Source organism: Telluribacter roseus (assembly GCF_017355915.2).
GTDB lineage: Bacteria > Bacteroidota > Bacteroidia > Cytophagales > Spirosomataceae > Telluribacter.
This window is the reverse complement of sequence record NZ_JAFEUV020000004.1, coordinates 1-57671: the sequence shown is the minus strand read 5'-3', so window position 1 is coordinate 57671 and position 57671 is coordinate 1. Positions and strand designations below refer to the sequence as shown.

Annotated in this window: 52 protein-coding genes (1 of these 52 running past the window's edge); 36 read left to right on the top strand and 16 right to left on the bottom strand. The window is 51.0% G+C overall.

The window, feature by feature from the left end; translation table 11 throughout:
• Both JTN23_RS09365 and xth read right to left on the bottom strand, forming a co-directional pair.
• Positions 1-1923, bottom strand: partial view of a cation-translocating P-type ATPase gene (locus JTN23_RS09365; RefSeq protein ID WP_247234222.1) — the 5' portion only. Its footprint begins 822 nt before the window's first position; the window shows 1923 of its 2745 coding nt (coding positions 1-1923); its start codon is at positions 1921-1923; its stop codon lies beyond the left edge, outside the window.
• A gap of 302 nt (positions 1924-2225) precedes the next feature.
• Positions 2226-3005 (bottom strand): exodeoxyribonuclease III, encoded by a 780-nt coding sequence (xth, locus tag JTN23_RS09360; protein ID WP_247234220.1) that lies wholly within the window; start codon positions 3003-3005, stop codon positions 2226-2228.
• A gap of 192 nt (positions 3006-3197) precedes the next feature.
• On the opposite strand from xth, the gene JTN23_RS09355 reads away from it, so the two are divergent.
• The 5 genes from JTN23_RS09355 to JTN23_RS09335 all read left to right on the top strand — a co-directional run bounded on the left by JTN23_RS09355 (position 3198) and on the right by JTN23_RS09335 (position 8345).
• Positions 3198-5357, top strand: a complete 2160-nt coding sequence (locus JTN23_RS09355; RefSeq protein WP_247234218.1) for a S46 family peptidase — start codon at positions 3198-3200, stop codon at positions 5355-5357.
• An 88-nt stretch (positions 5358-5445) separates the two neighbouring features.
• The gene (locus JTN23_RS09350; RefSeq protein ID WP_247234216.1) at positions 5446-5889 is read left to right on the top strand and encodes a Gmad2 immunoglobulin-like domain-containing protein; all 444 of its coding nucleotides are present in this window, start codon (positions 5446-5448) and stop codon (positions 5887-5889) included.
• Positions 5890-5933: 44 nt separating this feature from the next.
• Positions 5934-6461 carry a GNAT family N-acetyltransferase gene (locus JTN23_RS09345; protein WP_247234214.1) on the top strand — a complete coding sequence of 176 codons (528 nt, stop codon included), beginning with the start codon at positions 5934-5936 and terminating at the stop codon, positions 6459-6461.
• 149 nt (positions 6462-6610) lie between these two features.
• A complete protein-coding gene (locus JTN23_RS09340) occupies positions 6611-7345 on the top strand; it encodes an acyl-[acyl-carrier-protein] thioesterase (RefSeq protein ID WP_247234212.1) in 735 nt (244 codons plus the stop codon).
• 79 nt (positions 7346-7424) lie between these two features.
• On the top strand, positions 7425-8345 hold the full coding sequence (locus JTN23_RS09335; protein ID WP_247234210.1) for an aspartate carbamoyltransferase catalytic subunit: 921 nt from the start codon (positions 7425-7427) through the stop codon (positions 8343-8345).
• A gap of 12 nt (positions 8346-8357) precedes the next feature.
• On the opposite strand, the gene JTN23_RS09330 is transcribed toward JTN23_RS09335, so the two are convergent.
• Entirely contained in the window at positions 8358-9062 is a 705-nt protein-coding gene (locus tag JTN23_RS09330) for a DNA alkylation repair protein (RefSeq protein WP_247234208.1), read from the bottom strand.
• Positions 9063-9570: 508 nt separating this feature from the next.
• Complete coding sequence (locus JTN23_RS09325; RefSeq protein ID WP_247234206.1) at positions 9571-10695, bottom strand: trans-sulfuration enzyme family protein; 1125 nt, start codon at positions 10693-10695, stop codon at positions 9571-9573.
• A 407-nt stretch (positions 10696-11102) separates the two neighbouring features.
• On the opposite strand from JTN23_RS09325, the gene JTN23_RS09320 reads away from it, so the two are divergent.
• The 3 genes from JTN23_RS09320 to rlmB all read left to right on the top strand — a co-directional run bounded on the left by JTN23_RS09320 (position 11103) and on the right by rlmB (position 14176).
• Positions 11103-12014 carry an SDR family oxidoreductase gene (locus tag JTN23_RS09320; RefSeq protein ID WP_247234204.1) on the top strand — a complete coding sequence of 304 codons (912 nt, stop codon included), beginning with the start codon at positions 11103-11105 and terminating at the stop codon, positions 12012-12014.
• 135 nt (positions 12015-12149) lie between these two features.
• A complete protein-coding gene (locus tag JTN23_RS09315; protein ID WP_247234202.1) occupies positions 12150-13430 on the top strand; it encodes a GWxTD domain-containing protein in 1281 nt (426 codons plus the stop codon).
• Complete coding sequence (rlmB, locus tag JTN23_RS09310) at positions 13406-14176, top strand: 23S rRNA (guanosine(2251)-2'-O)-methyltransferase RlmB (RefSeq protein WP_247234200.1); 771 nt, start codon at positions 13406-13408, stop codon at positions 14174-14176. Before JTN23_RS09315 ends, rlmB begins: the two co-directional genes overlap by 25 nt.
• 81 nt (positions 14177-14257) lie before the next feature.
• Here the strand turns inward: rlmB and JTN23_RS09305 are convergent, their stop codons facing one another.
• Entirely contained in the window at positions 14258-14722 is a 465-nt protein-coding gene (locus JTN23_RS09305) for a hypothetical protein (RefSeq protein ID WP_247234198.1), read from the bottom strand.
• A gap of 1540 nt (positions 14723-16262) precedes the next feature.
• Here JTN23_RS09305 and JTN23_RS09300 point away from each other — a divergent pair.
• Together JTN23_RS09300 and JTN23_RS09295 are read left to right on the top strand one after the other, a co-directional pair.
• On the top strand, positions 16263-17114 hold the full coding sequence (locus tag JTN23_RS09300) for a sensor histidine kinase (RefSeq protein WP_247234196.1): 852 nt from the start codon (positions 16263-16265) through the stop codon (positions 17112-17114).
• 80 nt (positions 17115-17194) lie between these two features.
• The gene (locus JTN23_RS09295) at positions 17195-17845 is read left to right on the top strand and encodes a response regulator transcription factor (protein WP_247234194.1); all 651 of its coding nucleotides are present in this window, start codon (positions 17195-17197) and stop codon (positions 17843-17845) included.
• On the opposite strand, the gene JTN23_RS09290 is transcribed toward JTN23_RS09295, so the two are convergent.
• The gene (locus tag JTN23_RS09290; RefSeq protein WP_247234192.1) at positions 17842-18237 is read right to left on the bottom strand and encodes a RidA family protein; all 396 of its coding nucleotides are present in this window, start codon (positions 18235-18237) and stop codon (positions 17842-17844) included. The genes JTN23_RS09295 and JTN23_RS09290 overlap by 4 nt on opposite strands.
• Positions 18238-18382: 145 nt before the next feature.
• On the opposite strand from JTN23_RS09290, the gene JTN23_RS09285 reads away from it, so the two are divergent.
• From JTN23_RS09285 to JTN23_RS09275, 3 genes are all read left to right on the top strand, one after another.
• On the top strand, positions 18383-19720 hold the full coding sequence (locus JTN23_RS09285; RefSeq protein ID WP_247234190.1) for an NAD(P)/FAD-dependent oxidoreductase: 1338 nt from the start codon (positions 18383-18385) through the stop codon (positions 19718-19720).
• Positions 19721-19782: 62 nt separating this feature from the next.
• Positions 19783-21357 carry a 4Fe-4S binding protein gene (locus JTN23_RS09280; protein WP_247234188.1) on the top strand — a complete coding sequence of 525 codons (1575 nt, stop codon included), beginning with the start codon at positions 19783-19785 and terminating at the stop codon, positions 21355-21357.
• A gap of 80 nt (positions 21358-21437) precedes the next feature.
• Positions 21438-22118: a type 1 glutamine amidotransferase domain-containing protein gene (locus JTN23_RS09275; RefSeq protein WP_247234186.1), complete on the top strand. Its 681-nt coding sequence runs from the start codon at positions 21438-21440 to the stop codon at positions 22116-22118.
• Positions 22119-22157: 39 nt separating this feature from the next.
• Here the strand turns inward: JTN23_RS09275 and JTN23_RS09270 are convergent, their stop codons facing one another.
• Both JTN23_RS09270 and rfbC read right to left on the bottom strand, forming a co-directional pair.
• On the bottom strand, positions 22158-22922 hold the full coding sequence (locus tag JTN23_RS09270) for a tyrosine-protein phosphatase (RefSeq protein WP_247234184.1): 765 nt from the start codon (positions 22920-22922) through the stop codon (positions 22158-22160).
• A 147-nt stretch (positions 22923-23069) separates the two neighbouring features.
• The gene (rfbC, locus tag JTN23_RS09265) at positions 23070-23603 is read right to left on the bottom strand and encodes a dTDP-4-dehydrorhamnose 3,5-epimerase (RefSeq protein ID WP_247234182.1); all 534 of its coding nucleotides are present in this window, start codon (positions 23601-23603) and stop codon (positions 23070-23072) included.
• Between the two features lie 108 nt (positions 23604-23711).
• On the opposite strand from rfbC, the gene pyrF reads away from it, so the two are divergent.
• The 3 genes from pyrF to JTN23_RS09250 all read left to right on the top strand — a co-directional run bounded on the left by pyrF (position 23712) and on the right by JTN23_RS09250 (position 26615).
• Entirely contained in the window at positions 23712-24539 is an 828-nt protein-coding gene (gene pyrF / locus JTN23_RS09260) for an orotidine-5'-phosphate decarboxylase (protein WP_247234180.1), read from the top strand.
• Positions 24540-24594: 55 nt separating this feature from the next.
• Positions 24595-25824, top strand: coding sequence for a diaminopimelate decarboxylase (gene lysA / locus JTN23_RS09255; RefSeq protein ID WP_247234178.1), 1230 nt, complete (start codon positions 24595-24597; stop codon positions 25822-25824).
• A gap of 74 nt (positions 25825-25898) precedes the next feature.
• The gene (locus JTN23_RS09250; RefSeq protein ID WP_247234176.1) at positions 25899-26615 is read left to right on the top strand and encodes a pseudouridine synthase; all 717 of its coding nucleotides are present in this window, start codon (positions 25899-25901) and stop codon (positions 26613-26615) included.
• Between the two features lie 108 nt (positions 26616-26723).
• Here JTN23_RS09250 and JTN23_RS09245 read toward each other — a convergent pair whose 3' ends face one another.
• On the bottom strand, positions 26724-28154 hold the full coding sequence (locus JTN23_RS09245) for a circularly permuted type 2 ATP-grasp protein (RefSeq protein ID WP_247234174.1): 1431 nt from the start codon (positions 28152-28154) through the stop codon (positions 26724-26726).
• Between the two features lie 400 nt (positions 28155-28554).
• Between JTN23_RS09245 and JTN23_RS09240 the strand changes: the two genes are divergently transcribed.
• The 4 genes from JTN23_RS09240 (at position 28555) to JTN23_RS09225 (ending at position 34786) form a co-directional block, all read left to right on the top strand.
• Positions 28555-30054, top strand: coding sequence for a DUF5723 family protein (locus JTN23_RS09240; protein ID WP_247234172.1), 1500 nt, complete (start codon positions 28555-28557; stop codon positions 30052-30054).
• Positions 30055-30188: 134 nt separating this feature from the next.
• The gene (locus tag JTN23_RS09235) at positions 30189-31505 is read left to right on the top strand and encodes an alkaline phosphatase D family protein (protein WP_310586711.1); all 1317 of its coding nucleotides are present in this window, start codon (positions 30189-30191) and stop codon (positions 31503-31505) included.
• A 137-nt stretch (positions 31506-31642) separates the two neighbouring features.
• On the top strand, positions 31643-32140 hold the full coding sequence (gene msrB / locus JTN23_RS09230; protein WP_247234170.1) for a peptide-methionine (R)-S-oxide reductase MsrB: 498 nt from the start codon (positions 31643-31645) through the stop codon (positions 32138-32140).
• An 81-nt stretch (positions 32141-32221) separates the two neighbouring features.
• Positions 32222-34786 carry a penicillin-binding protein 1A gene (locus JTN23_RS09225; RefSeq protein WP_247234168.1) on the top strand — a complete coding sequence of 855 codons (2565 nt, stop codon included), beginning with the start codon at positions 32222-32224 and terminating at the stop codon, positions 34784-34786.
• A 95-nt stretch (positions 34787-34881) separates the two neighbouring features.
• On the opposite strand, the gene JTN23_RS09220 is transcribed toward JTN23_RS09225, so the two are convergent.
• On the bottom strand, positions 34882-36654 hold the full coding sequence (locus JTN23_RS09220) for an ABC transporter ATP-binding protein (protein WP_247234166.1): 1773 nt from the start codon (positions 36652-36654) through the stop codon (positions 34882-34884).
• A gap of 171 nt (positions 36655-36825) precedes the next feature.
• On the opposite strand from JTN23_RS09220, the gene JTN23_RS09215 reads away from it, so the two are divergent.
• The 11 genes from JTN23_RS09215 to JTN23_RS09165 all read left to right on the top strand — a co-directional run bounded on the left by JTN23_RS09215 (position 36826) and on the right by JTN23_RS09165 (position 46740).
• On the top strand, positions 36826-37395 hold the full coding sequence (locus JTN23_RS09215; protein WP_247234164.1) for a DUF4126 domain-containing protein: 570 nt from the start codon (positions 36826-36828) through the stop codon (positions 37393-37395).
• Between the two features lie 18 nt (positions 37396-37413).
• Positions 37414-38352: a helix-turn-helix domain-containing protein gene (locus tag JTN23_RS09210; protein ID WP_247234162.1), complete on the top strand. Its 939-nt coding sequence runs from the start codon at positions 37414-37416 to the stop codon at positions 38350-38352.
• Between the two features lie 89 nt (positions 38353-38441).
• The gene (locus JTN23_RS09205) at positions 38442-39836 is read left to right on the top strand and encodes a glycosyl hydrolase (RefSeq protein ID WP_247234160.1); all 1395 of its coding nucleotides are present in this window, start codon (positions 38442-38444) and stop codon (positions 39834-39836) included.
• A gap of 109 nt (positions 39837-39945) precedes the next feature.
• Complete coding sequence (locus tag JTN23_RS09200; RefSeq protein ID WP_247234158.1) at positions 39946-40761, top strand: sugar phosphate isomerase/epimerase family protein; 816 nt, start codon at positions 39946-39948, stop codon at positions 40759-40761.
• A 350-nt stretch (positions 40762-41111) separates the two neighbouring features.
• The gene (locus JTN23_RS09195) at positions 41112-42257 is read left to right on the top strand and encodes a Gfo/Idh/MocA family protein (protein ID WP_247234156.1); all 1146 of its coding nucleotides are present in this window, start codon (positions 41112-41114) and stop codon (positions 42255-42257) included.
• Between the two features lie 2 nt (positions 42258-42259).
• Positions 42260-43030 carry a 3-ketoacyl-ACP reductase gene (locus tag JTN23_RS09190; protein WP_247234154.1) on the top strand — a complete coding sequence of 257 codons (771 nt, stop codon included), beginning with the start codon at positions 42260-42262 and terminating at the stop codon, positions 43028-43030.
• Between the two features lie 20 nt (positions 43031-43050).
• Complete coding sequence (locus JTN23_RS09185) at positions 43051-43260, top strand: hypothetical protein (protein ID WP_247234152.1); 210 nt, start codon at positions 43051-43053, stop codon at positions 43258-43260.
• Positions 43257-44657 carry a sodium:solute symporter family protein gene (locus tag JTN23_RS09180; protein WP_247234150.1) on the top strand — a complete coding sequence of 467 codons (1401 nt, stop codon included), beginning with the start codon at positions 43257-43259 and terminating at the stop codon, positions 44655-44657. Before JTN23_RS09185 ends, JTN23_RS09180 begins: the two co-directional genes overlap by 4 nt.
• A gap of 161 nt (positions 44658-44818) precedes the next feature.
• Positions 44819-45343 carry an Ivy family c-type lysozyme inhibitor gene (locus JTN23_RS09175; RefSeq protein ID WP_247234148.1) on the top strand — a complete coding sequence of 175 codons (525 nt, stop codon included), beginning with the start codon at positions 44819-44821 and terminating at the stop codon, positions 45341-45343.
• Positions 45344-45485: 142 nt separating this feature from the next.
• Positions 45486-46052: a DUF2911 domain-containing protein gene (locus tag JTN23_RS09170; protein WP_247234146.1), complete on the top strand. Its 567-nt coding sequence runs from the start codon at positions 45486-45488 to the stop codon at positions 46050-46052.
• Positions 46053-46128: 76 nt separating this feature from the next.
• The gene (locus JTN23_RS09165; RefSeq protein ID WP_247234144.1) at positions 46129-46740 is read left to right on the top strand and encodes a class I SAM-dependent methyltransferase; all 612 of its coding nucleotides are present in this window, start codon (positions 46129-46131) and stop codon (positions 46738-46740) included.
• A 66-nt stretch (positions 46741-46806) separates the two neighbouring features.
• On the opposite strand, the gene JTN23_RS09160 is transcribed toward JTN23_RS09165, so the two are convergent.
• The 5 genes from JTN23_RS09160 to JTN23_RS09140 form a co-directional block, all read right to left on the bottom strand.
• Complete coding sequence (locus JTN23_RS09160; protein WP_247234142.1) at positions 46807-47799, bottom strand: sugar phosphate isomerase/epimerase family protein; 993 nt, start codon at positions 47797-47799, stop codon at positions 46807-46809.
• Between the two features lie 119 nt (positions 47800-47918).
• Complete coding sequence (locus JTN23_RS09155; protein WP_247234140.1) at positions 47919-48308, bottom strand: VOC family protein; 390 nt, start codon at positions 48306-48308, stop codon at positions 47919-47921.
• A gap of 59 nt (positions 48309-48367) precedes the next feature.
• Positions 48368-49234 (bottom strand): ThuA domain-containing protein, encoded by an 867-nt coding sequence (locus tag JTN23_RS09150; RefSeq protein WP_247234138.1) that lies wholly within the window; start codon positions 49232-49234, stop codon positions 48368-48370.
• A 99-nt stretch (positions 49235-49333) separates the two neighbouring features.
• Positions 49334-49765, bottom strand: coding sequence for a VOC family protein (locus JTN23_RS09145; protein WP_247234136.1), 432 nt, complete (start codon positions 49763-49765; stop codon positions 49334-49336).
• Between the two features lie 79 nt (positions 49766-49844).
• Positions 49845-50375 (bottom strand): SRPBCC family protein, encoded by a 531-nt coding sequence (locus tag JTN23_RS09140; protein ID WP_247234133.1) that lies wholly within the window; start codon positions 50373-50375, stop codon positions 49845-49847.
• A gap of 190 nt (positions 50376-50565) precedes the next feature.
• Here JTN23_RS09140 and JTN23_RS09135 point away from each other — a divergent pair, with 190 nt between their 5' ends.
• The 4 genes from JTN23_RS09135 to JTN23_RS09120 all read left to right on the top strand — a co-directional run bounded on the left by JTN23_RS09135 (position 50566) and on the right by JTN23_RS09120 (position 54376).
• Positions 50566-51549: a GlxA family transcriptional regulator gene (locus JTN23_RS09135; protein WP_247234131.1), complete on the top strand. Its 984-nt coding sequence runs from the start codon at positions 50566-50568 to the stop codon at positions 51547-51549.
• A 72-nt stretch (positions 51550-51621) separates the two neighbouring features.
• Positions 51622-53205: a glycoside hydrolase gene (locus JTN23_RS09130; RefSeq protein ID WP_247234129.1), complete on the top strand. Its 1584-nt coding sequence runs from the start codon at positions 51622-51624 to the stop codon at positions 53203-53205.
• Between the two features lie 31 nt (positions 53206-53236).
• A complete protein-coding gene (locus JTN23_RS09125; protein WP_247234127.1) occupies positions 53237-53713 on the top strand; it encodes a hypothetical protein in 477 nt (158 codons plus the stop codon).
• A gap of 69 nt (positions 53714-53782) precedes the next feature.
• Positions 53783-54376: an HD domain-containing protein gene (locus tag JTN23_RS09120; protein ID WP_247234125.1), complete on the top strand. Its 594-nt coding sequence runs from the start codon at positions 53783-53785 to the stop codon at positions 54374-54376.
• Between the two features lie 70 nt (positions 54377-54446).
• Here JTN23_RS09120 and JTN23_RS09115 read toward each other — a convergent pair whose 3' ends face one another.
• Positions 54447-55790, bottom strand: coding sequence for an FAD-binding protein (locus JTN23_RS09115; RefSeq protein WP_247234123.1), 1344 nt, complete (start codon positions 55788-55790; stop codon positions 54447-54449).
• Positions 55791-56222: 432 nt separating this feature from the next.
• Here JTN23_RS09115 and JTN23_RS09110 point away from each other — a divergent pair, with 432 nt between their 5' ends.
• On the top strand, positions 56223-57557 hold the full coding sequence (locus JTN23_RS09110) for a peptidoglycan DD-metalloendopeptidase family protein (protein ID WP_247234121.1): 1335 nt from the start codon (positions 56223-56225) through the stop codon (positions 57555-57557).
• The last annotated feature ends 114 nt before the right edge of the window (positions 57558-57671 follow it).

Here is a 57671-nt window from a genome sequence, read left to right as displayed (position 1 = left end):
GGCCTGCAGGGCTTTTACCAGCCGCAGCTTCTGGTCGGGAGACACCCGGGCAAAGACCGAAATATTCTCGGCCACCTCTTGCAGTTCCCGGTCGTCAATCTGCTGCAGCTCCCTGCCGGTGATAGCTACCAGCTTTCCATTTTCCTGACGTCCATTGAGGCCGATCTGGCTGGCAATGGCAGAGGCCGTAGCGGCGTGGTCGCCCGTGATCATTTTTACGTCTATACCTGCCTGCTGGCACAGGTGCACGGCTTCTACGGCTTCCTTACGCGGAGGGTCAATCATCCCCTGTACGCCCAGGAATACCAGCCCCTTTTCGGTAGTAGAATGATCAATATCCTGAAGGCCGCCCTCCGCTTCTTTATAGGCAAAGGCCAATACCCTGAGGCCGTCATTGGCCATCTGATCTACCTGCTGATTAATACGATCGTGGTCAATGTCGGTGAGGGTACCATCCGCTTGTAATGCTTTGGTACAACGCTCGATCACGGCTTCCAGGGAGCCTTTCAGGAAGATAACCGGCTGGTCTCCTCCGTGTAGCGTAGCCATGTACTGGTACTCCGACTCAAAGGGTATAGTATCCTGCCGTGGCAGCTCCTGATCCAGCTTTTTTCTGTCATAGCCGGCCTTACGGGCCACTACTTCCAGGGCACCTTCGGTGGGGTCACCCTCGACGGTCCAGGCGCCTTCTTTCTGTACTACGGAGCTATCGTTACAGAGTAGCCCCACCTTCAGGCATAGGTCCAGCGCCCTATTGGAGCCTACCTCTACCTTCTTTTTGTCTTCCTGGATCGTGCCCTCGGGCCGGTACCCCAGGCCATCCACCTGATAGTACTTTCCACCGGCCGCTACCTGCTGTACGGTCATCTGGTTTTCGGTGAGGGTACCTGTTTTATCGGAGCAGATCACGTTGGTACTTCCCAGTGTTTCTACCGCTACCAGCTTGCGAATAATGGCCTGGCGGGCTGCCATCTTAGATACGCCCAGCGCCAGCATAATGGTAACCGCCACCGGTAGGCCCTCCGGAATGGCACCAACGGCCAGTGCCACCGCCACCATGAAGTTATCGACGAGCGATTCGCCCCTGGTAAAACCGACCACAAACACCACTGCCGAAAGGCCCAGTATCACCCAGAGCAACAGGTGGCTAAACTCCTTTATCTTTTTGGTGAGGGGTGTTTCCAGGTCCTGAGCGGTGTTGATAGACTTCTGTATCTTACCTACCTCCGTACCGTCACCCGTACTTACTACTACGCCCCGGCCCTGCCCGTAGGTAACTACGGTGGACGAAAAGCCCATATCCAAGCGATCTCCCAGTACATTGTCAGCGGCTACCGGTTCCGTATTTTTCTCCACTGCTACCGACTCCCCCGTCAGGGCCGACTCGTCCACCTTCAGATCGCGCGCCTGGATCAGACGTACGTCCGCCGGAAACTTATCACCAGACTGCACGATTACGATATCACCCGGCACCAGCTCCTGGGCATCAATACTCTGCCGCTTGCCATTTCGGAGTACCTGAGCATGGGCTGACATGCTTTTGGCCAGGGCATCTATGGCCGCCAGCGCCTTCGACTCCTGTACATAACCGATTACGGCGTTGACCAGTACCACCGCGAAGATCACGATAGCATCAATGTACTCTTCCAGAAAGATGGTTACTATCGTAGCAGCCAGAAGAATATAAATCAAAGGCTGGTGAAACTGCAGCAGGAATCTGATGAATGCGCTCTGCTGCTTTTTGGGTGTCATGATGTTGCGGCCAAACTGTTCCTTACGACGGGCTACCTCATCCTCACTCAATCCGCCTGAATCGGATACCTGCATGTACTCAAGTACCTCGTCTGCTGGCAGGCTGTGCCACGGCTGCTGTGCTATGGATTGTGGGGTTAGCTCACTCTTAGTCTCTACTGTCCTGATCATAGTACATTTTATTTTACTTACATCATTTTACGGGACTGCTTAGAAGTAAACAGTCCTTTGTAGCAAAACAAGAAGGCTACAAGAGGTCAGACAGGGCAAAAAAAACATACCCCTTGAAGAAGGGGTATTGTACATTATACATAAAGATTAACAGTAATATAATGCTCTAAAAAGGAAGTCGTAGGCTTATATCGCTGATTTTCTATCAGTTATCCTGCCTCAGTGTCAGCTCCTCCTCCTGTATGGGCATCAAATTTTAATCGAATTCTAATGGTCAGCATCACCACCTCCCCCAGCCAAAACTACACCTCCCCGGACAATTGGACCCATACCGGAGCGTGATCGCTCGTCTTTTCCCACCCCCGCACGTCCCGATCTACCCCGGCGGCCAGGAGGCGGCTCTCGAGCTGCGAGCTGAGCAAAAAGTGGTCAATGCGTAGCCCGGCATTGCGGCTGAAAGAGGTTCGGAAATAGTCCCAGAAGGTATAGATGGTTTCGTCCGGATGGAGCTTCCGGAGGGCGTCAATCCAGCCCTGCCCAAGAAGAGCGTGGAAAGCCGAGCGGGATTCCGGGCGAAAAAGCGCATCATCCAGCCAGCGCTCCGGCCGGTACACATCCCGTTCGGTGGGTATGACGTTGTAATCGCCGGTAAGTAGTACAGGTTTATTGAGGGCAAGCAGACCGGCCGCATAGCTGTTCAGTCGCTCCATCCACCGCAGCTTATAGTCAAACTTCGGACCGGGGGCCGGGTTGCCATTGGGCAGGTACAGACAGCCGATCAGGATACCATTCACCGTGGCCTCGATGTAGCGGCTCTGCTCATCGTCCGGATCGCCCGGCAGCCCCCGCTTCACCTCCTGTATCTCGTGGTGGCGCGTCAGGATGGCTACGCCGTTCCAGCTTTTTTGTCCGTGCCACACGGCCTGGTACCCCACTTCGGTGATGGCTTCTATCGGAAACTTCTCATCCGGCGTTTTCAGCTCCTGCAGACATACTACATCCGGCGTGGTAGTTTGCAACCAGCGCAGCAGCACCGGCAGCCGGGCATTGATTCCGTTGACATTGTAGGTGGCTATTCTCATATAGGAGTGATCTCAATAGCTGCCTGGTGTGACCATCCTCAGCACGAATGACCCGTCTTCGGCAGCGACATACCAATCATTTAGCTAATTTTGTATTATTCTGGTTTAATAAGAATCTCATCGCTTAGAGTACTTTTGCCAGATGTATTTTAATACCGTTTGCCGCGGTATTGTTCACTAAAACTTCAATGTATGAAAAGATTCATTATTACCTGCTTTCTGAGTGTGTCCCTCGTGTTCAGGGCGGCCGCTGACGAAGGTATGTGGCTTCCCCTGCTGCTGGGCCAGCAGGTGTACAACGACATGGTCAAGAAAGGCCTTAAACTTTCTAAAGAACAATTATACAACGTCAACAAAGCTTCCATCAAAGACGCCATTATCATTTTTGGGAATGGCTGTACCGGTGAGATCGTCAGCTCCAAGGGCCTGATCTTTACCAACCACCACTGCGGCTATGGCGCCATTGCCAGCGCCAGCTCGGTGGAGCACAACTACCTACGCGACGGCTTTTACGCCAAAAACAACAGCGAGGAAATCCCTACTAACCTGACGGTGCAGTTTCTGGTCAGGATTGATGACGTCACCAAAGAGGTGAATGACTCGCTGGCAGGGCTGTCCGGTGCGGCCAGGGCCAGCAAGCAGGCCGCGGTGATCAGCCACATCAACAGCCGGATGAGCGATCTGTCCAAAAACCTCGAGACCCGGGTAAGTCCCCTCTTCAAGGGCAACCAGTTTCTGGCGTTTGTGTACCAGCGCTACAACGACGTGCGCCTGGTAGGTACTCCGCCGGAGAGTGTGGGCAAGTTTGGCGGTGACACCGACAACTGGGAGTGGCCCCGCCACACCGGCGATTTTTCGGTGTTTAGAGTATATGCAACTGCGGATGGTAAACCGGCTCCCTACACCACTACCAACGTACCGCTGAAAGCAAAGTACCACCTGCCTATTTCGCTGAAAGGCGTGAAGGAAAATGACTTTGCCATGATCTTTGGCTACCCGGGCAGTACCAACCGCTACGAGTCATCGTACGGCGTGCAGCTGGCTACCGAAGTCAATAACCCTACGCTGGTCAAGCTGCGGGACATGCGCCTCAAGTACATGTTTGAGCAGATGAAAGATGATCCGGCTACCAAGCTTCAGCTGGCCTCTGACTATGCCTCCATTGCCAACTACTGGAAGTTCTTTAAGGGCGAAACCGAGCAGCTCCTGAAGTACGATGTATTGGGGCAGAAGAAGAAGGAAGAAGAAGCCTTCGTGAAGTGGGCTCAGTCCAAACCGGAGTATAAGACTATCTTTACGGATCTGGAACAGACCTACGCCGCCTGGCGCCCCTACGCCCTGCACCGGGTGTACATCACTGAAGGTATCCTGGGCTCTCCCCTGCTGTCTTTTGCGGCCTCTTTACAACAGCTGGAAGCTGCCCTGGCCAAGCCCAATGCTGCCTCTGCTGATATCCAGAAGGCCATTGAGAGCGTGAGTAATGCCCGTCAGAATTTCCAGAAGGCCCACAACCGACCTTCGGATAAGAACATCGTGACTTCGGTACTGCAGATGTACTATAACGAGGTACCGAAGGACCAGCAGCCTACTGCCTTGTATGAAGCCATCCGGAGCGAGTACGGTGCCCTGGACAAAGCCTCTACCTACGAAAGGTACACCGACCAGGTCTTCAGCAACACCATCATCCTGAACGACGCGAAGTGGAATGCCTTTGTCCGTAACCCGGACGTGACTACCCTGCAGCAGGACCTGGCCTATAATCTGGCGAGCGCCTTTATCCGCAACTACCAGAGCAAGTACCTGCCCCAGTACCAGCAGTTTGTTTCCCAGAATAATGAGTGGGGGCGACTGTACCTGAAAGGAGTACGGGAGATGAATCCTGGCAAAGCCCTGTACCCCGATGCGACCTTTACCATGCGGGTTTCGTACGGAAAGGTAGATGATTACCAACCACGCGATGGCGTTACGTACGATTATGTGACTACCATGAAAGGAGTACTCGAGAAGTACAAGCCGGGTGATTACGAGTTTGACCTGCCGGAAGGACTGGTAAGTCTGGCGAAGGAGAAGAACTACGGCCCCTACAAAGACGCTCGTACCGGTGATCTGGTTGTTAACTTTATCACCAGCAATGACATTACCGGCGGTAACTCCGGCTCGCCCGTTATCAACGGCAACGGCGAACTGATTGGTCTGGCCTTTGACGGCAACTACGAGGCGCTCAGCCACAAGATTGCTTTCGACAAGGACCTGAACCGCACCATCAACGTGGACATCCGCTACGTACTGTGGCTCATCGACCGGATGGGCGGCGCCGACCACATTATTAAAGAGCTAACTATTCGCAAGTAGTTTGCACCTGCACTATTAGAAAAGCCCCGCCGGTGCGGGGCTTTTCTATATAAAATGGAGTATCTTAACACCACAAGCTACGCAAAATATGAAACTAGTCTACCTCTTGCTTGCCCTGAGTCTGCTGGCCTGCAATCAGAATAGCGACAATACTACTACTCAAGATGCCCAGACTGACTCTGCAGATGTAGAAACCATCACTGAGCCAGCCGCCCCCTCAGCAGATAGTACCAACTACTCCAACGAGCGATTCAGAGACGTAACGGTCCGGAAGGTGGGGGAGCACACGTACCAGATACAAGGCCAGGCGCAGGTATTCGAAGCGGCATTTAGCTGGGTGGTAGAGGATGGGCACAACGAACTTAAGCAAGGCCACCAGATGACCAGTGCCGGAGCGCCCGCCTGGGCCCCCTTCGATTTTACGGTCGAGGTACAGAAGCAGGAGCCAAACTCCACCCTCATGCTGATCCTCTACGAAGCCAGCGCCAATGACGGAAGCCGGCAGCATCAGTTACCGGTTAAGCTGGAGTAAAGTAGTACCTTTGTGCCCCTTGAATTGATACGCTTTACGTAAGTATGGAGATTATTGATATAAAAAGAGTAACCCTACAGGACATTGACCAATTACAAAAAATTGGCAGACAAACCTTCTCTGAGACATTTGCGGCAGTAAACACAGAGGAGAATATGAATAAGTACCTGGAAGAAGGTTTTTCGACCGAAAGACTGACCGATGAACTTACTAACAGTAGTTCTGAATTTTACTTTGCGGTACTGGATAATCAAGTGATAGGTTATCTGAAGCTCAACTCCGGTGAATCACAAACTGAGCTCAAAGACAGCAAAGCGCTTGAGATCGAACGCATCTATGTGCTAAAAGAATACCATGGTAAAAAGGTAGGACAACTACTCTATGAAAAGGCCATGCAGGTTGCCAGGCAGTCTGATGCCGACTACGTATGGCTGGGAGTATGGGAAGAAAATCCAAAAGCCATACGCTTTTACAAGAAAAATGGATTCGTTGAGTTCGACAAGCACATCTTCAGACTAGGCGATGACGAGCAGACCGACATCATGATGAAGCTGCCATTGAAAAGCAATTGAGACATTATCACACCAAGTCATCAAACCTTGACTAAAGCTAATTTATACGTATAAATCTGCCTCGTGCAGAACAGCCACAAGCCGCTACACCATTACATTTTCCTCTCTTAAAATTTCCCTACCTTTGCGCCCGAATCAAATAGGGCTTGATGATCCACTCCGAAACATACCGAATCCGAAATTACGAAGCTGATACCAATGGCAACCTGTGGCTGTCTTCGCTGGCCAACTACCTGCAGGATGCCGCCAACCGCCACGCCATTGAATTGGGCGCCGGAGCCCCCCAACTCCTGGAACAGGGACTGGCGTGGGTACTGTACCGCATGAAGATTACCATCCACCGCTGGCCCCGCATTCCCGAAGAAGTAACGGTAACGACCCACCCCTCCGGTGAGGAACGGGTATACGTCTACCGCGATTACCGGATGTTTGACAGTGACAATAACCTGGTGGTGTCGGCTACTTCTACCTGGCTCTTGTTTGACGTAATCAAGCGCAAACTTACCGCTCCATCACCCGATCTGAGGCAGTACTTTGAGCCCTACCATAACTTCCCCCACTTTCCCCGGGCTAAGGAGAAGTACCCTGCCCTACCCGCATCCTGGAAGTACCAGACGCAGGTTACAGCCCGCCACAATGAGATCGATACCACCCAGCACGTCAATAATAGTGCATATTTTCAGTGGCTGCTCGAGCCCCTGCCGGTGGAGTATATTCACCAGCACCAGTGCCATACCGTTGACATCACATTCAAGGCCGAATGCCTTCGTGGTGAGCAAATTACCTCCCTGTGCGAGCCCCTGTCCGAGGGTACCTATTTGCACCGTCTGGCCAATGAGCGGGGGGAAGAAATAGTGACCGCACTTACCCACTGGACCAGCTGATGGGAGTACAGAATAAAAATTCTGTTTTCTGTTTGAGACGGTAGTGCTTATCTTTGCAAAACTTTCCAGTAAAATCGCAATGACACAACTTTCGGTTCGGCACCTCCTTGGCATCAAAAACCTTACTGAGAACGATATTCAAACTATTTTAGATACCGCTACCCAGTTCAAGGAAGTCATCAACCGACCGATCAAGAAAGTACCTTCCCTTCGCGATATTACCATTGCCAACGTATTTTTCGAGAATTCCACCCGTACCCGTCTTTCGTTTGAGCTGGCCGAAAAGCGACTTTCAGCCGATGTGATCAATTTCTCGGCTTCGGGGAGTTCGGTCAAGAAGGGCGAAACCTTGCTGGACACCGTCAATAACATCCTGGCGATGAAGGTGGATATGATCGTGATGCGACACAGCAGCCCCGGAGCACCGCACTACCTGTCGAGCCGTATACCGGCCAATGTAGTCAATGCCGGTGACGGTACCCATGAACACCCTACGCAGGCGCTGCTGGATGCCTTCTCGATGCGCGAAAAGCTGGGGGACCTGGCCGGAAAGAAGATCGCGATCATTGGAGATATCCTGCACTCGCGGGTGGCTCTTTCTAACATCTTCTGTCTTCAGAAACTGGGGGCTGAGGTGATGGTATGTGGACCCACTACCCTCATCCCTAAGTACATCGGCGAACTGGGCGTAAAGATAAGCCATAATGTACGGGAGGCCCTGCAGTGGTGCGACGTAGCCAACGTACTGCGGATACAGCTGGAGCGTCAGCAGATCAAGTACTTCCCTTCGCTACGGGAGTACTCCCTATACTTTGGGATTACCAAGCAGATGCTTGACGAAGTAGACCGGGACATCGTACTGATGCACCCGGGGCCTATCAATCGGGGGGTGGAGCTATCCTCCGACGCGGCTGATTCGCAGCATTCGATTATTCTGAATCAGGTGGAGAATGGCGTAGCCGTCAGGATGTCGGTACTGTACCTGCTGGCTCAGCAGTAAACCAGCTACTACTTATTCTGATCCTTTTTCGGTTCCGGGTTCTCCGGCACCTTTGATCTTTTTTATATGGCTGGGTGCATTGGGAGCTTTGAAGGGCGTGCCTTCCAGTTTTACGATCACATCCCCGATTTCCTTGGCTACCTGCATAGCCTTTTCGCTCAGGGGGCTGTACAGGCCTCCCACCGCTATAATGAAGTTGTTCATACTGTACCGTACCCGGTTGGCCTTTTCATGGATCGTGGTTCGTACGGTTTCCAGCAACTGATCTATCTCGTCCTCGTCCAGCTCATCATTAGGCAGGAAGGCTACCAGATGCGCCCAGGTAGCCCAGCCAGCATTGGCGATCATTTCCTGTTCCGAATCTATCCATTTACGAGCCATTTCCTGTCCGTATGGACTCTCGGCGGTCACACCAGCTACTGCGTATTCACTTAGTATGTACCAATTAGCCGCCTTCACCCACTCTTCGAGCAGCTCAGGAGTCATTTGATGAGGATCGGCCATCATTCCTGCCAGATACATGGCATCAGAGTTACCGGTCCGATATAATGCTAGCGCCAGAGGATGGTTATTTTTGTAGCGTTTGACTATTTTCTTGAGGTCCCCAATCTTAACACCAAATAGTGGTTCCTGAGCACCTTGGTTAAGGTATACTTTCTTGTACGAGCTGTTGCCATACCTGGCAAGCTCATTCATAACTTCTTGCACTTCTTTCATTAAGTTTTAGTGTGGTAGTAGATCCTAATAAGTAAAAATACTTATTTACTTTCAACAACATACGGTTTATTACCTGTATTTTTTCAGGAAAATTATTGAGCGGTAGTAATTTTTATTGACCGTGCGTCAATAGGCTTCTTTCTTTTCATTATACAATATGTACTGGCTAAAATTTTATTAGTAGGACACAAAAGTTACAATTTCAGCTTGTAACTGTGTATAATGAACAGGTAAATTAGTACCACCCGGTGGCTTTGGGTACAGTCATGACAGTGGCTATTCAATTCGCCGCTGCTTCCCATCATTATTGATTACAGCATTAGATGTACAACGCCGAATAGAACTATTTTCATATAAGTACAGGCAGGATCTGTGGCAGAAACGGGTAGATCAGGTACTAAGCCTCCCTAACGGCACGTAAAAATGCGTGTCGCACCACTACTAATGCAGGAGTGGGTTGGGCAGGAGAAAACCTCCGCCCATTGTTCCGTAATAAAGTAGAGTCTGCTTACAGTGCAGCAAGTGCCTGCTGAAGATCCTCAATCAGATCGTCGGGATGCTCCAGGCCTACCGATACACGCAGTAGATTGGGGGGAGTGGTACTTTCGGGCCCCTCTACCGACGCCCGGTGCTCAATCAGGCTTTCGACTCCTCCCAGGCTAGTGGCTTTGGTGAACAGCTGCAGCTTGTTGATGAAGCGCAGGGCTTCATCCGCTCCACCTCGTACCTGCACCGAAAGCATAGCTCCGGGCAGCGTCATTTGCCGCTGGGCCACGGGGTACCCTTGGTGGCCGGGCAGCCCCGGATAATGCACCTGCTCCACCGCCGGATGCTCATGCAGGTACTCTGCTAGTCGCTGTGCATTCAGGGATTGCTGACGAACCCGCACGGCCAGCGTCTTGATACCTCTGGAAAGGAGCCAGCAGTCAAAGGGAGAAGGTACCGCACCACCCAGCGTCTGGACTTGCCGTACTCGCTTGGCAAAAGCGTCATCCTCCTTGAATACGAGCGCACCGCCCAATACATCGCTGTGCCCGCCCAGGTACTTAGTAGTGGAGTGCATTACTACATCACAGCCCAGGTCCAGCGGCCGCTGCAGGATGGGCGTACTCCAGGTATTGTCGCATACGGTGAGGGCACCGCGGCTACGCGCCAGGTTAGCTACGGCTTCAATGTCGGTGATTTTTAATTGGGGATTAGAAGGCGTTTCCAGCCATACCAGTCGGGTCTCCGGACGCAGCGCGGCTTCTACCACGGCCAGGTTGGTGGTATCTACTTTTGAAAAGGTAAGTCCCCAGTCTATGAATATATTCTGCAGCAACGAGGGAGTACCGTAGTAGGCATCATCGGGTACTATCACATGGTCACCCGGTTTCAGGCTTTGAATAACCGCCATCGTAGCCGCCTGTCCCGAAGCAAATGCCATGGCTACCGCACCGCCTTCCAGCGTAGCCAGAGCGCTTTCGAGCTGATACCGGTTGGGATTATCAGCGCGGGTGTAGAGGTAGCCCTGGGGGAGTTCGTAGTTGGCATCCCGCTCGAAGGTGGTAGAAAGGTACAAAGGGGGCACCACAGAGGCCGCATTGGCGTCAGGAAAATGGGTACTTCTGAGAGCTAAGGTTTCGGGATGCATACTACTACGGCTTTAATGACCAGGTTTTTGGCTTATAAAGTAAATAGAGTAGCCTGAGATTATCTTCTCTATACTTTTTAAAGAAAATTTTTTCCCCTTTTATTACAAATCTTATTTCTAGGTTATATATTTGTAACAGTATGTTTGCATACTGTTAGTAGCCTAACAATCTTTTAGTAGAATTAGCTACGTGTCTACAGGGTAGTTCTTGATTTAAATCTGTCCAGATAGCGTTCCCAATGCTCATTCTGGTGTAAAGCGGGTGTAGGTCGGGGCGTGGTGCCGGAGCACCTACTACGGTCAGCATGAGGAATTGCATTTTCTTAACCTTCAATATATATGGGTAGTAAGGAATCATTTGATAACTTACTACCCGATTTTTTTACTCACCATCTAACTACTTCCACATGAACCATAGTCAGGGTATGCTCCGGGATGGAGCGCTTGCCGGCAAAACCATCATCGTAACCGGAGGAGGCACCGGTCTGGGTAAATCCATGAGTCGTTACTTCCTTGAGCTGGGGGCCCATGTAGTGATCTGCAGCCGTCGTTTGGGAGTACTGGAAGAGGCGGCCCGTGAACTGGAAGCTGCTACCGCTGGGCAGGTACTTCCGGTGGAATGTGATGTTCGTAATCCGCAGCAGATCGAGCAGGTGCTGGAACAAGCCATTGCCCGCTTTGGGCAGGTGGATGGGCTGGTCAACAACTCGGCTGGTAACTTTATAAGCCCCACCGAACGGCTATCCTATAAGGCCGTAGATGTAGTAGTGGATATAGTCCTCAGAGGTACTTATTACTTCACGCTGGCACTTGGCAAGTACTGGATCGAGAATAAGATCAAGGGTACAGTGCTGAATATATCCACCACCTACGCCTGGACCGGCTCAGGCTGGGTAGTGCCTTCGGCCATGGCCAAGGCCGGTGTGCTTACCATGACCAAATCACTGGCTTTTGAATGGGCCAAATACGGTATCCGGCTCAATGCTGTCGCGCCGGGTCCCTTTCCTACCAAAGGCGCCTGGGACCGGCTGTTTCCGGAGGAACTGACCGAGAAGTTTGCCTTCGAGAATCGTATCCCGCTGCATCGGGTAGGCGATCACCAGGAGCTGGCCAATCTGGCGGCCTACCTGATGTCTGACTTTTCGGGCTATGTTACCGGCGAGGTCATTACCATTGATGGCGGCGAGGTACTTGGGGGCGGGCAGTTTAACTTCCTGCACGAAGTGACCGACGAGCAGTGGGATACAATCGGGGAGCAGATCAAGCAAGCCAATCGTGCCAGCAAGAAAGAAGGCTCTAGTGACCAGCCCAGCGCCTGACCTGCTTGAATTCCGGCCAGAATAGCTACCTTTGTGGCCTGGGCCGTACAAAATCAGGTAGATATTACTTTTTTTCACGGTTTTTGGGTAAATAGGTCACTTCGTTCGTTATTTGAAAAAAGAAGGACCATTGGTATGAAAACACGTTATCTATTAATCGGCTTGCTGCTGGCTTCGGTACTATTTGCTGGGTGTTCCTCTTCCCGCAACACCGCCCGCGTGCCCGAGTCCCGCGGTGGATCAGCAGCGACTCCCCTCTCTTCTGAGAATGAGCTTTCGCTGGTAGGAGTCCGGAGCAAATTTCTGGAAAAAGACTCCGCCAACATGAGGGTATACCTATATGTAGACGCCCTGAAAAGCGGATCGCCCATTCAGGCTGCCGAATTTGCCGGACTGTACACCCTGAACTACGTCATCTATTCGGACTACGGTACCCGCGACCGCCTGGGCTACGGCAACGTACCGCTGAGCAGCAGCAATGTTTCCCAATCCGGCGATCAGGTGGTGATACAGTTTGATATCAAGAAACCCGACCGCGACTACGGAGTACTACTGAGCGAGATCAGCCAGACCGGTACCCTTAAAAAAGTACTGAACGACCTGCCGGTTCGCTTCCGTGACCAGCGGGCCAGCGACCGCTACGGCGTATTCAGCGTTGATGGCGAGCTGCCACTACAGCGCCACTACGTCAACCAGGGTGAAACAGTACAGATCAAGAATCTGAAAAACGATGCCGGACAGCTCTATGTGTACTACTACAGCCATCCTTTTGATCCGGCCGGTTCTCCCATGAACACAGTACCCCGGTCCACTTCCAGAACCCTGAAAGTAGACAGCCTCTTTACGATCAATGCCGGGCAACCCGTATCCTTCGAAAAAGAGGGTCTGTACTACATGCTGTCAGATACTACCAAGACCGAAGGACTGGGACTGCTGGTGACCGATGAGCGGTACCCCAAGATGACCCGGCCCGAAGAACTGGTGGAGCCCCTGCTGTACATGAGTACCAATCAGGAGATCAACGAGCTCCAGACGGCCCAAAATCACAAGAAAGCCCTGGACAAGTACTGGCTGTCGCTCATGAACGGCAACCCTGACCTGGCCCGGCAAGTGATCAAGAACTACTACAAGCGGGTCGAAGACGCCAACCGGCTATTTACCAGCTACAAAGAAGGGTGGAAAACCGACAAAGGCATGATTTATATCATTCTGGGGCCACCTGATAAGGTACAGCGGAGCAAGGACAAGGAAGTGTGGGTATATGACCAGCGCGCCAACGCCAGCAACGTTAATTTTACTTTTAATCGTCGAACTAATCAATTTGTGGATGACCACTATGAACTGGTACGCTATGTAGAGTATCAGCCCATATGGTACCCCATCGTAGAAGCATGGAGAAACGGAGCTATCCGATAAGAAAACCGGCCCGCCCCCCGCAGGCCGACATGGTATTTGGCACACAGTCGGTACTTGAAACGCTCCGCTCGGGCAAAGAAATCGAGCGGTTGCTGATCCAGCGGGAGCTGGGTATGGGTGAAATTGTAAAACTGGCTCAGGAGCTACAGATCCCCTATCAGCGGGTACCCGTGGAGAAACTCAACCGCGTCACCCGCAAGAATCACCAGGGAGTAATCTGCTTTGTATCGCCCATCCGATACGTACCGCTTCACAATGTACTTACCCAGGTATACGAAGAGGGCAAGACGCCCCTGCTGCTGATGCTGGACCGGGTTACGGATGTACGCAACTTTGGCGCCATTACCCGTACGGCCGAATGTGCCGGTGTACAGGCAGTGGTAGTACCTCAGAAAGGAGCGGCCCAGATCAACGCCGATGCTATGAAAACCTCGTCGGGTGCTCTGAACTACCTCCCCATTTGCCGGGAGCCGAATCTTACGGAGACACTGAGGTACATGAGCGAGAGCGGCCTGCAGATAGTAGCCTGTACCGAGAAAGCCAGCACCGAACTGTATGACGTGGATTTCTCTAACCCTACGGTGATCATCATGGGTTCTGAGGAAGATGGTATATCACCGGAGATACTCCGGGCCTGCAACCACCGGGTAAGGATACCACTCATGGGCCAGGTAGAGTCATTAAACGTAGCGGCGGCTACCTCCGTAATCCTGTACGAAGCCGTACGGCAGCGGACTAAGGCCTGATAAGTAATCTATCCTGATCTATAAAACAGAAAGCCCCTCACCAATTGGTGAGGGGCTTTCTGTTTTATTAGCAAGACCTGATTATCTCTTTACACCGGTGCATTCTGATGGGCACAGAGGACCGTCACCAGCTGCATACGTACCAGATGTAGTACGAGCTACCGCATTAGATGTAATGTCATTGCCGTCTTTATCAATACCAATCATTACAATGGTAGTTCTGCCAGCATCATCCTTAGCCAGGTAGCTGCGGATACCAACACAACCCTTTTGGGCTAAGATCTGCTCGATCACAGTAGCACCATAAGCGACAGCGCGAGTCTCTTTAGGAGAGACTTTTTGCTTGTAGGCGTCTGTCATAGCGTTGAACTTCTCCAAAGTGATCAATTTTCCCATTGCATCCGCTGCCGCTCTCTCTGCATTGGATAATGCATTCACTCTACCAGATTTCTGTTGTTCTAAAGGTGAAATCTCTTTCTGAGATTCCTTTTCGCAAGCCCAAAGAGAACCCGCTAAAATAACTAAAGTAAAGAGTAGCTTTTTCATAAATAGATGAAATACAGTGGATAACTGATGTTTAAATTTAATTATTGAATTGATAAAAGAAAAAACAAAAAAGACGCACTTGTAGAAGAAATTTAGAAATTGGCTTCGCTAACAATTACCATGCCAAACTTTAAATTTACTAATATTAAATTTTATCAGATTGATAACTAGTATTTATCTGAACGATGATGTAAATATAGGCACCGCCAATTAAAAAAAAAGGACAACCGGTATTAAATATTTATTAAAGTGATCAAATGGTAACACTGCTAATAAAGGTAGTTAATACAATTTACAAGCCTACTAATAGTATAAGCTGGCAAACTTGGTACGGTTATTATAGCATTTAAAATTTATAAATGTCCTTCAATTCTGCTTTTCGTTTCAAAGATAGAAGTAATCAACACTTTTTTACCTGCCCCCCATAACTCATTTTTAAAATAACGTAGTTCAACGCACAAAATGCGTAAATTTACTTATTATATTGTTAAAATAATGGTTACAGCAGTAAACCTAGTGTACTATCCCCGAATAGTGTAGAAGCCAAATCTAGGGGAAGATCGGTTTCGGGGTATAGGACCAAGCCTGGTGGACATCGACATATGTAACTATCTTAGCCTCTATACTACCTCTTGGATTTATTGGTCAGAAGCCTGTATCGGACACTTTCTAAATATGTTACCTACTGTAGCAGAACGGCATATACAATTTGAGGAATAAAATTTGTATTATTGCCGTTGAAAACCCTTACTAAGCATCTACAAGAGAAAGAACTGATACCTTAGCCTAAGTGCCGGGGTAGCTTTGCCTCCAAAACTACCTATATCAAACTCTATCTGCTGAATCGTTACTGGCCTCATGGATAAATATATACAGTTTTCCCTTCGCCATCCTCTCTCGAGTATTGCGGTATTTATTACCATCGTGCCAATTTACATTATCTGGCACAGGAGAGCTTACAACGAAAAACCCTTTCGTTTTTTATTTATATATCTTACTATCAAGCTATTGATTGATTTGGTTATGCTGCTTTTTGTTATCAATAGCCTTAATAACCTCCTATTTTATAATATACATCTTCCAATCAGGTATGCCTTGTTAAGTGGTATGCTCTACCACTATTTCGATAATATAAAATACAAAAGGCTATTAATTATTTTATGCATTGCCTTTGTTTCATTTGCATTCTGGGAAATAATGAGTGTTAATCCCAACTTAACTGACACCTATAATCATTCGCTTGTTAGGTACTCTTCAACCATTGAGAGTGTACTAATGATATTCTGGATGCTAGCCTTTTATTATGAAGCTATTCAATCATTACGTATTTCGAACCTCTTGACATTTCCCTTCTTTTGGATTTGTGGAGGCCTTCTTCTCTTTTATTCAACCTATGTATTTGTAGCCCCTCTTTTGCATTATGTCGCTAAAAGGGAAAACCAGTTAGACTTAGGTATTTTATATGATGCTCCCTATCTGTTCGAAATTTTAAGTATGATTTTTATAGGTTTAGGAATTAATTATTACTCTCCTCGCCAGTATGATAGATCCTGATCAAATACGGTGGGCTATACTGATAGCTATGCTTGCCATGCTGATGATGGCGGTATTTGTTATTACGTTCGTAATTCTGTACCAGAAGCGCCAGCTGGCCCAGGAGAAAAACCTGCGCGAAATGGAGAAGGAGTACCAGCTCAGACTCCTTGAAACCGCCCTTAACTCCGAGGAATCAGAAAGAAAGCGTATCGCGCAGGATCTGCATGACGATATAGGTACCATGCTATCTCTGACCAAACTCAGTCTCAATCAGTTAACCAAAATCATCAACAAAGATGAGCCTCAGACTGAATATACGGCCAATAAGGTACAATCTTTGCTGGAAGAGACTATACTGCACGTTCGGCGAATCACGCGGGAACTAGTCCCCACGACGCTGAAGCAGTTTGGCCTTCCTACGGCTATTGATGAGTTTGTACAGAAACTTGATGCGAATCATTCTGTATCTATCCATTTTAACTGTATCTTCGAAAATATTCCACGCCAGTCACAAAAAGTAGAGCTAACCCTGTACCGGATTATGCAGGAGTTGGTCAACAATGCCCTCAAACACTCCAACGGTGATGAGATAGTGGTGGACCTGCACATGGAGATGGGGAAAATAGAGCTTCAGGTCACTGATAACGGAAAGGGCTTTGATGCCAAGGCCATGAAAGAAAGTAAAAAAGCCGGGCTGGGTCTGCATAGTATAGACAGCCGGCTGAGCGTCGTGAATGGCACCGTTTCGTACCTGACGCCGGGTACCAAAGGATGCAGAATCAGAGTACAGGTGCCCGTAGAACTTGATAAAGAAAGCAAGGCTGAGCCACTTCATCCGTTCAGAAAAAGTGCCTGACCGCACCTAATTCACACTATCATTTGATGTTACATATTCTTCCTAACCATAACGTAACGTACGATTACAAGAATACTAATATGCTTAAATTAGCTATTGCCGACGATCATGAATTGTTCCGGAAGGGGTTCATTTCGATGCTGAACGCCGTGTCCGACTTTGAGTTTGTGCTGGAGGCTTCGAACGGGCAGGAACTACTTGACAAGCTCCCTACTAATATGCCGGATATTGTGCTGATGGATCTGCAGATGCCTGTCATGGATGGAATGCAGGCTACCGAGATTATATTCGAAAAATACCCCGATGTAAAGGTCATAGTAGTCTCCATGTACGATGAGGATCGCTTCGTCATCCATATGCTCGAGAAGGGGGTACAGGGCTATCTGCTCAAAGACACCTCACCCGATGAAGTAGAAAAAGCCATCCGTCGGGTATCTGAGGAAGGCTTTTACTACAGCGACTTTGTATCAAGAGCCATGCACCGCAAGATGGTGAACCGCATGCCTACCAAGCAGCCTTTCTTTAACAGCGCCAGCAACGTAGGGTTGTCTAACCGGGAGCAGGAAGTACTGCAACTGCTTTGCGATGGTTTGTCAACTACCGAGATCAGTGAGAAGCTGTTTATCAGCTCCCGTACCGTAGAGGGCCACCGCCTGCGTATTCTCGAGAAGACCGGCACCAAAAATACAGCCGCGGCAGTAGCTTTTGCGTACAAAAACCATTTGATCTAGTCAGCGTCCGGGATATAGGCAGTAGCCTCTATCTCGACCATATATTCAGGAGCTATCAGAGCTGATACCTCCACCATGGTGGCACAAGGGCGTATATCGCTGAATACTTCTCCGTGCGCCCTTGTCACCTCCTCCCACCGGCTAATATCTGTTACAAATATACGGGTGCGGACTACGTCCGCGTAGGTAGCCCCGGCCGTAGTTAGCACATCACCGATCTTCTGCAGCACATAGCGCGCCTGCTCGTACATACTATTTTCGCCTACTACTTTTCCCTCGCAGGAGGCTACCGTACCGGACACCTCTACTACATTGCCGATCCGTACGGCTCTTGAATACCCTACAACTGATTCCCAGGGGGCACCCGAAGCATAATTTGTTCTCTTGGTCATTAGTTTTGGAGGATGGAGGAAATTCGGATTCTGTGATCTAAATGTAGTACTTTGAACGTATCTTACCTAAATTCGTCGCACTGAGAAAGTCAGGCAAAAAGTAGTTAGTCTTGCGGCCACTTCCATTCCAGGCGCCAACCCCAGCATGAAGCATATTGTAATAGTAGGAAATGGTATCAGCGGTATTACAGCAGCCCGCCATATCCGCAAGCACAGTGACCACCGTATTACCGTGATATCGGGCGAAACGGACTATTTCTTTTCACGCACGGCCCTGATGTACATCTACATGGGGCACATGAAGTACGAGCATACCAAGCCCTACGAGGACTACTTCTGGGAAAAGAACCGGATTGAACTGAAAAAAGCCTGGGTCAATCACATAGATTTTGAGCAGAAAAGGCTCCTGCTGGACGGAGATGCCTCCCTGACGTATGATGTACTTATTCTGGCCGTTGGGTCAGAGCCCAATCGCTTTGGCTGGCCGGGACAAGACCTGGAAGGAGTGCAGGGGCTATACAGCTATCAGGATCTGGAAAAGCTGGAGGTATATACCAAAGGGATCAGGCGGGGTGTCATCGTAGGAGGCGGACTGATCGGGGTGGAAATGGCCGAAATGCTCCTGAGCCGGGGTATTGAGGTGACGCTCCTGGTGCGGGAACAAAGCTACTGGAACCATGTACTTCCGGCCGAAGAATCGGCCTTGGTCAGCCGGCACATCCAGGCCCATCATGTAGACCTCAGACCAGGTACTGAATTAGCCGAGATCCGGCCGGATAGCAGCGGAAAGCGAGTGGGGAGCATCGTTACTAACAAGGGTGAGTCCATCGAGTGTCAGTTTGTGTGCCTGGCGGTAGGTGTGCATCCACGCGTAGAGTGGATGGCGGAAACCCCTCTGGAAACGGATCGGGGCATACTGGTCAATGAGTACTTTGAAACCAACCTGCCTGATGTATATGCCATTGGTGACTGCGCGCAGCACCGCCAGCCACCGGCGGGGCGTAAAGCCATCGAGCAGATCTGGTACACCGGCCGGATCATGGGCGAAACCCTGGCTCGTACCATATGTGGTACCCGCACGCCCTATACGCCTGGTATATTCTTTAACTCCGCCAAATTTTTCGATATTGAGTACCAGACTTACGGGGAGGTAGCGGTACCCCTGCCTGCTGATACCGAGACCTTTTTCTGGGAGCACTCCAATGGCCGTACCGCTTTGCGTATCAATCATAAATCGGACGCCGGCGCGGTTGTAGGCTTTAATGCGATGGGACTGCGGCTACGCCATGAGGTGTGTGAGCGATGGATCAAAGAAGAGCGTAGTATCCGCTATGCCATGGAGCACCTGCGGGATATCCATTTCGATCCGGAGTTCTTCCGGCGGCACGAAGAGGAGATTGTACAAACCTACAACAGCACTCACCCTGAACACGTTGTAGTACCGAGGAAAAAGAATTCCTTTTTGAGCCGACTTTTCTCCTGACCTGCTCCGATTTATAGAACCACGAGCCCTTACTTCCAGCTTTTACCATTATTCGAGATACAATGAATATCATACAGAAAACCGGCCTTGGCCTCTTTCTTATTGGATTTCTGGTCTGGATAGCTACCCTGACGATGGGGAAGTTTACCCTGACGGACCAGGTTCTGAAAGACAACCTCAAGCCCAACCATTACGAGCAGCTACGGCCTTCGCTGGCGCCCATGCTCAACAAGACCTACGCTACGCCTTTTGGCTTCAATGATGACTTAGCCAATACCATAGATCAGGTCAACCGGGGGTATAAGATCCAGAATCAGATGGACAAGGCCATCAACGACAGCTATGCCTTTGCCCTCACCAAAGCGGCGTCCCACGGTATCATTCGTGAGGCCAACGTACCGCTGTTCTGGGCGAGTATCGGACTGGCGATCGTGGGAGCGTTGATCAATATACTCGCCGGGCTGCGGAAGTTACCGGGTATCAAAAACGACCATATCTACCACAACTCCACCACTTCGCGGGGATGGTTGGGTATCATCATTGGTACCTTTCTGATCGTATTCTATGTGATCATCTATTTCTTTCCCCAGTACATCGCCAACTGGACTTTCCTTGTAGACCCGCTGAGTAGGGCTCTGAGTGGTACTCCGGCGAGTCAGTGGTTTCTGTACGGGACGCTGTACACGCTGGCGATCCTGGTGATGGGCATCCGGATGCTCATCAAGTACCGCCACAACCGGTACCAGCAGGTACGTACGGTGTCGGTGATGTTTTTTCAGTTGTCGTTTGCCTTTATCATCGCCGAAATACTGATCGCCCTCAGTCTGCCCTACTACGACTTCAAGAACATGTGGCCGCTTGACTACGATTTCTTTTTTGAGTGGCACCTCGACTCCCTCACCAGCAGTGGTCGGCTGGGTATGTTTATGCTGGTGTGGGGGATCGCGCTGTTTACGATTGGAGTACCCCTGTTTACGTACCTGTACGGCAAGCGCTGGTACTGCTCGTGGGTATGTGGATGCGGCGGCCTGGCCGAAACCCTCGGCGACCCTTACCGCCAGCTATCCGACAAGTCGCTCAAGGCATGGCAGGTGGAGCGGTACATGGTGCATGGTGTATTGGTATTTGTAGTGGTCATGACCGCCCTGGTACTGTACACCTACTTTACCGGCCAGTCCAACATTGGTCCCATCAGTAGTTATAGTGTCCGCAGTATCTATGGGTTCTGGATTGGGGCGCTTTTCTCCGGTGTCGTGGGTGTAGGTTTTTACCCGCTCATGGGCAATCGGGTGTGGTGCCGGTACGGGTGTCCACTGGCGGCCTATATCGGTATCGTGCAACGCTTTAAATCTCGCTTCCGGATCACGACCAACGGAGGCCAATGTATCTCTTGCGGCAACTGCTCTACCTACTGTGAAATGGGCATTGATGTACGCTGGTACGCCCAGCGGGGGCAGGATGTAGTACGGGCTTCGTGCGTAGGCTGCGGCATATGCTCGGCGGTATGTCCGCGGGGCGTACTGAATCTGGAAAATGCCGCCCCCGGAAGCCGGGTACTGATCGCTCCGGAAGTACTGACAGGCAATGATATGCTCCGGGAAAATCATAAGGCTCGCATGACGGACACACAGAACTAACGCTTTGATAAAGGGCAAACCTTCGGAGTTAAACAGTTTTTTCCTATTTTTCGGAACCAACTATCCTACACCCGGTCGCCATGAAAGCCCTGATTGTTTGTACCAACCATAGTACCTACCCTTCCAAATCCGGCAAAACCGGCCTTTGGCTGAGCGAGCTTACCCATTTTTACGACGAACTGGCCCGGCGCGGTATACATATGGATCTGGTGAGCCCAAAGGGAGGGGTTATACCCATTGATGAGCGCAGCCTGGATCTCAAGGACGAAACCAACCGCAAGTACTATGATGATACAGACTTCCGGCAAAAGCTGGAAAACTCTCTAAAGCCATCCGACATCCAGCCCAGTGACTACCGGCTGATCTACTTCACGGGGGGGCATGGCACCATGTGGGACTTCCCCGACAACACCGAGCTGCAGGCCATCACCCGTTCCATCTACGAAAGCTACGGCATGGTGTCAGCGGTATGCCACGGGGTATGCGGCCTGCTGAACGTAACCCTCTCGGACGGTACCCTACTGATCAAAGACAAGTACCTGACGGGCTTCTCCAACGTGGAAGAAAAACTGGCAAGCTTTGTGGCCGAAGTACCTTTCTATCTGGAAGATAAGCTCACCGAAAGCGGAGCCCATTATACCAAAGGTATGATTCCTTTTGTGCAGTTTATTGAGGTGGATGAGCGGCTAGTGACGGGGCAAAACCCTAACTCAGCCCGTAAAGTAGCCCGCAAGGTACTCGAAGAGATGTATGAGAAGTAGGAGGCTTTAAAATTCACGCTGCCAGCGCCTCCTGCCCGGCTACCGCAATTCGTTATTAAGCAGACCAATCTCGGTCATGAGTCGGAAATAAGGCTGGCTGGCGGTTTCAATGAGCTGAGGCATCTGGTCTTCGTTTCGAAGATTGGTACCTACAAAGGAAACCATGCGGTAGTCCACCATCCGCTCGACAAACTTACGGATGTGCCGTTCTTCCCGCGCGTGAAACGACTGCCAGTCTACCTGAAAGAGTACCCCCATCCGGAATAGCTCAATGGTTCGTTCGAAATTATTCTGGAGGTAGGTGTATCGTTCGGGATGTGCCAGCAGAGGAACTACATTACGCTGAACCAGGCTCTGAGCCACCGCTTCCAGTTCTTTGGGTTCATCCAGTACGCCCGTCTCCATGAGCAGATAGGGCTTTTTACCACGTACCCCAAAGGTGAGCAGGGGCTCCCCCTCCCGTACCTGTTGCAGTAGTTCTTCCCCTACGTAGTACTCGGCGGCCATCTCTACCGTCAGGGGTACTTTCCGCTTTTTCAGCTCTTCCACCAGTTCGCCCCGCGCCTCCCTGATCCGCTGTAACGAATTTTCGTAGTACCCTTTCATGATGTGGGGAGTGGCCACTACCTTGGTGATACCTATGTCAACGAGGCACTGGGCCATCCGGATGCTGTTGTCCAGCAGGAGAGCTCCATTGTCTAATCCGGGTAGTATATGGGCGTGTACATCTACTTTTATGGTCGAGAGAGGCTTTCCGTAATTAACAGCTGGATTGGGCTTACGGGAGAAAAACGAAAAAGTCATAAAGTGCTATTTGACTTTATTATTGGGCAATGAGCGTGCCAATCTGAAGCCGGAAATTTATACTAAAAAAAATATCCTGTAATCGCTTGGATTACAGGATACGGGCTTTTTGTGGTATATTTATTGTACTATTAGCAGTTCCTACTCTTAGGCAAACAATGATTTAAAGGTAGGTAACACTATATCTTTTTCGGATACAATCGGATCTTTGACTCCCCAGTCAATGGCCAGGTCCGGATCGTTCCAGATAATACCCGACTCGGAGGCTTTACTATACAGGTTGGTACACTTGTAGCTGAAAATGGTGTCTTCCAGCGTTACAAATCCGTGCGCGAAGCCTTCGGGAATGTAAGCCAGGTTGTTCTTCTTGCCATCCAGCTCAAATACTTCGTACTTTCCGAAGGTCGGCGAATCAGGACGAATGTCAACGGCTACATCCAGTACCCGCCCGCTGATCACCCGCACGAGCTTTCCCTGGGCAAAGGGAGCATTCTGAAAATGAAGACCTCGCAGCACTCCTTTCACCGAGAAGGATTGGTTGTCCTGAACAAAGTTGGTAGGTAGTCCGGCCTTGCGATACGCCTCTTCATTATATGATTCAAAAAACGCCCCTCGCTCGTCTTCAAATACCCTCGGAAATATTTCGACTAATCCTTTAATTGACGTTTCGCGAATCTGCATAGATGTTGTTAATTGGTTAATTAAAATACCAGTTGCACAGGTAATCTCGGCGCAAATTTATGAATCTATTGGTAGAGGTTGTAATTTCGGCGAATTATTTCACGAGTTATGACTTACCAAGAGCTTTTTCAGCATATTCAACAGAAAAAAACCTACCTCTGCGTAGGGCTGGATACGGACATCCGGAAGATACCTGCCCACCTGCAGAAGGAAGCTGACCCTGTTTTTGAATTTAACCGCCAGATCATCGACGCCACCGCCGACTACTGCGTGGCCTACAAGCCCAACATTGCTTTCTACGAAGCCATGGGCGCCCGCGGCTGGGAAAGCCTGCAGAAAACGCTCGATTATATACCAAAGAGCCACTTTAGCATAGCCGATGCCAAGCGGGGTGATATTGGCAATACCTCCGGCCTGTACGCCCGCACGTTTTTTGATCCGGCTTCTTCCGGCTTAGATTTTGACTCCGTTACGGTAGCTCCCTACATGGGGCAGGACTCGGTGACTCCCTTTCTGGACTTTGAAGGAAAGTGGGTGATCCTGCTGGCGCTGACCTCCAACGGCGGCAGCGCCGACTTCCAACGGCTTACTACCACTGATGGCCCCTTGTACGAACAGGTACTGCGCACCTCCCAGACCTGGGCGGGCGCCGACCGGATGATGTACGTGGTGGGCGCTACCCAGGCTACGGCTCTGGAACACATCCGTGCTATAGTACCCGATCATTTTCTGCTGGTACCTGGTGTGGGAGCACAGGGCGGTAGCCTGGAGGATGTATCACGTTACGGAATGAACGCCCACTGCGGGTTGCTGGTCAATGCGTCCCGCAGCATTCTCTACGCGGGCAGTGGCACCGACTTTGCCGATGAGGCCCGTAAGGAAGCGCAACGGATGCAGCAGGAGATGGCCGCCTACCTGGACCAGTTTCTGAAGTAAGTCAGCTCTTTACAACTAATTAACATAAGCCATTACAGTAAGTACTTGTATATAAATGCAATCCATAGATAATCAGTATTCTATTCAGGGAGTAAGTCCCGTTGAGCTATGCCAGCAGTATGGCTCGCCCCTCTACGTGTACGATGGAGGTACCATCCGTCGGAAGGTACAGGAGCTGCAGGACGCCTTTGTCGGCGTCAAAATGAAGATCAAATACGCTTGTAAAGCCAATACCAACCTGGCTGTCCTGCGCCTGATGCGGGAGCTGGGCGTGGAGCTGGACGTCGTATCGCCGGGTGAATTTGCGATGGGACGTCGGGTAGGCTACGAAGGCTCTCAGATCACCTTTACGCCCAGCGGTGTACCTTACCACGAGGTAAGTACCGCCGTAGAAGAAGGTGCTACCGTGAACATCGACAGCCTGCCCCTGCTCGAGTGGTTCGGGCAGACCTACGGCAACAGCAAGCCCTGCCTTATCCGCCTGAAACCTAACGTAGCCGCCGGTGGTAATATCAAGATCATGACGGCTCATACCGACTCCAAGTTTGGGATATCAGTCGCCTTGCTGGATCAGGTCATTGCTACCGTACAGAAGTACAACATCCGGGTGGTAGGACTGCACCAGCACACAGGCTCGGATATTAAAGAAGCCGAACCTTTCCTGCGGGCAGCCAGTGTTATTTTTGAAGCCGCCATGCAATTCCCGGATCTGGAAGTGATTGATCTGGGCGGGGGCTTCAAGGTAGCGTACCATCCCGAAGATACCCTGACGGATATGAAGACACTCGGTCAGCAGATCACGGCAGGTTTTAAGGAATTCTGCGCCCGCTACGGCCGCGAACTGGAGCTGTGGTTTGAGCCGGGTAAGTTTCTGGTGAGCGAGTCGGGCTACCTGCTGGTGACCGCTACCGTCCTGAAAAACGATCCAGCCCGGTACTTCGTACACGTTGACTCCGGCCTTAACCATCTGATCCGCCCCATGATGTACGGATCATACCACCACATCCTGAACGTGTCGAACCCACAGGGCGAGAAACGTACCTATACGGTAGTAGGGTACATCTGCGAAACGGATACGTTTGCGACCGACCGCGAACTACCTGAGGTGCGTCCGGGTGATGTGTTGGCTTTCCTCAATGCGGGGGCCTATGGCCTTACCATGAGCTCTAACTACAACGCCCGTATGCGTCCGGCCGAGGTACTGGTTGACAACGGACAGGCTCGCCTGGTACGTCGCCGGGAGACGCTGGAGGACCTGCTTCGCACGCAGGAAGAGCTACTTTAAGTGTATCTTAGTTAGACCATATTCTTACAAGCAGGGCCGCCGTCGGGTGGTCCTGCTTTTTCTACTTAGTACCTGTGACTCCTCTCCCACTTCCCGTTCTTTATCAGTCGGCCGACCTGGTAGCCATCAACAAGCCCCACGGCCTGCTGGTGCACCGATCGCCCATAGCCAGCGACGCCAGCGAATTTGCGGTGCAGCTACTCCGCGACCAGCTGGGGCAACGGGTCCATCCGGTCCACCGGCTGGACCGCAAGACGGGGGGTGTACTCCTTTTTGCGCTGAATGAAGAGCTTAACTCGGCCATGCAGGTACTCTTTGCCGAGGGCAAAGTACACAAGAAGTACCTGGCCATTGTACGCGGACATACGCCAGACATGCTGGAGATAGACTATCCGCTGCGGAGGGAAGACGGAGTACTGCAGGAGGCCTTCACCAGCCTCAAAACCCTGGAACGTACCGAAGTACCCATACCGTTTGGCAAGCATGCTACCTCCCGCTATTCCCTGGTTGAGCTCACTCCTACCACGGGTCGTATGCACCAGCTGCGCAAGCACATGGCGCACATCTTTCACCCGATCATAGGCGACCGCCCCCACGGCTGCAACAAGCAGAACAAGCTCTTCAAAGAGCGATTTGAGATGACTACCATGCTCCTGCACGCCCGCTATGCCTCCTTTTTGCACCCTGCTACGGGAGAGCCGGTACACATTACGGCTCCGGTACAGGCCGAGTTTCAGCGGATGGTAGAAGAGTTGTTTCCATCTTTAAATCTACATCACGTTCTTCATTGAAGGTACTATAAGATGTAAACAGCATAACTGCCGGGACAAGCGGCTCATAAACAATAGGGGCGGCTACATGTAGCCGCCCCTATTGTTATACTATACCTCCTCAACTATTTAGTAAAGTACCCAGGTATCTTTACCACCGCCTCCCTGCGAAGAGTTCACAACGAGCGACCCTTTGCGCAAAGCCACCCGCGTCAGTCCTCCCGGTATCACGTGTATATCCTCACCGTACAGGATATACGGGCGCAGATCGACGTGCCGGCCTTCGGCATGGTCATCAATCATACAGGGTACCCGTGAAAGGGATATGGTAGGCTGTGCTATGTAGTTACGTGGGTTTTCCTTGATCTTCTGCCGAAACAACTCATGCTCCGCTTTGGTCGCCTTGGGACCGATCAGCATACCGTATCCTCCGGCCTCGTTGGCTTCTTTCACCACCAGGTCTTCTATGTTTTCAAGTACATACTGCATGTCACTGTCTTCCCGGCAGATGTGGGTCTGTACGTTGGAGATGATGGGGTCTTCCTGCAGGTAGTACTTGATAATACGGGGCACATAGGCATAAATCACCTTATCGTCGGCTACGCCGGTACCCGGGGCATTGGCCAGGGCCACACGTCCTTTCTTGTACACATCAAATATACCAGGTATACCAATGAGCGAATCCGGATTAAAAACGCGGGGATCCAGGAAGGTATCGTCAATGCGGCGGTAGATAACGTCCACAATCTGGAAACCGTTGGTCGTCCGCATCTTTACGTACCCATCCGATACCACCAGGTCACGTGCATCCACCAGCTCCACGCCCATCTGCTGAGCCAGGTACGAGTGCTCAAAATAAGCTGAGTTGTAAATACCCGGTGTCAGTACAGCTACCGTCGGGTTGGGACGATCGGCCAGGAACTGTAGCATCGAAAGCAGGCGCGACGGATAGTCAGATACCGGCCGTACCCCCGTACTGGCCAGTACATCCGGAAATATCTGCTTTGACAGCTCACGATTCTCCAGCATGTACGAAACGCCCGACGGGCAGCGAAGGTTGTCTTCCAGCACCATGAACGTCCCGTCATCGCCCCGGATCAAATCGGTACCCGTGATATGGCACCAAACCCCTTTGGGAGGTTTGAGACCCATACAGGCCGGAAGAAAGCACTTGCTCGACTCGATCAGATCCCGCGGTACCACCCCGTCTTTCAGGATGTGCTGCTCATTATAAATATCGTGGATAAACATGTTCAGCGCTTTGATACGCTGCTTAAGACCGCGCTCCAGATGCTCCCATTCAGTACCGGACACTACACGTGGGATAATATCCAGGGGCATGATACGCTCAGTTCCCTGTCCTTCCGAGTACACGTTGAAGGTAATACCCAGAGAAAGCATAGCCCGCTCCGCCGTAAGTCTCCGGTTGATCAGATCTTCACTGGTCAGTAGTTCAAACTTATTTTTAAGATATTCATAACCAGGACGTATTGTCCCTTCCTGGGTAAACATTTCATCGTAGAAATTCTCACTTTGGTAATCAGCGAAGGAAAAATTCATATGCACCACACAAGATTAAGCACTTACTTATCAATATTCACGAACAATATATCGCACAACACTCACATTGCAAAACTGGCTTTCATATTTAACCTTATTTGCAAAATAAAATTAAAATATCACAAAAGTAGATCAACAATTAAATCTGTTTCCACAGTAAGGGCTCCACTACTTTTAACTATTCATTAATTTATAACAGGCAGCCACCACGAATACAACAGTACCGGCGACAATTGAGTTATAAAAAGAGAGGGCTGAGCTGCTTCTGTTTTATATTAATTCTTTTATTTGTCACTATATTATGCTCCTCCTAATCAGGCAGCGTAGTTCTTGTACTGGCTTTATGCACAAAATCCTTTTATTTTTTCTTAGTGGTTGGTTAGGAGTGGCAACGGTGAGTATGGCGCAGCATATGCCGGGAGCTGCCATGAGCAACTATGCCGGTACGCAAGCCTTATACCACAATCCCGCTTTCGTGGCTGATTCAAGGTACAGTGTCTTTTTAAATCTAGCCGGTGCCCAGTTATACATGGCTGGTAATCATGCCAAGTACAACGCTCCTTTTTCAATAGCATCATTACTTACAAATACCGTACCCGCCCAGTACCGCAATGAAAGAGGCGCCATTGACCTAAAACGAAGACATATTGAAGAGAAGCTGAATGGCAGACTTAAGCACCTCAACGGTGGAGGAGATCTCCGGCTTCCCTCATTGATGGTAACTTTACCCGGTGGAAGGTTTGGGATAGCCGCTACCGCACGGGCTCGCTTAGGACTTAATGCTACCCAGGTTACGGAACCGATAGCCCGACTGGCACGAGGTGGTACACGAGAAAGTAACCTTATGGATGAGATTCATGAAAATCAGCGGGGCAACCTGCACTTCAACGGATTGGGTGAAGTGGCCTTTACGTTTGGAGGTATTGTACTGGACGATGAAACTGATTTTTTCAAGGCTGGCGCTACCGTAAAGCGTATAGTGGGACTGTATAATGCCCACGCTATTATTGACAACACCAGCTTCGGAGTAGTACCTGATCCGGCTTATAATAACAGAAAAGAAATAATACAGGTCCCGACTATTACGACCCGCTACGGCTACACGTCTGAGGAAGCTGTCAAGAACTTCCGGCCTAGTCCGGGCTGGCTGGTGGGTGGTGACTCACCCGGAGGCGGCTGGGGCCTGGACCTGGGGGTAGTATATGAGTACCGCCCGGATGTCAATAAGTATAGCTACACCGAAAAAGGAATACGCAAGCGAGATGGTACCAAAAATAAATACCTATACCGACTGGCTGTTTCGCTGACCGATATAGGCCGGGTCAATTTCAAGAATCCGGTGTATGTGAAGCAACAGGAAGCAAACGCCGTAGATAAAGAATTCAGATTTGATAATTTTCAGAAACTAAAAGGGAGTGATGGCTTCTTTGCTGCGGTGAGCAGTTCGCTGGGGGTACCTCCCCCGCCCCCTGCCACCTTCCGGTCGGTACTACCCACGGCCCTGCAGGCCAGCCTGGATTATAACATCAAGCCCAACGTATATGTAAATACCCTGTGGGTGCAGAACCTGCGCAGCCCATCCGCCTTTGGCATGAAGGCGGAGTCGGTACTGGCCGTAACGCCCCGCTACGAGCACCGCTGGTACGAACTGTCGGTCCCGGTCTCGCTCATGAACCGCTACAGCTCATTGGGCGTCGGTCTGGCCGGACGCGTAGGTCCGGTATGGTTTGGTACTGACCACCTGACATCCCTGCTTAATATCGGCAAGCCCAAGGTATTTAACGTATACTTTGGAGTCTCGGCGGGCTTATTCCGTCGCCCACCCCTGTCGCCTACCCGCTGCTGGCCGGCAGAAGCATCATGGTGGAAACGCCTGTTTCAGAGAAAGGAGTACCGCTAGCCCTATTCATAATTATTAATTCATCTATTTTTTTCACTTCAACTCTCTTTTCTTCGCCACTTTTGCACCTGGTCTTCCGACCAGCACTCCTACTAGTATCATTTATTACCTATATGTTTTCTTTTATCTCCTCTATGAAACAAATGCTGATCAGCCTGCTGATCCTGCTCGTAACACTGAATAGTGCTCTTGCCCAGCTAAAATCAGGCCCCATGGTGGGCTACTCGGATATGCTGGAAGTAATGCTGTGGGCGCAGACTACTCAACCGGCCAAAGTAAAGATCCTGTACTGGGAAGCAGGCAAAGCCGACCAGAAAAAAAGTACCGGCGAGGTACAGACCCAGAAGCAGTCGGCCTACGTGGCTCGTCTGTTTGCCGATCAGGTGACTCCGGGTAAAAAGTATGAGTACGAGGTCTATATTAACGGCAAAAAAGCACCTGTTACATACCCGCTCCGGTTCCAGACGCAGGCCCTGTGGCAGTGGCGGGCCGACCCGCCCGCCTTTCGCTTTGCGATTGGTAGCTGCAACTACGTAAACGAACCCGCCTACGACCGCCCCGGCCGTGCCTACGGCGATGGCTTTGAGATATTTGGGAGCATAGCCAATAAGAAGCCCGACTTTATGCTGTGGGGTGGCGACAACACCTACCTGCGCGAACCCGACTGGAACACCCGTACGGGCATCCTGCACCGCTATACCCATACCCGATCGCTACCTCAGATGCAGCCCCTCCTGGGCAGTACCCACAACTACGCCATCTGGGATGATCACGACTACGGACCCGACGACTCCGACCGTTCCTTCTGGCTGAAAGATACCGCCGCGGATGTATTCCGGCTCTTCTGGGGTAATCCCAACTATATATTTCCGGGGGCTACCACAGGTACCTTCGCCTGGAGCGATGCCCAGTTTTTCCTGCTCGACGACCGCTGGTTCAAAGCGCCCAATAAGCTGGTAGCTCAGCAGCGCGACTACTTTGGCGAAGAGCAGATCCGCTGGCTGCTGGATGCGCTGGCCAGTAGTACGGCCACTTTCAAGTTTATCGTGTCGGGTGGACAAATTATCAATCCTACGGCTGTTTTTGAAAATTACGCCAACTACTCAGCCGAGCGGGAGCGGCTCCTGAGAGCCATCACCGAGGCCCGCATACCCGGAGTGATATTCCTGACCGGCGACCGCCACCACACCGCAATTCATAAGCTCGACCGGGCAGGTACTTATCCGCTGTATGATTTCACCATCTCCCCGCTCACCTCGGGCAGCGCCAATCCGGTCGAAAAAGAACTCACGCAGCCTACTCTGGATCGTGAGTCGGTAGTCACTCAACGTAACTTCGCTACCTTTGACATCAGTGGCCCCCTCAAGGACCGTGCCCTGAAGGTCACGGTCTACGATGTGAAAGGCCAGGAACTATGGACCCGCGAGCTAAAAGCCACCGAATTAAAGTAGTACCTATTTCGGGTAGTGCGCGATAAACCATTCCTCTTGTTTCAACGTTTATTTATATGGCTTCAAGAGCTGATCAGCCCCTCCCGTGAGCGTTCTGATCTAAAAAGCTTCAACCATAAATCAAGCAGCGTTACCCTATGAAACAGATACGATTGGTAGTCTTGGTCAGTACCCTTTTGGGACTGCTTTCCTTTTCGTGCACCACCAACGCGCAAAAGCAGAAAGAGCAGGATAAAGAGCCCGTTCGTCAGGTACAGAAAACCAGTGACGAATGGAAAAAACAGCTGAGCGCCCAGCAATATTATGTACTTCGCGAAAAAGGTACCGAGCGCGCATTTACCAGTCCATACAATGCCAATAAGCAGAAAGGCGTGTACAAGTGCGCTGCCTGTAATACGCCGCTGTTCAGCTCACAGCATAAGTTTGACTCCGGCACCGGCTGGCCCAGCTTCTATAAACCACTCTTTTCCAATAACGTAGAAGAACGGCCGGATCATGAACTGGGCATGACCCGGACCGAAGTACTCTGCAAGGTTTGTGGCGGACATCTGGGTCACGTTTTTGACGATGGACCAGCTCCAACGGGTCTTCGTTATTGCCTCAACGGGGTAGCTCTGAGCTTTGAGAAGAAATAATAAACCATATGTAATGGAGCCGAACGTACCAGTTATCGTTCGGCTTTCGTTATATTTGACCCCAATGAACTAATTCGCTTGATGGAAGCTATACGAGCTTTTTTTAGAAAACTAAGTACCGTACTTCAACACTTTGTACATCAGATTAAGACCGCTCTGAGCAATCTGTTCTATGGCATAGCCACCAGGATTGCCGGTAAAGAGCGGGTGGATCGCTTCCGGTCACAGGTACACTATCGCTACTCTAAGATACGCCAGTACTGGGACCGCAACGTTGACCGCGACTCACCTTACTATCGCCCCATCGTACGCACCTGGCAGTTCTTTTTGTACGGTCTGCTATTTGGTGTTTTTTATATCTTTTGCGTGGAGACCAATTTTCTGTGGCTCATGGGCAGCATGCCCAGCGTAGAGGACCTGCAGAACCCGAGGGTAGCGCAGTCGTCGGAGATCTATACGTCGGATGGCGTGATGATCGGTAAGTTCTACACCGAGAACCGTACGCCCGTTCCTTTCGAGAAGATTTCGCCGCACCTGATAGATGCCCTGATCGCGACCGAAGACATCCGCTTTTATAACCACTCCGGTATTGATTATAAGGCACTCGGTGCCGTGGCCGTAGGTATTGTAACCGGTGCCACCGACCGCGGAGGTGGAAGTACCATTACCCAGCAGCTGGCTAAAAAACTATTCAAAACCCGTCGTACTTCGGCACGGGGGGCACTGGGTTATGTTCCCGTGGTGCGTACCGTTATTTATAAAACCAAAGAATGGCTGACGGCTATAAAACTGGAGCGTAACTTTACGAAGCAGGAAATCCTGACCATGTACTTCAATACCGTAGATTATGGTAATAATACCTACGGGATCAACACGGCCACCAAGTCCTACTTCAGCAAATCGCCGGACAGCCTCAATGTACAGGAAGCCGCCGTACTGGTAGGTCTGCAGAAAGCCACAACTACCTACAACCCCATCCGTAACCCCAAGCGCTCCAAGGAGCGCCGCGATGTGGTGATCAGCCAGATGGCCAAGTATGGTTATATCAAGCCTGAGCAGGCCGACTCGATCAGCCAGCTCCCCATCGAGCTGAAAACCAACTTTGAGACTCCCTATGACGGCAACGCCAACTACTTCAAAAACGCGGTGGTGGATTTTGTCAAGGAATGGGGGGAGAAAAATGGCTATGACCTCTACACCGATGGTCTGAAAATATATACTACCATTGACTCCCGGATGCAGGCCCACGCCGAGGATGCCGTATCCCAGAAAATGCAGCAGCTACAACGTGTGTTTGAAGATCACTGGGGGAATAAGAATCCGTGGGTGGATGAAAACGGTAAAGAGATTCAGGACTTCCTGGAAAACGTAGTAAAGCGTACCCGCCGCTACCAGACCCTAGCTGCCCGCTTCCCTAACCAACCCGACTCCATCAACCACTACCTCAATAAGAAGGATACGATGGTAGTGTATGACTGGAAAACGGGTGGTGAAATGACCAAGTTCTGGAGCCCGATGGACTCGCTCAACTACTACAAGCGGGTACTTAGAGCCGGTATGATGGCCATGAACCCGTACACGGGTCATATCAGAGCCTGGGTCGGTGACTTGAACTACGATTTCTTTAAATACGACCACGTAAAACAGGGCAAACGCCAGCCCGGCTCTACCTTTAAGCCATTTGTGTACGCTACGGCCATTGATGATGAAACCTTCAACATGGGCCCCTGTGACAGGATTCAGGATAGACCTTTCCAGAAAGAAGTAGAGCAGGATGGTAAAAAGACGGTGTGGAGACCCAAGAACTCAACGGGGTACTTCTCTTACTCCAACATGACCTTACGGAGAGCCCTGGCGCAATCAGTCAACTCCATCACGGCCTCCCTCACGGATCAAGTGGGTGCTGCCAACGTAGCCAAGTACGCCAAAAAACTCGGTATCAGCAGCCCGCTGGAACCGGTACCTTCCATAGGTCTGGGACCGTTTGATGTCAGTCTGTACGATATGGTGGCTGCGTATAGTGCCTTTGTCAACAGTGGTATCTACACCGAGCCGATCCTGGTAACCCGCATCGAAGACCGCAATGGTACCGTCATCGAAGAGTTTGTACCCGAGCACCGCCAGGCGATCAAACCTGAGTCGGCCTACCTGATGGTGCATATGCTCAAAGGAGGTGTAGAAGAATCGGGGGGTACTTCATCCAGCATACGCTGGCTGTTCCCGGAGGTAGCCAAGAATGGCAACGAAATAGGCGGCAAGACCGGTACTACTTCCAACAACTCCGACGGCTGGTTTATCGCCGTTACCCGTGACCTGGTAGCCGGAGCCTGGGTAGGTGGCGACGACCGTAGTATTCACTTCCGGAGTACCCGCCTGGGTGAAGGTGCCAAGACGGCCCTGCCGCTAGTAGGCAGCTTCCTGGAAAGGGTATACAAGGATAAATCGGTTGGTCTGGAGCGAGGGCCTTTTCCCAAGCCTAGCTTCCCGGTTAATAAGGATATCAACTGTACACCGGTGTACGAAGCCCGACCCGATTCGCTGGAATTCGAACCGGACAGTACCGAAACGATTGAGGAGGAAGAGATTGACTTCGGTCCGCCACCACCGCCACTACCGGGTATTGATTCTGTTCGAAGAAACTTCTGATACAATAACTAAAACTAAAAAGGGAAGGCTTAGCAGCCTTCCCTTTTTCTATTCAATCATTTCATGATTCTACACTTCCTGAGCACGCTGAATAATTATCCGGCTATTTTGAGTACATCCTTGTACTGCATCCGGTACAGGTTGGCGTAGAAGCCATTCTTCTCGAGTAGCTTCTCGTGGGTACCTTCTTCTTTGATTTCCCCTTTATCTACTACTATAATCTTATCAGCCTCCTGAATGGTCGAAAGCCGGTGGGCAATCACAATGGCGGTACGGCCTTCCATCAGTTTTTCAATCGCCTTCTGGATCAACTCTTCCGTTTCGGAATCTACCGACGAGGTAGCCTCGTCCAGTACTATGATCCGGGGATCGTGTACCATCGCCCGCACGAACGATATCAGCTGCCGCTGTCCTACCGATAGCGTCGAACCCCGCTCCATCACGTTGTACTGGTAGCCACCGGGCAGGCGTTCAATAAACTCATGTACTCCTACCAGCTTGGCCGCCTCCACGATCTTCTCGTGGGTAATATCCGGATTCCCCAGACGAATGTTATTTTCGATGGTATCCGAGAACAGGAATACATCCTGTAGTACTACCCCAATGTTACGACGCAGAGCACCTAGTTCATAATCATGTACCTCTACTCCATCAATGTATATATTGCCCTTATTGATATCATAAAAGCGGCTCAACAGGTTGATAATGGATGATTTGCCCGCTCCCGTAGCTCCGACAAAGGCTACTGTCTCGCCCTCGTTGACCTTGAAGTTGATGTTTTTGAGCACATAATCTTCGTCATTATAGGCAAACCATACATCCTTAAACTCCACATTACCCTTGATCGTATCCGGATTATGTGTTCCCTCATTGGCAGTATATTCATCGCTATCCAGTAGTTTGAGGATACGGTCGGTACTTACAATACCCATCTGCAGGGTATTGAAGCGATCGGCCAGCTGCCGGATAGGCCGAAAGAACAGGTTAATGAACATCACGAAGGCCGTCACGGTACCGAAGGTAACCTCGTGGTTCAGGATCTGCTGCGAGCCGTACCATACCACCAGACCCGTACCCGCCGCCGCAATAACGTCCGCTACGGGGAAGTAGATAGAGTAGTACAGGATAGAGCGGATGTTGGAGTCGCGGTGCTGGGTATTAATCTCCCTGAACTTCTCGTACTCAATCTTTTCACTGCTGAATATCTGGACAATGCTCATGCCCGTAATGTGCTCCTGCACAAACGAGTTGAGGTTAGATACCGCCGCCCGTACTTCATTGAAGGCATCTTTGATCTTCTCCTTGAATATGTACGTACTGATCAGCATCAGCGGAATCATCGAAAGGCTGATTACCGACAGCTTCCAGTCGGTATAGAACATAACCGATATGATCAGGACCAGCTGCAGGATATCACCCGCTATGGCCGCCATACCGTCACTGAATACATTGGAAAGGGTTTCGATGTCCGAAATGGTCCGGGTTACCAACCGGCCGATGGGCGTATTATCAAAGAACTTGAGACGGAGGTTAACGATCTTCTCGTACAGCTGCACCCGTATATCCCGGATGATGTACTGCCCCAACCAGCCCGACAGGTAGGTATTGACAAACTGTACTAATCCCTGCACCACCAGTACCACTATCATGATGCCCAGCATCAGGGCCAGCTGGTTGTAGTTACCCTTAGCGATGGGCTCATCTATAGTGTACTTGATCAGCAGCGGAATGACCGGAGCCAGTACCGCACTGACCATGATGATAAAGATCAGCAGGTAAAATTGCTTTTTGTACGGCCCTACGAAGGTATACAGACGCCTCAGCGTAGGCAGATCGAATATTTGGCCGCTTTTGGTTTCCTGATTCACGGGTGAAGAAAAGTAGTTTCTGGTATGTTTTTTCTAACACTAAAAAAGTAACGAAAGTTACAGCTACTCTCTCAATGCTACAATCCGCGGGTGAGTAGTAGTCACTGGTAAGGGTAGATTCGGGACTTATTTCTATTTTACATCTGTAATTCATCCAAAGGTACTCTTTCTATGGAACTCTTCCTTAGTATTTGTCTGGGTTTGGGGCTAAGTGCCAGTACGGGTTTCCGCATATTTGTGCCCATGTTGCTGGCTAACATCGCCACCATGAACGGATGGATTACCCCTACCGAAGGCTTTGCCTGGTTGGCTACCTGGCCGGCCTTTTTTGCCTTACTGACGGCCACCATTGTCGAGATCGGCGCCTACTACATCCCCTTCATTGACAACCTGCTTGATACCATAGCCACTCCCCTGTCGGTAGCAGCGGGTACGCTATTGACTACTTCATTTGTAGAAGTAGATAGTCCGGTATTGCAGTGGGGGCTGGGGCTGATCGTGGGTGGTGGTAGCGCCGGGTTAATACAGGCGGGTACAGGTTTATTACGGCTGGCTTCATCTAAAACCACCGTTGGGCTGGGCAATCCGGTTATTTCTACATTTGAAAATATTGCCTCTTTCTTCCTTTCCGGCATAGCTATATTTCTGCCAATTATTGCTTTTGTGCTCGTTGCGGGTCTACTTTGGTGGCTATTCCGGCGCATAGACCGGTGGAGAAAAAAGAGCGTGCAGCCCCGATAGACAAGCCCTCACTACCCTATGGAGCAATTAGTCCTGAGTAACACACTGCCTACCCACAACCTGCCGAAAGCGGCCGGTGAAGCCCCCGTCCTGAAGATATTCCGGTTCAAAAATAGTCCGGAGTCCAAAACACAGGCAACAGGTCTGCTGCCCGTTACGCCGTTACCTACTAATACCCCCCACCGGCACAGCTACTACGAGATCCTGTTCTTTGAAGAAGGTCAGGGCTTCCACGAAGTTGACTTTCGTACGTATCCGGTCAGTGCGCCCAGTGTTCATTTTCTACCTCCGGGTAAGGTACATCTGCTTACGCCTACGGCCGATTGCCGGGGCTACATCGTAGCGTTTTCAGAAGGATTTTATTCCTTTTACGGGACTCCGCAATCCCTCCCCCTTTCGCAGGTACCGTTCTTTCAAACGGGCCTCCACGAGCCGGTACTTTCCTTACCGGACCAAACCAAGAAGTACTTTCAGCATATGCTTGAAAATATGGTAGGTGATTTTCTGGAAAATAGTACCGACAACAGTGCTGTACTGGGCTCTTACCTCCACATTTTTCTGCAGAAGTGCCTGCGGCTGGCCGCCCGCCAGACCGAAATACGTGCTCAGTCTCCTGCGCCTGCGTCGGACCTGACGGGTCGGTTCAGGGAAATGGTGGAAAGGAACTTCCGCGAAATGCACGAAGTACAGCAGTACGCCGCCGCCCTGGACGTATCGCCTGATTACCTGAGCAAAACCATCAAGAGGCACGTGGGCGTATCGGCGGGCGAATATATCCTGGATAAACTCCTGCTGGAGGCCAAGCGGCTGCTGGTATTCACCCAGTTGAGCAGCAAGGAAATCTCGTATCACATCAACATAGAAGACCCTTCGTACTTCGGTCGTATTTTCAAACGCAAAACCGGCCTTACCCCTAACGAGTACCGCGTTTCAGTTCGGAAAAGTGCCAGTCACTAGCAAAAATGTACCTTGAAACCCCTTTCATCTACTTCTATCTTTGTATTATCCTAGAATCAAGCATCTAAATAATACTATCCAAGAAGTACATGAAGATCAGGAACGACATTACAGCTGCCTCTTTACAGCCCAAAATCGACCGGCTGTGGCAACTTTCGGCCGAAAAGATCCGGTTAATCAACCAAGAGTACGACATCACCAAAGGCTCGCCGGTATTTACGGTACAGGGCAAGTACACCACCCGCGGCTGGACCGAATGGACCGAAGGCTTCCGCTACGGAGCTGAGGTACTGCAGTACGACGCTACCGGAGAAGAGGAGTTTCTGGAAGAAGCCCGGAAGCATACGGTAGCACAGATGGCTTCACACGTGGGACATTTTGGTGTACACGACCACGGCTTCAACAACGTAAGTACCTACGGTAACCTGCTTCGTCTGATGAATGAGGGACGCATTCCTGAGAATAAATGGGAGCGCGACTTCTACGAGATAGCTCTCAAAATTTCCGGTGCGGTACAGGCTCGTCGCTGGACGAATATCAAAACCCTTCCCGTGGAGAACGGCGGCTATATCTATTCATTCAACGGTCCACACTCACTCTTTGTAGATACCATTCGCTCGGTACGCGCCCTGATGGTATCACACCGGCTGGGTCACAGCCTCATGGGTGAGAACGATATAAAAGTAAGTCTGCTCGAAAGGGGTACCAAGCACTCCATCGCTACCGCGATGTACTCGGTATACTACGGCGAAGGCCGCGATAGCTATGATCTACGCGGACGTACCGCCCACGAAAGTATATTCAATACCAACGACGGCAACTTCCGTAGCCCCAACTCCCAGCAGGGCTTCTCGGGCTTTACTACCTGGACCCGCGGACTGGCCTGGGCGATGGTAGGCTTTGCTGAGCAACTGGAGTCACTGGCGAGCTTCTCCGATGAGGAACTATCGGCATTAGGAGGGCGTAGCGCCATCGAATCCATCTACCTCAAAGCCGCCAAAGCTACCTGCGACTTCTATATCGAGAATACCGCCGCCGATGGCATACCTTACTGGGATACCGGCGCGCCTCAGCTTTACCAACTCGGCGACTATACCGAACGCGCCTCAGACCCCTACAACGCCTACGAGCCGGTGGACAGCTCCGCGGCCGCCATTGGCTCACAGGGACTCCTGCGCCTGGGTAAGTACCTTCAGGATCAGGGCCAGCCCGAAGAGGGCAATCGCTACTGGCAGGCCGGACTCACGGCGGTAGACTCGCTGTTCCAGGAGCCTTACCTGTCTGTCGACCCGCAGCACCAGGGTCTCCTTCTGCACTCGGTATACCACCGTCCCAACGGCTGGGACTACATCCCCGAAGGCCAGCAGGTACCTTGTGGCGAATCAAGCATGTGGGGCGACTACCACGCCCGCGAAGTAGCCCTCTACCTGCACCGCATCAACCAGAACCAGCCGTACTATACCTACCTGGGAGCTGTAAAATAATTTTTGAATGAGATAATGGGAGAATTGTGAATGATGAATGAATTCTCCCATTCTTTTCCTGAAATACTCGTTCTCTCATTCACTAAATCACTAAATCACTCATTCAAAAATGAATCTAGATAGATGTTGCGTGCATACGATCACCACCAAGCCCTGGGGGCTATCGGAGGCCGTGGAGAACTACGCCGCGGCTGGCATCAAAGGCATAAGCGTATGGCAGAATGCCATCGAAGGCATAGGTCCGCACCGGGCTGGTGAGCTGATCCGTAGTGCGGGACTGGAGGTGGTATCGTACGTACGGGGTGGTTTCTTCCCTCACACGAGCAGTACCGAACGCGCCAAAGCCATTGATCATAACCGCAAGCTGCTGGAAGAAGCCGCCGCTTTGGGCGCGCCCCTGATCGTACTGGTGTGCGGAGCTTCGCCCGACCAGTCGCTGGACGTATCGCGTCAGCAGATTCGGGATGGTATTGAGGCGGTACTGCCCCTGGCCGAAAAGCTGAACGTGAAGCTGGCCATCGAGCCGCTGCACCCGATGTACGCCGCTGACCGCTCTGCGATCAATACGCTGAAACAGGCCAACGACATGGCCGAAACCTTCAGCTCGGCACACGTAGGGGTAGCGGTGGATGTATACCACCTCTGGTGGGAGCCTAACCTACAGGGCGAAATAACCCGCTGTGGTGCCAACGGTAATCTGCTGGCCTACCACGTCTGCGACTGGAAAGTCAATACGCTGGACCTGCTCAACGACCGGGGCCTGATGGGCGAAGGCTGCATAGACCTGCGTCAGATCCGCCAGTGGGTAGAAGAAACGGGCTTCAAGGGCTTCTGCGAAGTAGAAATCTTCTCGAACATCTACTGGCAGCAAGACCAGCACGAGTTCCTCAAAAAGATCACCGACGCTTTCGTAGCGCATGTGTAGGTAGTTGTTAGCTGGTAGCTTTTAAAGGGCCTCAACCTAAGGCGATATAAGACAGGCTCCGGTTTTTGAAAGGCCTATAAATACCCAAGAGCCGCCTGTCACTAAGTGTCGCTCCTATGGAGCTTTGAATCCGGTTTGACGACTCGTTGCTGCTACTGAAGTGTTGCCCCTATGGGGCTTTTTGCAGATAGCAAACAGAATAGATAAATGTTGAACTACTAATGCAAAGCCAGGTTGTGGAACCTCTTATAAACCTCTACGCATAAGCTTAAAAAATTCGACATTTTGTAATCGAAACTCGACAATAAAAATTCTCTCAATCACTAATTCACTAAATCAAAAATATTCTCATGACTACGCATACCATTGGTATTATCATGAACGGCGTGACTGGCCGTATGGGTACTAACCAGCACCTGTTGCGCTCAATCAAAGAAATCATCGCTCAGGGCGGTGTAAAGATTTCCGCCGACGAAGTCATCATGCCCGATCCGATCCTGGTAGGTCGTAATGAGGCCAAGCTGCAGGAACTCTGCAAGCGTTCGGGCGTACAGAAGTACACAACGGATCTGGAGTCGGTTCTATCTGATCCTAGCTACCAGGTGTACTTTGACGCCCAGGTAACCGGTCGCCGGGCTCCTGCTATCAAGAAAGCCATCCAGGCCGGCAAGCATATTTATTGCGAAAAACCAACCGGCACTACTACCGAGGAGGCCCTCGAACTGTATGAACTGTGCGAGGCCGCTGGCCTGAAACACGGTGTGGTACAGGACAAACTATGGCTGCCGGGTATGCTCAAGCTAAAGCGACTGATGGAGAACGATTTCTTCGGAAAGATCCTGTCGGTACGGGGTGAGTTTGGCTACTGGGTATTTGAAGGACACAGTGTACCCGCCCAGCGTCCATCGTGGAACTACCGCAAGGAAGACGACGGAGGTATCATTGTAGATATGCTTTGCCACTGGCGCTACGTACTGGACAACCTGTTCGGCAACGTGAAGGCCGTATCCTGTCTGGGAGCTACGCATATCGAAGAGCGTATCGACGAAAATGGCAAACCCTACAAGTGTACCGCCGACGACGCCTGCTACGCTACCTTTGAACTGGAAGGGGACGTGATCGCCCACTTCAACTCATCCTGGACCGTACGTGTACGCCGCGACGACCTGCTTACCCTGCAGGTAGATGGCACCAAGGGATCGGCCGTAGCCGGTCTGCGCGAGTGCTACATCCAGCACTATGGCAACACACCCAAGCCGGTATGGAACCCTGATATCGAGCAACCGATCAATTTCTACGAAGGCTGGTCTAAAGTACCTCAGCAGGAGCCTTTCGATAATGCGTTCAAGGCGCAGTGGGAGCTGTTCCTGAAGCACCTGGTGCAGGATACTCCTTTCCCATGGGGCCTGAAGGAAGGTGCAAAGGGTGTGCAGCTGGCCGAAAAAGGCATAGAGAGCTGGGAGAAAAAGTGCTGGGTAAACATTGACGAGTTGTAAGCATGAAGAAAACAGCATTAGTTACAGGCGGTAGCCGGGGCATTGGCCTCGGCATTGCCAAAGCCCTCGCCCGCGAAGGATACAATCTGGCTATCAACGGAGTACGCCCCGAAGAGGCCGCTCAGGAAACGCTGGATGAGCTACGGGGCATGGGTGTGGAAGTAGTGTACTGCCAGGGTAACATAGCCGTAGCGGAAGACCGCGCGCAGATCATCGAAACCGCCTACGCCGCCTTTGGTCAGCTCAATGTACTGGTCAATAATGCCGGTATCGCTCCCCGCCAGCGCCTCGACCTGCTCGAAACTACCCCCGAGAGTTACCGGGAAGTGATGCAGACCAATCTGGAAGGTCCCTTCTTTTTTACCCAGGCCATTGCCAGACGTATGGCCGAAGCCCGACAGGCCGATAACACCTTTCAGGCTACTATCGTGTTTGTAACGTCCATTTCGGCTACTGTGGCATCCGTTAACCGGGGTGAGTACTGTATTTCCAAAGCCGGTCTGGCCATGACGTCATCCCTCTTTGCGGTACGCATGGCTGAGTACGGTATACCCGTCTACGAGGTACGTCCGGGTATTATCGCTACCGACATGACCTCCAAGGTACAGGACAAGTATAATCAGTTGTTCGAGAACGGATTGGCTCTCCAGCCTCGCTGGGGTACCCCCGAAGACATCGGCAAAGCCGTAGCGGCCCTTACCCGGGGCGACTTCCCCTACTCGACCGGTCAGGTCATCGGGGTAGACGGTGGTATGCTTATTGATAGGCTTTAAGCAGGAACAAAAATGACACTATGACCCGAAGTACGATCTGGAAGTTGACCTGCTGGCTCGCCGCCCTGCTACTTGCTGCTACGTTTACTCCCTTGGTCATTCCTGTGGGTCAGTCACAGCCCAGTCTGTTTTCCCTTCCCTACACGCTATGGACCGGAATCCTGATTAGTGTTCTTTTTGTGGTGCTGGTCTTTATTGGAGCCTATTATCATCCCAGCCGGAAGCCATGAAAGTGGCTCTGCTGGTCATCGGTCTCCTGTACATCGCTATACTGGTAGCCCTGGCGCTCTATGCCCACAAGAAAAACCGGGGTGAAGCAGGAGCATACCTACTGGCCGGGGGTAATCTGGGGGCCGCGCTGGGATTCTTTACATTTGCGGCTACTCTTTTCAGTGCATTTACCCTCATGGGAATGCCTGATTTCTTTCGTACCCACGGTGTCGGAGGCTGGATTTTTCTGGGTATCTCCGACACCGCCATGGTATTTGGTATTATCTCCCTGGGTTATTTACTACGAAAAAAAGCTTCCGAGCAGCAGTTCAAAGGCATGTCTGAGCTGATGTCCAGACTGTACGGGCACCGGCTGGCGGGTATCACTACCCTGGTGGGCGCTTTCCTGTTTCTGATACCGTATGTAGCTGTCCAGATACGAGGGGTAGCTATTTTTCTGAATGAAGCTTTTCCCGACCTGTTTCCGGCCTGGGGCTGGTCGCTGGGCATCGTAGTGGTGATGCTGCTTTACAGCGAAACGGGCGGACTTAAAGCCATTATCTACAGTGACACGCTGCAGTCTATCCTCCTGATCATTGCCATCTGGATCCTGGGTATAGGTTGCCTCAGGTACTTTGGAGGGGCCGGGCCCATGTTTGCGGCCGTAGGGCAGGTCAATGAGCAGCTCTTGTCGGTGCCGGGTCCCAAAGGATTGCTGACCACGCAATTTCTGTTGGCTTCCGTGATCCCTATCGTACTTATTCCTTTCACCCAACCGCAGGTAGCCATTCGTCTGGTAATCATGAAAGACGATGCCGCTCTTTTTCGTATGGCACTGGGAGTGGGGGTATTTGCCATTGTTGTCATACTTCCCACGGCATTCATGGGTATGTACGGAGCGGTGCGCTATCCCGATGCTACCACGTCGGAGTACCTGGGTCGGGTCCTCATTTTTGACCAGCATCCTGTGGTAGCGGCCGTTGTGATCATAGGTCTGGTGGCGGCTGCCATCTCCACCGCCGACTCGCAGATATTTGCGCTGGGTACTGAGCTCAACTCACTCCTCACTGGCGATGAACGTTCCACCCTTTTGAAGATGCGCCTAGCGGTATTTCTATTTGCCCTTATTGCTCTGGTATTCTCTATCCTGAGCAGTGACCAGCTGGTACTACTGGCACGTACGTCCTTTGCGGGTACCGCCCTCATGGCCCCTATGACTTTTCTGGGCCTATTTTCCGACAGAAAGCATTCCCTCCTGCTTCCCGTACTCACACTAACCAGTATGGCCGCTTACATAGCTACCATGAGTGGTATCCTACCCGATATGTGGGCCGGCATCCGGTCTGACCTGGCTCTGCTTGTACTACTGGCCGTTGTGGCTACCGCCCAGCACCTACTCAATCCAACTCCTTCCTGATCCTGACCTACTCTTTATTGATAGTATAAGCTTCATTAAAGTAATACCACCTCCTCTTTCCTCTCCTGTTATTTCCCAGCCCTCAGGGCTGTTGTACCTGATGGCTCGATTTTTTTAGAAGTATAGCTACTCATATATGTCTAATCAAAGCGATTACTACCATGAAAAAAGGAATGATACTGGCACTGGCTCTGTTCGCTATGGTTGCCTGCAACAACAATGACAATACCCAGAACGTAGCAGACAACGAATCACCGGTTACCAGAGCAGATAAGGTGGAAGCCAATGGCAATGCTCTTGATACCATAGCTACCAGTGAGGCCCTGGGCGAAATGAGCATGCAGTACCTGGATAGTCACCTGGGGGAAACGCCTAGTCAGAATAACCTGCTGGAAACAGAACCTCTGAATACGCGCCTTAAGGTCATACTGGGCGACCGGCTCAATGAATTCAAAGAGGTAATGAAGCAGGGGGATCCGCTGAAAAAAGACCAGGTGTACTATACCATGAGTACCTCCGGAAATAAGTCGGCCTTTTTGATCGTAGATCCTAAAACCAATGTCATACAGGCTACCATGATCGGTCCTAACGGACGGGAAGACTTCCCGGCCAATAATGGACGAGCTGCCCTGCACGTACCTACTTCCGTCAATGAGCGGATGAGTAAGGGTACAGGTAAACGGTAGATAATGGGAATAGGTAGCTTTCTTTCTATATAGATACTTTCAGGAGAATACCGGCCAGGGCCGGTATTTTTTATGTACCTGCATCAAAAGATTCGTATTTTACAGCTCTTTACTATAACCCTTACCAATTCCTGCACTTTGTATGAAAAAGACACTGCTACTATTCGGATTCCTTACCTTGGGTACCTTCTGTGTACAAGCCCAGACCTTCCGTGGCCTGGACAAGAGTCCACTGGAAATGGCCTACTACCCCGATGACTTTGCCCACACCCGCAAAACAAACGACGAGAAAGCACTGGCGCGGGTACTGTACAGCCGTCCGCCCAAAAACGGTCGTGAGGTATTTGGTAAGCTGGTACCCTACGGAAAGGTATGGCGTACCGGAGCCAATGAGAACACAGAGATCAAACTCTACCAGGATGCTACCATTGGAGGTAAACCCGTAAAGGCTGGCACTTACTCGCTGTTTACCATTCCCGGTGAGAACGAATGGACCATCATCCTGAACAACGAACTGGATTATTGGGGTGCTTTCCGTCACAAGCCCGAGAGTGATGTTATACGCGTGACTGCTCCCGTGAAAAAGGCCACCGAACCCATTGAGAACTTCTCCATCCAGTTTGCCAATGCCGGCTCCGGCACCAACAACGCCGTCATGCGTATGGGCTGGGATCAGACCGTGGTAGAGGTACCTGTTACATTCAAATAAGAGCCTGACAAATCTGTTTGCCAAAGCCCCTGTATGCTTACGTGTGCAGGGGCTTTGGCTCCTTTATATTTAAACAATGAATACAACGCTACAACAAGTCTTCGGGAATATTGACATCTACCTGTTTGATCAGCTGCTGAAAGGCCGGTTCGACTTGTGCCGCAATGTACTGGATGCGGGCTGCGGCGGTGGCCGCAATCTGGTGTACTTCCTGCAGAATGGTTTTGAGGTATACGGTATAGACCTGCACGAGCAGGCCGTTCGTGAGGTGCAGCAACTGGCTCAGTTAGTGGCTCCTCAGCTCCCTCCTACCCATTTTCAGGTTGCCCCGGTAGAAGACATGCCTTTCCCGGACCATACCTTTGATCTGGTCATTTGTAGCGCGGTGCTGCACTTTGCCCAGGATGAAGCTCATTTCGATGCCATGGTGCGGTCGCTCTGGCGGGTACTTGCACCGGGCGGCTATCTCTTTGCCCGACTGGCCTCTACCATCGGTATTGAGGATCGGGTAGTGAGCCTGGGAAGTGGCCGCTACTACCTGCCAGATGGCTCGGAAAGGTACCTGGTGGATGAGCAAACGCTGCTTAGTTATACGGAGGAACTAGGCGGAGAGCTTTTTGAACCAATCAAGACCACCAATGTACAGAACCTCCGCTGCATGACTACCTGGTGTGTACGGAAGATTTAGAACAACAAAAGAAAAGCCCGACATGGATAATATGCCGGGCCTCTTAGTATCAATTGTAAGGTAGTCTTAGGTAGTCATCAGCGCCTTACGGGCATACTCTACACACTTGGCTACTTCCTTCACCGCGTCTGAGCCCGCTGGTATCTCGTACTCAAGCTCTACGGTAGCCGGGAATTTATACTTATTCTTCCGCATCAGCTGCAGTACTTCCACGATCGGCGTATCTCCTTCGCCCCAGGGCAGGTTGGCTCCACCGTTTTCCTTGTTCTTGCGATCTTTGGTGTGCATGCTTACGATATGCTGATGCTTCTCCGTAATCAGAGGAATGGGGTCATAGCCCGCGGCTACGTAGTGCCCCATGTCAAAGTTCATGGCGTTGTACTTCGACTGGCTCAGGGCTTCATCCCACCAGGTAGGCGTCTGCTGGGTATGCCCGTGGTAACCTACATATACCTTGTTACGGGCCGCTATGTCACCCAGGCGCTTGGTCTGGTCGCCGCTGGTAGGTAGCTCTATCGTCACCTGGTTGGCTCCAAGTGCCTTGGCCGCACGCATAGCGTAGTCTACCTCTGCGTCGGTATTATTTACACCCAGGGCATTGGGCTTAAAACCGTAGATACTCACACCGGCCTTGTTGTACATCTTCCGGAGCTGTGTAAACTTATCCATGGATACCTTGGAACGCCAGTCAGCCATCTTCTTCTGGTACTCGGCCATCTGAGCCTTCTGCTCGTCCGTCAGGGGCTGACGCGGTCCACCAGGACGCGGTGGCGCGGCGGGTGCTCCGGCAAATTCCTCGGCAGCAGGGCCCATCAGCTCAATGGCGCTCACGTTACAGTCAATACAGTACTGCAGGATGTTTTCGGCACTGCCGGGCATACTCCGCCATGAGTAGGTGATAGCTCCCACCTGTACCCCGTTGAACAGGGAGTTGGGCTTACCCAGGTTCTTGATATAGGCCGGTGCGCCAAAGGCAGTTTCGGAAAGGAGGCTAAAACCCGCCAGGGCCAGGGCCGATTTTCCAAAAAAGTCCCGCCGTGAAATCTCTTGATTTTCCATAGATTGAATGGTTTTGAAGAAAGTACTACTAGGGCATAAAAGCACAGAAGCCGGCAAAGCTAACCGGCTACCTGTCTACTATTTATTTTGTGAGCTCTTTAAGCTCACAAGAAAGTATTTCATGAGGGTTCAATCAGGTCCCACAGGTTGCCGTAAAGGTCGCTGAATACAAGTACCTTGCCATACGGCTCCTGCACGGGTCCCCTCACAATCGGTATGTGGTGATGGAGTAGGTTCTGGTAGTCCCGTTCAAAATCATCGGTGTACAGGAAGAGGAATACCCGGCCGCCAGTCTGATTCCCGATTCGGCTTTTCTGTTCTTCGTTGACGGCTTTGGCCAGCAGTAAGGCACACCCATCGCCTCCCGGCGGAGCTACCCGTACCCAACGTTTAGATTCACTTAATGGAGTATCCTCAAGCAGGAAAAAATGGAGCTTCTGAGTATAAAATTCAATTGCTTCGTCGTAGTCGGCCACGACCAGAGCGAGCTGGGCCAGTCGTTGATTCAAGAGGTTATCTGTTTAGTTTTTTATAAGTTAAAATCATCCCGGTAAGACTGCAGCGCTGCCTACCGCCTTCTCCCCTGCTTCTGGCGACCCAGCCATAACAGACCATCCAGCACCAGCCGACTCTGCACCTCGTTATCAAAGGTATACGATAAGGTCTTATTGGTCCCATTTTCGTAATCAATATCGTTGTGGCCCATGTTCAGGTACAGCATCCGGTACTTTTTGTTGGTCCACACTACTGGGTAGTAGCCACTGTGCCATATCTCGTGCTGCTTGGGACCCGTACCCAACGGAAAGCTGGAAGGATCAATGGACAGCAGAATCTGAATGTCCGGATTGGTACGCAGGTCCTTCTCCCAGCGGTACCATTCATTGGGTGAGGTCTTGAACGTTCGGGGCAGGTGCCGGGTAGTCGGATGCTGATGTTCTACACGCAGTACTGCCGAAGTAGGTCGCCAGGTATTACTGGCGTAGGAGCCCGAGCCCAGGAACTCATTATGGTACCAGTCCCAGTTCTGAGGATAGGCCGAAGGGGTAAGGGCAAAGGCCGCAAAATGAAATCCCATCCAGCCACCACCCTTCTCCATGTAGGCCTGAAAAGCCGCTCGCTGCGCCGGATCTTCCGGTCGACTATCCAGAAACAAGACTACCTGGTAGTTTGATAAGTAGGCTTCGTTAAGATTGGCCCAGCTAGAGGTTGTATCGTAGCTAAAATGATGCGTAGCCGCCATTCGAGAGAACCACTGATTAGCCTCCTGCACAAAACTAATGTGCGCCTGGTCGCGCTGAGCCGTGAAAAAGGCAACTACCTTAAAAGATGAACTTCTAGGTTGGGCAAGGGTACTGTACGTAGTAGTTAGCAACAGCAGGCAAAGGGCCGGGAAGAAAATAAGTACTTTGCTAGTAGATAGGATACACTTCGGCATAGGAAGTAGTGAATAGGGTTACTGGCAAAAAGCCTGCTCACAAGGTACCATTAAGTACTTATAAGCAGGCTGCAAAGGAAAGTAAATCCTCGAAATTATCTAGTTAGGCTGGTTGTAGTCGTAGTTGACCATCCACTGAATACCAAACTTATCCGTCACCATCCCAAAGTAGGCGTTCCAGAAGGCTTTCTCGAGCGGCACGGTCACCTGTCCTCCTTCCGCCAGTCCATTAAACAGCTGGTCGGCTTCTGCTTCACTATCCGTATTGATAGATATGGAGAAATTATTGCCAACCGTCAGCGTATGCCCCATCGACTCCAGCGCGTCCGTAGCCATGAGTACATTACCGGCTCCAATGGGCAGGGCTACGTGCATGATCTTGTCCTGGTCCTCCGGCGGCAGTTTACCTGCTTCGGGTGTGTCTTTGAAGCGCTGCAGGGCCAGGAATTCGCCTCCGAATACGGACTTGTAGAAGTTAAAGGCTTCTTCGGTATTGCCCGTGAAGTTGAGATAAGTGTTAACGGTAGCCATGGTGGTAGTTGGTTTAGTATGAATAAATAAGTTGGGAAGGATGGGTAGGATAAAGCATAAAGGCCGGAGGCAGGAGTACCTAATCAAGCGTTATCTCTGTCAGATAAGCTTCCAGCTGCTCAAAGGTACCATTGAAGCCCTGTTCCAGAGACCGGTGCATATCCAGAAAGGTCTTTTGCTCTTCGTCCGTGGCATTGATGGGTACACTTCGTTGCGTCAGAAGGGTAGTACCGTTCTGCTCAGTCAGCGTCAGGACATTATGTACTTCCAGCGGCCAGGTGGAGCTGAACGGAGCGCGGGTTAGCTGGCCTTCCTCATCCGAAAAGGAGCTGATGTACACGATCTGCTGTGGGGCCAGAATGTCGAGGTAGATAAATCGCCCCCACATGTTCAGCCCATTGGGCGCCGCTATGCTGTAATGAAACATGCCACCGGGGTAGCACTCCAGCTTTGACACCCCCAGGTTCATACCCTTAGGCCCCCACCAGTGTACCAGATGCTCCTGCTCCGTCCATACCTTAAACACCAGCTCGCGGGGTGCTTCCAGCACCCGGGTAATTACCAATTCCTGTACTTCTACGTTGTTCATGGTTTCGGTTACTGCTTCCATTGCTATAAAAGGTTTAGTTCAAGTACTTTTTGTATAAGTATCCAAGCCCTAGACAAATCACCCCTTGCTCGTGCCTCCTTTTACTCCGGTCTGGATAGTACAAACTTATAGCTAACTAACCTTTTTGATGGGGTGTCAGTACGGCATTGGAGGGGTTGATTGCGACATCTTTTTTGGATAGATTTGGGACATGAAACACATCTCCATCCTGGTTCCTCAAGGCGCTATTCTGGGCAGCGTCGAAGGGCCCCGTCAGGTACTTACCGAAGTCAATAAGCTCTTAAAGAGCAAGGGAAGCCCGGCTATGTTTAACATCCAGCTAGTAGGGCTCTCCAGGGGAGTCACAGTAGCCGGAGGTATCTACACCGTCAATACCGACCTACTGATCAGTGACGTAGCCCATACCGACCTGATCATCATTCCGGCGCTGGATGGCGATATGGGCAAGACGCTGGATGCCAATCGGGATTTCATCCCCTGGATCATCAGCCAGTACCAGGCAGGCGCCGAGGTAGCCAGCTTGTGCGTAGGTGCGTTTCTGCTTGCCACTACCGGATTGGTCAATGGTCGTAAATGTGCTACCCACTGGATGGCCGCCCATGATTTCCGCCGGATGTTTCCGGAGGTGGATCTGGTGCAGGACCGGATCATTACCGACGAGCTGGGCATCTACTCCAGCGGCGGAGCCTTTTCGTACCTCAACCTGATCCTGTACCTGATCGAGAAGCACGTGGGCCGTGATGTGGCCGTGTTTATGTCCAAAGCCTTCCAGATCGACATCGAGCGCCGCAGCCAGTCGCCCTTTGTGATCTTTAATGGACAGAAAGACCACGAAGATGCCGAGATCAAAGCCGCGCAGGAATTTATCGAGCAAAACTACCAGGAGCGGATCACCGTAGAAGAACTGGCCAACCGGCTGGCCCTGAGCCGCCGCAACTTGGAACGCCGCTTCAAAAAAGCTACGGCCAACTCCATTGTTGAATACATCCAACGGGTCAAAATAGAAGCCGCCAAAATGAGTCTGGAGTCGTCGCGCGAAAATGTAAACGAAGTGATGTACAACGTTGGCTACACCGACCCAAAGGCCTTCCGAACTACCTTCAAGAAAATCACCGGCCTTTCGCCCGTACAGTACCGCCAGAAATACAATCGGGAAGAGGTCGTGTACGGGTAATCGTGTTGAATAACTGTCTTATTCAAACCTGACTACTAGACCCAAGTCAGCCTACTCCCATTTACCGCATTCATGAAAAAGTACCTGATCCTGTTTTTAGTAGTTTTTTCTGCTCTTTCTCCCACATTAAGCCAGGTCCAAAAAGCGAAACAGAAACCGCTGGTTGTTACCATTGACACCAAAAACCGGGCGCAGCTGATCGACAACTTTGGCGCCGCGGGCTGCTGGTACGCCGAAGGCATTGGTAAGCACTGGCCCGCCGAAAAGAGAGAGCGGATTGCTGAACTGCTTTTCAGCCGGGAACGTGATGCGCAGGGCAATCCGCGGGGCATTGGGCTATCAGCCTGGCGCTTTAATATTGGCGGGGGTACGGCCGAGCAGGGCGACGGCAGTGGCATCCGGGACGTAAACCGCCGGGTGGAAGACTTTCTGAATGAGGATGGTACCTACGACTGGAACAAACAGGTAGGCTATACCTGGTTTCTGAAAAAAGCAAAACAGTACGGGGTGGAAAATCTCATTGCCTTCTCCAACACGCCACCGGTACAGTTCACCAAGAACGGTCTGGGTTTCAAGACGGAAAAAGACTACCGATCCAACCTGAAAGACGACAAGTACGATGCCTATGTGGATTTTCTGACTGAGGTACTCCGTTATTACGAAGCGGAAGGCCTGCGGTTTCAGTACATCAGCCCGGTCAATGAGCCCCAGTGGGACTGGACCGGAAAAATCGGGGAAGCCAAGCAGGAAGGCAGCCCTTGGCGGAATGAAGAAATAGCGCGGGTAGTAAAGGCACTCGACCAGTCGCTGGAGCGGAAAAAACTGTCTGCTCAGATCATTGCCCCCGAAGCCGCTCAGCTTAATTTTCTGTACGGAGGTACCTCAGGTACTTCGCAGCAAATCCAGCACTTCTACGGAAAGAACAGTCCGCTGAATCTAGGTAGTCTGAACCATGTACCCAAACTGGTGGTGGGCCACAGCTACTTTACCGATAACGGCGACAGCGCCATAGTAGCCGTTCGGAAGCAGGTAGCCGACACGGCGGCCCGGTATGGGGTCCGGTTCTGGCAGTCGGAGTACTCCATGCTGGCCGATGGCTTCCGGGAAGGTACCAAAGCCCGACGCTCGGCCATGGACTGCGGCCTGTTCCTGGCCAAGATCATCCACCAGGACCTGACGGTAGCCAACGCCGGAGCCTGGCAATTCTGGAATGCTTTCGAACCCGGACGGGCTGAATTTGACACCCGGTACTACCTCATAGCCCTGCAACCCAACGCTGACCATACCGATGGTACTTATTCCCAAACCAAAAACCTCTGGGCCCTCGGGCATTACAGCCTGTTTGTAAGGCCGGGTATGCACCGGGTCCTGACACAACGGAGCGATAACCTAACCGCCGTGGAAGCGGCCCAGCAGGTGATGGTGTCAGCCTACTCGGGTGAGAAAGGAAAACTAGTGGTGGTAGCCATTAATTACCAGCCCGAGGTTCGAAGTCTGCAACTGGATGTAAAAAACACTAAAAAAGGTACTACCTATACCCGCTACGTTACCACGGCCGACCCAGACGAAAACCTCAAGCCGTATCCGGCCGGGAAACTAAATCAGGCCATCAGCCTACCCCCGCGCTCTATTACTACGCTGGTCGTGAATGAGTAGGTACTTGATCCGAAGATATTATTTTTATTAGATGAACAGGTTTGAAACTACTGACAGGCTGAGTGGACAGGGCCGCCGCTCGGACTATTGGAAGATATTGAAGCGAGTTGCGCTCGGCTTCTTACTGTTCATAACACTGATCTTTTTATGGGATCAATATGAAACAAGCCATATTCAATATATACCAGTAAAAAGTTGTGACGAAGCCGCAGCACAAAGTTTAAAAGCGCTTAGTGCAATGGTAAAAGACAGCTGGTTTCAAAGAAAACATTTCGATGTTATTGCGCACACCAGTGGTACATGCACGTTCTATATGTATTATCAAGAATATAACGCACTGTATTTTGGAGAGGAAATGAGTAGCGGTTATATGATAGGCGTGGCTATGACTCCAGACGAACTACATGAGTTTGCGGATACAATTTCCATAAATACAGATTTGTTGAAAATGATGGACTACTTAAAAGATATAGAAAAGGCAAATCCCGCACCAGTACATGAGTTCTAGTGTAAGGCTATATCAGCGTAATACAATACCCTTCCGGCACATTATACGTACCTTTGCCAAAAAGTTACTATGCAGCCCGACCAATTACTCAAACAGATAGAGTTTATAAAGGAGATTGATAAACTCAAATACATCGTACGTAAGACCAAGCTCCTTAACAGCGACAGACCCGAAAATGATGCTGAACATAGCTGGCATCTGGCCATGATGGCCATTATATTATCAGAGCATTCTAACTCACCTATTGACGTCCTGAGGGTTGTAAAAATGCTCTTAATTCATGATATAGTTGAGATTGACGCTGGGGATACATTCATTTATGATACGCAGAAAAGCCACGACAATACGCAGGAAGAAAGAGAGGCCGCAGAACGGATCTTTGGCTTACTTCCCGATGATCAGGCCCAGGAATTAATAGCGATCTGGGAGGAGTTTGAAGAACAGGAAACCAATGAGGCTAAGTTTGCCAGAGCCATGGACCGGTTAGAGCCCCTGCTCCAGAATGTGTCGAATAACGGGGGTACCTGGAGTGAGTTTGGGATAGGCTTTGATCAGGTCTATCACAAAAAACAGGTGATCAAACGGGGCTCTTCGCGTATTTGGGAATATGCAGAGCAGTTGTTAAATGAAAGTGTTGAAAGAGGAATATTGAAAAAAGAGTAAGGTAGACAGTCGCCGATGCAGCCGCCAGCATCCCACCAGTTTTAGCTCCTGCATTTCAGCCGTAGTGCGCTTAGTGTAAAGCAAGAGTGGTATCAAGGAATTCATTCCGGAACTTCCCTTTGGGATCGTACTGACTCACCAGCTTCTTGAAATCCGGCAACCGCTCGTAACGCGACGCCAGTACATCAGGGGCCATCGTAAACAGCTTACCCCAGTGGGGCCGGGCTCCGAAAGGGGCCAACCCCTTTTCAATAACGGGCAGGAGCTTGCTCACTGCGGGCCAGTCCTGTTTCCAGGTAAAATGAATGGCTACGCTGGGCCGCTGGTAGCAGGGACTCATCCAGAGGGTATCGGCCGCAATGGTGCGTATTTCCGAAATCAGGAGGTGCGGGCTGACTTGTTGGCCCAGACGAGCCACCGCCTGAATCGCCTCCACCGCCTGCTGGCGCGGCACAAAGTACTCCGACTGTAACTCTACCCCACTGCTGGGCGTAAAGCCCATCTTGAAGTGCGGCAACCGCTCGTACCATGGACCGGGAACGCCCATTTGTTCGGTGCAATTTTCGGCGGAGAGTTCGGCAATCGGGTGCAGGTGGCGGGTAGCTGCTTTGGCTCCGTAGAATTCCGGCTTTGTGGCAAAATTGTCTCCCTCCTCCCGGCTTTTGATCCACACCTCGTTTACCTTATCCGTTCGCCAATCGGTAAACAGGCTTACGCTATACCCGGCGGACATAATATTATCAAAATGCTCTTTGAGTTGGGACATGGGTAGCTGCTCGTACACGTACTGCCGCATCTGAAAGGTGGGTTGCAGCGCCAGCGTTACTTTGGTCATGATTCCCAGAGCGCCCAGTCCTACCACGACGCCATCAAATCTATCAGCATCCTTTTCTTTCGACACTTGGTGTACCTGACCATTGGCATCCACTAATTCCAGCGCAACTACCGACGTAGCCAGATTACCGTTGGCGACGCCGGAGCCGTGGGTACCGGTGATCACCGAGCCCGCCACCGAAATATGGGGCAGCGAAGCCAGGTTGGGCAAGGCATAACCTCTTTCGTGCAGGTAGGGGGCTAGTTCGCCGTACTTGATGCCTCCCTCTACCGTGACGGTACCGGCCCGGGTGTCCAGTTCAACCACCTTATTCAACACCCGGGTCGAAAGCAGATGCTCCCGGCTATCGGCAATCCGGTTAAAACAATGGCGGGTACCCAGCCCTTTCAGCTTCGGAAGTTTCCTGACCAGCGCCTTTACGTCTTCAGTCGAGGCAGGATATGACACGCTGGAGGTACTATACGTTATATTTCCGGCCCAGTTCTTCAGGGGATCCGCCGAAAACCAGTCAGTTACCGGCATCAGGGTACTGCCGGCGGTAACCGCCGACGATAGCTTTATAAAGGGTCTTCTTTCCATAGGTGCTGCTACAAATAAGGCGGGGCAAAATACGGTCCAGGAACAACTCATGTTTTATCCGGGCTGCTTTTGTAAATATAGGATTTTAGTAGAAAATGGTGCTGCTTCCTTTTCTGTTCTCCTATGAACAACTACTACTATTCTGTCACTAATAAACTTTTGATTCTGCTCTCTTTCTCTCCAAAAGCTTGCTGAAATGCCTATTTCAGATTGAAAAAATCCGCCTCGCTTCTATCCCTTCTAATATGGAAGTACCTTTGATTATATACGTCAAAATTACTATCCTCCAATTTTATCTTTAATTTATCAAAGTTACATACGACTCAACTAGTTAACAATCAGATTATTGTGCAAATTTTCATTTTTTTGTAAAATCTTTAGGTGGTACTTTTGCGGTTAGTAAACCCAAGTGTAACCCCAGGATTTTTTGTGATGATCAGACGTAGTAAAGGTCTTGCCCTTGTAGTTGCCTTAGTATCCCTCTTTATTTTTACCGCCGCTCAGTCTATTTTTTTCGATTTTAGCGGTCCTATTTTTAAGTCCCAAGATCCCGAAGTTGTGGTGGCACCTAAGCCCGCCGCTCCGGCTCCCCGCAAGCCCGCTCCCTTAGTATACGGCATACCTACCGACTCGCTTGAGATCGTGGAAGGTGTGGTAAAGTCGGGTGAAACTATCTCTACCATTCTGGCCGCTTATAACATAGATCCGGCTACGGTTCATGAGCTGGCACAGAAAGCCAAAGATGTATTCAATGTTCGAGGCATCCGTCCCCGCCGCAATTATACCCTACTCCATGCCCAGGATGCGGCCAGTACCGCACAGTACTTTATTTATGAGCCGGATGATGTACACTACGTCATCTATGATCTGCGTGATAGCCTTAATGTAATCAAACACCAGCGCGAGATAGAAGTAGTAGAGCGCGAACTGGTCGGCGAGATCAGAGGCTCCCTCTACCAATCGGTACTGAAAGCAGGTGGCTCAGCTAAACTGGTGAATAAGCTGGCGGATATTTACGGCTGGCGTCTCGACCTGAACCGTATCCAGGCGGGAGATACCTTTAAGCTTATCTTTGAAGAGAAACAGGTCAATGGCAAAACCATTGAGCAGGGGCAGCTGAAGGGTGCGTTTATTGAGCATAAGGGTCAGCAACTGTACGCCATCGGCATTGACCAGGGCAATGGTATCAGCTATTATGACCAGGACGGCAAAAGCTTCAAGAAGGCTTTTCTGAAAGAACCGGTAGAGTACAGCCGCATCAGCTCCCGCTTTACCCAAAGCCGCTTCCACCCGGTACAGAAGATATTCAAGGCGCACCTAGGTACTGATTTTGCGGCTCCCACCGGTACCCCTATCCGCACCGTAGGTGATGGTGTAGTTGTAGAAGCAGGCTATAGCAGCAGAAACGGTAACTACGTAAAGATCAGGCACAACAAGACCTATACTACACAATACCTGCACATGTCGAAGTTTGCTAAGGGTATTCGTAGTGGTACCCGCGTGGCCATGGGACAAACCATTGGCTACGTTGGCAGCACAGGACTTTCCAGCGGACCACATCTATGCTTCCGCTTCTGGAAGAATGGTGTGCAGGTAGATGCCCTGAAAGAAAAACTGCCCCTGGCCGAGCCCGTTACCAAGAAATATCAACTGGCTTTCCAGGCCGCCAAAGAAGATATCATCGGACGTATGGAGGCGATGGATGTCAATGGTACCAGGCAGGATATGCTGGCGGCCAAAGAGTCAGTTCTTGACGAGAAGATATAGCTACTAGTTGTTAGGTGTACTGGTTACTAAGGTTATAGAATATTTGGTATAAAATTTATAGTTTATGTTGGTTATGAAACTCCATAAAAATGCTAGCCTTACTCTAAGGCAGCG

What these genes read in the sequence shown, in the direction of transcription:
- JTN23_RS09140 (WP_247234133.1), bottom strand. Translation starts at nt 50,375, where the DNA reads ATGGAAGCAGTAACCGAAACCATGAACAACGTAGAAGTACAGGAATTG.
- JTN23_RS09200 (WP_247234158.1), top strand. Translation starts at nt 39,946, where the DNA reads ATGAATCTAGATAGATGTTGCGTGCATACGATCACCACCAAGCCCTGG.
- msrB (WP_247234170.1), top strand. Translation starts at nt 31,643, where the DNA reads ATGAAACAGATACGATTGGTAGTCTTGGTCAGTACCCTTTTGGGACTG.
- JTN23_RS09135 (WP_247234131.1), top strand. Translation starts at nt 50,566, where the DNA reads ATGAAACACATCTCCATCCTGGTTCCTCAAGGCGCTATTCTGGGCAGC.
- JTN23_RS09320 (WP_247234204.1), top strand. Translation starts at nt 11,103, where the DNA reads ATGAACCATAGTCAGGGTATGCTCCGGGATGGAGCGCTTGCCGGCAAA.
- JTN23_RS09335 (WP_247234210.1), top strand. Translation starts at nt 7,425, where the DNA reads ATGACACAACTTTCGGTTCGGCACCTCCTTGGCATCAAAAACCTTACT.
- JTN23_RS09185 (WP_247234152.1), top strand. Translation starts at nt 43,051, where the DNA reads ATGACCCGAAGTACGATCTGGAAGTTGACCTGCTGGCTCGCCGCCCTG.
- JTN23_RS09240 (WP_247234172.1), top strand. Translation starts at nt 28,555, where the DNA reads ATGGCGCAGCATATGCCGGGAGCTGCCATGAGCAACTATGCCGGTACG.
- JTN23_RS09130 (WP_247234129.1), top strand. Translation starts at nt 51,622, where the DNA reads ATGAAAAAGTACCTGATCCTGTTTTTAGTAGTTTTTTCTGCTCTTTCT.
- JTN23_RS09295 (WP_247234194.1), top strand. Translation starts at nt 17,195, where the DNA reads ATGCTTAAATTAGCTATTGCCGACGATCATGAATTGTTCCGGAAGGGG.
- JTN23_RS09225 (WP_247234168.1), top strand. Translation starts at nt 32,222, where the DNA reads ATGGAAGCTATACGAGCTTTTTTTAGAAAACTAAGTACCGTACTTCAA.
- JTN23_RS09125 (WP_247234127.1), top strand. Translation starts at nt 53,237, where the DNA reads ATGAACAGGTTTGAAACTACTGACAGGCTGAGTGGACAGGGCCGCCGC.
- JTN23_RS09165 (WP_247234144.1), top strand. Translation starts at nt 46,129, where the DNA reads ATGAATACAACGCTACAACAAGTCTTCGGGAATATTGACATCTACCTG.
- JTN23_RS09315 (WP_247234202.1), top strand. Translation starts at nt 12,150, where the DNA reads ATGAAAACACGTTATCTATTAATCGGCTTGCTGCTGGCTTCGGTACTA.
- pyrF (WP_247234180.1), top strand. Translation starts at nt 23,712, where the DNA reads ATGACTTACCAAGAGCTTTTTCAGCATATTCAACAGAAAAAAACCTAC.
- JTN23_RS09145 (WP_247234136.1), bottom strand. Translation starts at nt 49,765, where the DNA reads ATGGCTACCGTTAACACTTATCTCAACTTCACGGGCAATACCGAAGAA.
- JTN23_RS09235 (WP_310586711.1), top strand. Translation starts at nt 30,189, where the DNA reads ATGAAACAAATGCTGATCAGCCTGCTGATCCTGCTCGTAACACTGAAT.
- JTN23_RS09330 (WP_247234208.1), bottom strand. Translation starts at nt 9,062, where the DNA reads ATGAAAGAAGTGCAAGAAGTTATGAATGAGCTTGCCAGGTATGGCAAC.
- JTN23_RS09245 (WP_247234174.1), bottom strand. Translation starts at nt 28,154, where the DNA reads ATGAATTTTTCCTTCGCTGATTACCAAAGTGAGAATTTCTACGATGAA.
- JTN23_RS09300 (WP_247234196.1), top strand. Translation starts at nt 16,263, where the DNA reads ATGATAGATCCTGATCAAATACGGTGGGCTATACTGATAGCTATGCTT.
- lysA (WP_247234178.1), top strand. Translation starts at nt 24,595, where the DNA reads ATGCAATCCATAGATAATCAGTATTCTATTCAGGGAGTAAGTCCCGTT.
- JTN23_RS09215 (WP_247234164.1), top strand. Translation starts at nt 36,826, where the DNA reads ATGGAACTCTTCCTTAGTATTTGTCTGGGTTTGGGGCTAAGTGCCAGT.
- JTN23_RS09195 (WP_247234156.1), top strand. Translation starts at nt 41,112, where the DNA reads ATGACTACGCATACCATTGGTATTATCATGAACGGCGTGACTGGCCGT.
- JTN23_RS09120 (WP_247234125.1), top strand. Translation starts at nt 53,783, where the DNA reads ATGCAGCCCGACCAATTACTCAAACAGATAGAGTTTATAAAGGAGATT.
- JTN23_RS09290 (WP_247234192.1), bottom strand. Translation starts at nt 18,237, where the DNA reads ATGACCAAGAGAACAAATTATGCTTCGGGTGCCCCCTGGGAATCAGTT.
- JTN23_RS09355 (WP_247234218.1), top strand. Translation starts at nt 3,198, where the DNA reads ATGAAAAGATTCATTATTACCTGCTTTCTGAGTGTGTCCCTCGTGTTC.
- rfbC (WP_247234182.1), bottom strand. Translation starts at nt 23,603, where the DNA reads ATGCAGATTCGCGAAACGTCAATTAAAGGATTAGTCGAAATATTTCCG.
- JTN23_RS09115 (WP_247234123.1), bottom strand. Translation starts at nt 55,790, where the DNA reads ATGGAAAGAAGACCCTTTATAAAGCTATCGTCGGCGGTTACCGCCGGC.
- JTN23_RS09160 (WP_247234142.1), bottom strand. Translation starts at nt 47,799, where the DNA reads ATGGAAAATCAAGAGATTTCACGGCGGGACTTTTTTGGAAAATCGGCC.
- JTN23_RS09275 (WP_247234186.1), top strand. Translation starts at nt 21,438, where the DNA reads ATGAAAGCCCTGATTGTTTGTACCAACCATAGTACCTACCCTTCCAAA.
- JTN23_RS09305 (WP_247234198.1), bottom strand. Translation starts at nt 14,722, where the DNA reads ATGAAAAAGCTACTCTTTACTTTAGTTATTTTAGCGGGTTCTCTTTGG.
- JTN23_RS09285 (WP_247234190.1), top strand. Translation starts at nt 18,383, where the DNA reads ATGAAGCATATTGTAATAGTAGGAAATGGTATCAGCGGTATTACAGCA.
- JTN23_RS09270 (WP_247234184.1), bottom strand. Translation starts at nt 22,922, where the DNA reads ATGACTTTTTCGTTTTTCTCCCGTAAGCCCAATCCAGCTGTTAATTAC.
- JTN23_RS09340 (WP_247234212.1), top strand. Translation starts at nt 6,611, where the DNA reads ATGATCCACTCCGAAACATACCGAATCCGAAATTACGAAGCTGATACC.
- xth (WP_247234220.1), bottom strand. Translation starts at nt 3,005, where the DNA reads ATGAGAATAGCCACCTACAATGTCAACGGAATCAATGCCCGGCTGCCG.
- JTN23_RS09180 (WP_247234150.1), top strand. Translation starts at nt 43,257, where the DNA reads ATGAAAGTGGCTCTGCTGGTCATCGGTCTCCTGTACATCGCTATACTG.
- JTN23_RS09110 (WP_247234121.1), top strand. Translation starts at nt 56,223, where the DNA reads ATGATCAGACGTAGTAAAGGTCTTGCCCTTGTAGTTGCCTTAGTATCC.
- JTN23_RS09210 (WP_247234162.1), top strand. Translation starts at nt 37,414, where the DNA reads ATGGAGCAATTAGTCCTGAGTAACACACTGCCTACCCACAACCTGCCG.
- JTN23_RS09345 (WP_247234214.1), top strand. Translation starts at nt 5,934, where the DNA reads ATGGAGATTATTGATATAAAAAGAGTAACCCTACAGGACATTGACCAA.
- JTN23_RS09150 (WP_247234138.1), bottom strand. Translation starts at nt 49,234, where the DNA reads ATGCCGAAGTGTATCCTATCTACTAGCAAAGTACTTATTTTCTTCCCG.
- JTN23_RS09190 (WP_247234154.1), top strand. Translation starts at nt 42,260, where the DNA reads ATGAAGAAAACAGCATTAGTTACAGGCGGTAGCCGGGGCATTGGCCTC.
- JTN23_RS09280 (WP_247234188.1), top strand. Translation starts at nt 19,783, where the DNA reads ATGAATATCATACAGAAAACCGGCCTTGGCCTCTTTCTTATTGGATTT.
- JTN23_RS09170 (WP_247234146.1), top strand. Translation starts at nt 45,486, where the DNA reads ATGAAAAAGACACTGCTACTATTCGGATTCCTTACCTTGGGTACCTTC.
- JTN23_RS09205 (WP_247234160.1), top strand. Translation starts at nt 38,442, where the DNA reads ATGAAGATCAGGAACGACATTACAGCTGCCTCTTTACAGCCCAAAATC.
- JTN23_RS09325 (WP_247234206.1), bottom strand. Translation starts at nt 10,695, where the DNA reads ATGCATCCCGAAACCTTAGCTCTCAGAAGTACCCATTTTCCTGACGCC.
- JTN23_RS09175 (WP_247234148.1), top strand. Translation starts at nt 44,819, where the DNA reads ATGAAAAAAGGAATGATACTGGCACTGGCTCTGTTCGCTATGGTTGCC.
- rlmB (WP_247234200.1), top strand. Translation starts at nt 13,406, where the DNA reads ATGGAGAAACGGAGCTATCCGATAAGAAAACCGGCCCGCCCCCCGCAG.
- JTN23_RS09350 (WP_247234216.1), top strand. Translation starts at nt 5,446, where the DNA reads ATGAAACTAGTCTACCTCTTGCTTGCCCTGAGTCTGCTGGCCTGCAAT.